At 75.2% G+C, this 56,567-nt stretch carries 52 protein-coding genes (1 of these 52 cut by a window edge); 29 read left to right on the top strand and 23 right to left on the bottom strand.

All coding sequences use genetic code 11. The features are described 5' to 3' along the window. The 3 genes from ACIPYS_RS29740 to ACIPYS_RS29730 form a co-directional block, all read left to right on the top strand. On the top strand, positions 1-522 hold the 3' end of the coding sequence (locus ACIPYS_RS29740) for a type III PLP-dependent enzyme (RefSeq protein ID WP_400751793.1). It extends 714 nt beyond the left edge of the window; only the last 522 of its 1,236 coding nucleotides appear in the window; the start codon falls outside the window, past its left edge; the stop codon is at positions 520-522. 192 nt (positions 523-714) lie between these two features. Next, on the top strand, positions 715-1,512 hold the full coding sequence (locus ACIPYS_RS29735; RefSeq protein WP_400751954.1) for an inositol monophosphatase family protein: 798 nt from the start codon (positions 715-717) through the stop codon (positions 1,510-1,512). Between the two features lie 138 nt (positions 1,513-1,650). Beyond that, positions 1,651-2,334, top strand: coding sequence for a signal protein (locus ACIPYS_RS29730; protein ID WP_400751790.1), 684 nt, complete (start codon positions 1,651-1,653; stop codon positions 2,332-2,334). A gap of 13 nt (positions 2,335-2,347) precedes the next feature. Here ACIPYS_RS29730 and ACIPYS_RS29725 read toward each other — a convergent pair whose 3' ends face one another. Next, positions 2,348-4,018: a pyridoxal phosphate-dependent decarboxylase family protein gene (locus ACIPYS_RS29725; protein WP_400751788.1), complete on the bottom strand. Its 1,671-nt coding sequence runs from the start codon at positions 4,016-4,018 to the stop codon at positions 2,348-2,350. Continuing rightward, positions 4,015-5,325 carry a diaminobutyrate--2-oxoglutarate transaminase family protein gene (locus ACIPYS_RS29720; RefSeq protein ID WP_093864754.1) on the bottom strand — a complete coding sequence of 437 codons (1,311 nt, stop codon included), beginning with the start codon at positions 5,323-5,325 and terminating at the stop codon, positions 4,015-4,017. Before ACIPYS_RS29720 ends, ACIPYS_RS29725 begins: the two co-directional genes overlap by 4 nt. Before the next feature lie 284 nt (positions 5,326-5,609). Between ACIPYS_RS29720 and ACIPYS_RS29715 the strand changes: the two genes are divergently transcribed. Beyond that, a complete protein-coding gene (locus tag ACIPYS_RS29715; RefSeq protein ID WP_400751785.1) occupies positions 5,610-6,269 on the top strand; it encodes a class I SAM-dependent methyltransferase in 660 nt (219 codons plus the stop codon). A gap of 146 nt (positions 6,270-6,415) precedes the next feature. Further along, positions 6,416-6,781: a PH domain-containing protein gene (locus ACIPYS_RS29710; RefSeq protein WP_093859648.1), complete on the top strand. Its 366-nt coding sequence runs from the start codon at positions 6,416-6,418 to the stop codon at positions 6,779-6,781. Between the two features lie 7 nt (positions 6,782-6,788). On the opposite strand, the gene ACIPYS_RS29705 is transcribed toward ACIPYS_RS29710, so the two are convergent. Continuing rightward, the gene (locus ACIPYS_RS29705) at positions 6,789-7,544 is read right to left on the bottom strand and encodes a response regulator (protein ID WP_400751950.1); all 756 of its coding nucleotides are present in this window, start codon (positions 7,542-7,544) and stop codon (positions 6,789-6,791) included. A 77-nt stretch (positions 7,545-7,621) separates the two neighbouring features. Continuing rightward, positions 7,622-9,439 carry an ATP-binding protein gene (locus ACIPYS_RS29700; RefSeq protein ID WP_400751781.1) on the bottom strand — a complete coding sequence of 606 codons (1,818 nt, stop codon included), beginning with the start codon at positions 9,437-9,439 and terminating at the stop codon, positions 7,622-7,624. Positions 9,440-9,747: 308 nt separating this feature from the next. Between ACIPYS_RS29700 and ACIPYS_RS29695 the strand changes: the two genes are divergently transcribed. Next, positions 9,748-11,187, top strand: coding sequence for a cation:dicarboxylate symporter family transporter (locus ACIPYS_RS29695; protein ID WP_093859650.1), 1,440 nt, complete (start codon positions 9,748-9,750; stop codon positions 11,185-11,187). A 172-nt stretch (positions 11,188-11,359) separates the two neighbouring features. On the opposite strand, the gene ACIPYS_RS29690 is transcribed toward ACIPYS_RS29695, so the two are convergent. The 3 genes from ACIPYS_RS29690 to ACIPYS_RS29680 form a co-directional block, all read right to left on the bottom strand. Beyond that, positions 11,360-12,427, bottom strand: coding sequence for a hypothetical protein (locus ACIPYS_RS29690; protein WP_400751778.1), 1,068 nt, complete (start codon positions 12,425-12,427; stop codon positions 11,360-11,362). A 45-nt stretch (positions 12,428-12,472) separates the two neighbouring features. After that, complete coding sequence (locus ACIPYS_RS29685) at positions 12,473-13,132, bottom strand: RNA polymerase sigma factor (RefSeq protein WP_400751775.1); 660 nt, start codon at positions 13,130-13,132, stop codon at positions 12,473-12,475. An 842-nt stretch (positions 13,133-13,974) separates the two neighbouring features. Beyond that, the gene (locus ACIPYS_RS29680) at positions 13,975-15,390 is read right to left on the bottom strand and encodes a cytochrome P450 (RefSeq protein ID WP_400751772.1); all 1,416 of its coding nucleotides are present in this window, start codon (positions 15,388-15,390) and stop codon (positions 13,975-13,977) included. 445 nt (positions 15,391-15,835) lie between these two features. Here ACIPYS_RS29680 and modA point away from each other — a divergent pair, with 445 nt between their 5' ends. The 3 genes from modA to ACIPYS_RS29665 all read left to right on the top strand — a co-directional run bounded on the left by modA (position 15,836) and on the right by ACIPYS_RS29665 (position 18,766). Beyond that, on the top strand, positions 15,836-16,702 hold the full coding sequence (modA, locus tag ACIPYS_RS29675) for a molybdate ABC transporter substrate-binding protein (RefSeq protein WP_400751769.1): 867 nt from the start codon (positions 15,836-15,838) through the stop codon (positions 16,700-16,702). 164 nt (positions 16,703-16,866) lie between these two features. After that, on the top strand, positions 16,867-17,637 hold the full coding sequence (locus ACIPYS_RS29670) for an ABC transporter permease (protein ID WP_093864756.1): 771 nt from the start codon (positions 16,867-16,869) through the stop codon (positions 17,635-17,637). A 55-nt stretch (positions 17,638-17,692) separates the two neighbouring features. Continuing rightward, positions 17,693-18,766, top strand: coding sequence for an ABC transporter ATP-binding protein (locus tag ACIPYS_RS29665; RefSeq protein ID WP_093859655.1), 1,074 nt, complete (start codon positions 17,693-17,695; stop codon positions 18,764-18,766). Between the two features lie 86 nt (positions 18,767-18,852). Here ACIPYS_RS29665 and ACIPYS_RS29660 read toward each other — a convergent pair whose 3' ends face one another. After that, entirely contained in the window at positions 18,853-19,518 is a 666-nt protein-coding gene (locus ACIPYS_RS29660) for a response regulator transcription factor (protein ID WP_093859656.1), read from the bottom strand. Next, on the bottom strand, positions 19,515-20,768 hold the full coding sequence (locus ACIPYS_RS29655) for a sensor histidine kinase (protein WP_400751763.1): 1,254 nt from the start codon (positions 20,766-20,768) through the stop codon (positions 19,515-19,517). The genes ACIPYS_RS29660 and ACIPYS_RS29655 overlap by 4 nt, the downstream gene beginning before the upstream one ends. A gap of 139 nt (positions 20,769-20,907) precedes the next feature. On the opposite strand from ACIPYS_RS29655, the gene ACIPYS_RS29650 reads away from it, so the two are divergent. After that, positions 20,908-21,816, top strand: coding sequence for an ABC transporter ATP-binding protein (locus tag ACIPYS_RS29650; RefSeq protein ID WP_400751760.1), 909 nt, complete (start codon positions 20,908-20,910; stop codon positions 21,814-21,816). Continuing rightward, a complete protein-coding gene (locus tag ACIPYS_RS29645) occupies positions 21,813-22,577 on the top strand; it encodes a hypothetical protein (protein WP_400751757.1) in 765 nt (254 codons plus the stop codon). Before ACIPYS_RS29650 ends, ACIPYS_RS29645 begins: the two co-directional genes overlap by 4 nt. A gap of 157 nt (positions 22,578-22,734) precedes the next feature. On the opposite strand, the gene ACIPYS_RS29640 is transcribed toward ACIPYS_RS29645, so the two are convergent. Both ACIPYS_RS29640 and ACIPYS_RS29635 read right to left on the bottom strand, forming a co-directional pair. Then, entirely contained in the window at positions 22,735-23,412 is a 678-nt protein-coding gene (locus tag ACIPYS_RS29640) for an aminoacyl-tRNA hydrolase (protein WP_093859660.1), read from the bottom strand. Between the two features lie 139 nt (positions 23,413-23,551). Beyond that, positions 23,552-24,484, bottom strand: coding sequence for a hypothetical protein (locus ACIPYS_RS29635; RefSeq protein WP_400751754.1), 933 nt, complete (start codon positions 24,482-24,484; stop codon positions 23,552-23,554). Between the two features lie 146 nt (positions 24,485-24,630). Here ACIPYS_RS29635 and ACIPYS_RS29630 point away from each other — a divergent pair, with 146 nt between their 5' ends. Further along, on the top strand, positions 24,631-25,005 hold the full coding sequence (locus ACIPYS_RS29630; RefSeq protein WP_045938048.1) for a YbjQ family protein: 375 nt from the start codon (positions 24,631-24,633) through the stop codon (positions 25,003-25,005). Positions 25,006-25,243: 238 nt separating this feature from the next. After that, positions 25,244-26,473: an NAD(P)-binding domain-containing protein gene (locus ACIPYS_RS29625; protein ID WP_400751751.1), complete on the top strand. Its 1,230-nt coding sequence runs from the start codon at positions 25,244-25,246 to the stop codon at positions 26,471-26,473. A gap of 88 nt (positions 26,474-26,561) precedes the next feature. Here the strand turns inward: ACIPYS_RS29625 and paaE are convergent, their stop codons facing one another. Genes paaE through paaA form a run of 5 tightly spaced genes read right to left on the bottom strand, consistent with a single transcriptional unit; the run spans position 26,562 to position 30,616 of the window. Next, complete coding sequence (gene paaE / locus ACIPYS_RS29620) at positions 26,562-27,755, bottom strand: 1,2-phenylacetyl-CoA epoxidase subunit PaaE (RefSeq protein ID WP_400751748.1); 1,194 nt, start codon at positions 27,753-27,755, stop codon at positions 26,562-26,564. Between the two features lie 2 nt (positions 27,756-27,757). After that, positions 27,758-28,297, bottom strand: a complete 540-nt coding sequence (gene paaD / locus ACIPYS_RS29615; RefSeq protein WP_400751745.1) for a 1,2-phenylacetyl-CoA epoxidase subunit PaaD — start codon at positions 28,295-28,297, stop codon at positions 27,758-27,760. Between the two features lie 5 nt (positions 28,298-28,302). Beyond that, a complete protein-coding gene (gene paaC, locus ACIPYS_RS29610; RefSeq protein WP_093859663.1) occupies positions 28,303-29,184 on the bottom strand; it encodes a 1,2-phenylacetyl-CoA epoxidase subunit PaaC in 882 nt (293 codons plus the stop codon). 17 nt (positions 29,185-29,201) lie between these two features. After that, on the bottom strand, positions 29,202-29,495 hold the full coding sequence (gene paaB / locus ACIPYS_RS29605; protein ID WP_030391930.1) for a 1,2-phenylacetyl-CoA epoxidase subunit PaaB: 294 nt from the start codon (positions 29,493-29,495) through the stop codon (positions 29,202-29,204). After that, complete coding sequence (gene paaA, locus ACIPYS_RS29600) at positions 29,492-30,616, bottom strand: 1,2-phenylacetyl-CoA epoxidase subunit PaaA (RefSeq protein ID WP_400751740.1); 1,125 nt, start codon at positions 30,614-30,616, stop codon at positions 29,492-29,494. Before paaA ends, paaB begins: the two co-directional genes overlap by 4 nt. Before the next feature lie 647 nt (positions 30,617-31,263). On the opposite strand from paaA, the gene ACIPYS_RS29595 reads away from it, so the two are divergent. Continuing rightward, positions 31,264-31,860, top strand: coding sequence for a winged helix-turn-helix domain-containing protein (locus tag ACIPYS_RS29595; protein ID WP_400751737.1), 597 nt, complete (start codon positions 31,264-31,266; stop codon positions 31,858-31,860). A gap of 136 nt (positions 31,861-31,996) precedes the next feature. Here ACIPYS_RS29595 and ACIPYS_RS29590 read toward each other — a convergent pair whose 3' ends face one another. From ACIPYS_RS29590 to ACIPYS_RS29580, 3 genes are all read right to left on the bottom strand, one after another. After that, the gene (locus ACIPYS_RS29590) at positions 31,997-33,577 is read right to left on the bottom strand and encodes a M20/M25/M40 family metallo-hydrolase (protein WP_197698739.1); all 1,581 of its coding nucleotides are present in this window, start codon (positions 33,575-33,577) and stop codon (positions 31,997-31,999) included. A gap of 640 nt (positions 33,578-34,217) precedes the next feature. Continuing rightward, positions 34,218-34,877 (bottom strand): response regulator transcription factor, encoded by a 660-nt coding sequence (locus ACIPYS_RS29585; RefSeq protein WP_093864761.1) that lies wholly within the window; start codon positions 34,875-34,877, stop codon positions 34,218-34,220. Next, complete coding sequence (locus ACIPYS_RS29580) at positions 34,874-36,523, bottom strand: sensor histidine kinase (RefSeq protein WP_400751732.1); 1,650 nt, start codon at positions 36,521-36,523, stop codon at positions 34,874-34,876. Before ACIPYS_RS29580 ends, ACIPYS_RS29585 begins: the two co-directional genes overlap by 4 nt. Positions 36,524-36,687: 164 nt before the next feature. On the opposite strand from ACIPYS_RS29580, the gene ACIPYS_RS29575 reads away from it, so the two are divergent. The 5 genes from ACIPYS_RS29575 (at position 36,688) to ACIPYS_RS29555 (ending at position 40,592) form a co-directional block, all read left to right on the top strand. Beyond that, positions 36,688-37,650 (top strand): translation initiation factor IF-2, encoded by a 963-nt coding sequence (locus ACIPYS_RS29575; protein ID WP_400751729.1) that lies wholly within the window; start codon positions 36,688-36,690, stop codon positions 37,648-37,650. 147 nt (positions 37,651-37,797) lie between these two features. After that, a complete protein-coding gene (locus ACIPYS_RS29570; protein WP_400751726.1) occupies positions 37,798-38,100 on the top strand; it encodes a GNAT family N-acetyltransferase in 303 nt (100 codons plus the stop codon). Further along, positions 38,100-38,582, top strand: a complete 483-nt coding sequence (locus ACIPYS_RS29565; protein WP_400751723.1) for a (4Fe-4S)-binding protein — start codon at positions 38,100-38,102, stop codon at positions 38,580-38,582. The genes ACIPYS_RS29570 and ACIPYS_RS29565 overlap by 1 nt, the downstream gene beginning before the upstream one ends. Before the next feature lie 206 nt (positions 38,583-38,788). Next, complete coding sequence (locus ACIPYS_RS29560) at positions 38,789-39,811, top strand: aldo/keto reductase (protein WP_400751721.1); 1,023 nt, start codon at positions 38,789-38,791, stop codon at positions 39,809-39,811. Between the two features lie 190 nt (positions 39,812-40,001). Beyond that, a complete protein-coding gene (locus ACIPYS_RS29555; protein ID WP_093859668.1) occupies positions 40,002-40,592 on the top strand; it encodes a TetR family transcriptional regulator in 591 nt (196 codons plus the stop codon). 171 nt (positions 40,593-40,763) lie between these two features. Here the strand turns inward: ACIPYS_RS29555 and ACIPYS_RS29550 are convergent, their stop codons facing one another. Beyond that, positions 40,764-41,030: a GlsB/YeaQ/YmgE family stress response membrane protein gene (locus ACIPYS_RS29550; RefSeq protein WP_045938076.1), complete on the bottom strand. Its 267-nt coding sequence runs from the start codon at positions 41,028-41,030 to the stop codon at positions 40,764-40,766. A 216-nt stretch (positions 41,031-41,246) separates the two neighbouring features. Between ACIPYS_RS29550 and ACIPYS_RS29545 the strand changes: the two genes are divergently transcribed. Together ACIPYS_RS29545 and bla are read left to right on the top strand one after the other, a co-directional pair. Beyond that, the gene (locus ACIPYS_RS29545) at positions 41,247-42,488 is read left to right on the top strand and encodes a glycosyltransferase (RefSeq protein ID WP_093859669.1); all 1,242 of its coding nucleotides are present in this window, start codon (positions 41,247-41,249) and stop codon (positions 42,486-42,488) included. 85 nt (positions 42,489-42,573) lie between these two features. Next, on the top strand, positions 42,574-43,488 hold the full coding sequence (bla, locus tag ACIPYS_RS29540; RefSeq protein WP_400751716.1) for a class A beta-lactamase: 915 nt from the start codon (positions 42,574-42,576) through the stop codon (positions 43,486-43,488). 266 nt (positions 43,489-43,754) lie between these two features. Here the strand turns inward: bla and ACIPYS_RS29535 are convergent, their stop codons facing one another. From ACIPYS_RS29535 to ACIPYS_RS29525, 3 genes are all read right to left on the bottom strand, one after another. Next, the gene (locus ACIPYS_RS29535) at positions 43,755-44,774 is read right to left on the bottom strand and encodes a TIGR03842 family LLM class F420-dependent oxidoreductase (protein ID WP_400751713.1); all 1,020 of its coding nucleotides are present in this window, start codon (positions 44,772-44,774) and stop codon (positions 43,755-43,757) included. 98 nt (positions 44,775-44,872) lie between these two features. Then, a complete protein-coding gene (gene hydA, locus ACIPYS_RS29530) occupies positions 44,873-46,336 on the bottom strand; it encodes a dihydropyrimidinase (protein ID WP_093859672.1) in 1,464 nt (487 codons plus the stop codon). Between the two features lie 22 nt (positions 46,337-46,358). After that, positions 46,359-47,201, bottom strand: a complete 843-nt coding sequence (locus ACIPYS_RS29525) for a nitrilase-related carbon-nitrogen hydrolase (RefSeq protein WP_093859673.1) — start codon at positions 47,199-47,201, stop codon at positions 46,359-46,361. Positions 47,202-47,740: 539 nt separating this feature from the next. On the opposite strand from ACIPYS_RS29525, the gene ACIPYS_RS29520 reads away from it, so the two are divergent. The 8 genes from ACIPYS_RS29520 (at position 47,741) to ACIPYS_RS29485 (ending at position 56,421) form a co-directional block, all read left to right on the top strand. After that, a complete protein-coding gene (locus tag ACIPYS_RS29520) occupies positions 47,741-51,079 on the top strand; it encodes a hypothetical protein (RefSeq protein WP_400751708.1) in 3,339 nt (1,112 codons plus the stop codon). Positions 51,080-51,126: 47 nt separating this feature from the next. Beyond that, positions 51,127-51,204 carry a putative leader peptide gene (locus ACIPYS_RS29515; RefSeq protein WP_106981192.1) on the top strand — a complete coding sequence of 26 codons (78 nt, stop codon included), beginning with the start codon at positions 51,127-51,129 and terminating at the stop codon, positions 51,202-51,204. 243 nt (positions 51,205-51,447) lie between these two features. Then, positions 51,448-52,053 (top strand): cysteine dioxygenase, encoded by a 606-nt coding sequence (locus ACIPYS_RS29510; RefSeq protein WP_400751705.1) that lies wholly within the window; start codon positions 51,448-51,450, stop codon positions 52,051-52,053. Next, complete coding sequence (locus ACIPYS_RS29505; RefSeq protein WP_093859676.1) at positions 52,047-52,433, top strand: rhodanese-like domain-containing protein; 387 nt, start codon at positions 52,047-52,049, stop codon at positions 52,431-52,433. Before ACIPYS_RS29510 ends, ACIPYS_RS29505 begins: the two co-directional genes overlap by 7 nt. Positions 52,434-52,685: 252 nt before the next feature. Further along, positions 52,686-53,888 (top strand): ABC transporter ATP-binding protein, encoded by a 1,203-nt coding sequence (locus ACIPYS_RS29500; protein ID WP_400751702.1) that lies wholly within the window; start codon positions 52,686-52,688, stop codon positions 53,886-53,888. Beyond that, complete coding sequence (locus tag ACIPYS_RS29495) at positions 53,878-54,546, top strand: ABC transporter permease (RefSeq protein WP_093859678.1); 669 nt, start codon at positions 53,878-53,880, stop codon at positions 54,544-54,546. The genes ACIPYS_RS29500 and ACIPYS_RS29495 overlap by 11 nt, the downstream gene beginning before the upstream one ends. Then, complete coding sequence (locus tag ACIPYS_RS29490; protein ID WP_197698742.1) at positions 54,543-55,235, top strand: ABC transporter permease; 693 nt, start codon at positions 54,543-54,545, stop codon at positions 55,233-55,235. The genes ACIPYS_RS29495 and ACIPYS_RS29490 overlap by 4 nt, the downstream gene beginning before the upstream one ends. A 193-nt stretch (positions 55,236-55,428) precedes the next feature. Next, the gene (locus ACIPYS_RS29485; RefSeq protein WP_400751698.1) at positions 55,429-56,421 is read left to right on the top strand and encodes an ABC transporter substrate-binding protein; all 993 of its coding nucleotides are present in this window, start codon (positions 55,429-55,431) and stop codon (positions 56,419-56,421) included. Positions 56,422-56,567: the final 146 nt, after the last annotated feature.

The raw sequence follows: 56,567 nt of genomic DNA, 5'->3' as shown, positions 1-56,567 counted from the left end.
GGCGGCATGGCCGTCGACTACGCCGACCCGGACGCCCGGTTCGACTGGACCACGTTCGGCGAGGGCCTCGGGAAGCTGCTGGACCGCCACCCCGGCCCGGTCCTGCGGATCGAGCCGGGCCGGGCGCTCACCGCGTACTGCGGCTGGTACGCGACCGAGGTGCTGGACGTGAAGCGCAGCCACGGCGAAGACTTCGTGGTCGTCCGCGGCGGCACCCACCACCTGCGGACCCCGGCCACCCGGGGCCACAGCCAGCCGTTCGACATCCTGCGGGTCGAGGAGTGGCCCCATCCGTGGGAGCGGCCCGCCGTGACCACCGGCCGGGCCACTTTGACCGGCCAGCTCTGCACCCCCAAGGACGTGCTCGCCCACGCGGCCCCGGCCGCCGCCCGCCTCCGCGCGGGTGACCGGGTGCTCTTCGACCTGGCCGGGGCGTACGCCTGGAACATCTCGCACCACGAGTTCCTGATGCACCCCCGCCCGGGCTTCCACTATCTGGACAGCCCGGCGGAGCAGCACTGACGGGAGGCCGCCGAGGGGCGGCCGCCGGCGTCGGACGGAACGTCGGCGGCCGCCGCGCGGCGGACGGCCGACGGACGGCGGGGACCGGACACCCGGGTCCGCCGTCCGCCGGCCGTCGGCGGCCGCCCTCCGTGCACCGGAACCGCACTGGCGTGCGAAGGTGGTAGCAGCGAAGGGAGCGCGCACGTGCTGATGGAGAAGGTGGCAGAGATCATCGCCGAGGCCTCGGCCGAGGCGGTGGAGCCCCGGTTCCGGGCGCTGGCCTCCGGCGAGGTGATGGAGAAGGCCCCCGGCGAGGTGGTCACCGTCGCCGACCGCGAGGCCGAGCTGATCATCTCGCGGCGGCTGCGCGAGCTGCTGCCCGTCCCGGTGGTCGGTGAGGAGGCGGTGGCCGCCGACCCGGCACTCGCCCGGGCCCTGCACGCCGAACCGGCCGTCTGGCTCGTCGACCCCGTCGACGGCACCGCCAACTTCGTCGCCGGCCGCCCCGACTACGCGGTGATGGTCTCCCTGGTGCGCGACGGCCGGACCGTCGCCGCCTGGATCCGGCAGCCGGCCACCGACACCACCTACACCGCCGAACTGGGCTCCGGCGCCTGGCGCGACGGCCACCGGCTGACCCGCACGCCCGCCGGCGACGATCCGGCCGCCTGGCGCGGCTCGGTGAAGAGCCGGTTCCTGGACCCGGCCCGCCGCCGTCTGATCGAGTCCAACGCCACCGCCTTCGGCGGCCTGACCGACGGGCGCCACGCCGCCGGCATCGAGTACCCCGAAGTCGCGGACGGCAACACGGACTTCGTGCTCTACTGGCGCACCCTGCCCTGGGACCACGCCCCCGGCTCCCTCCTGGTGGCCGAGTCCGGCGGCCGCGCCGCCCGTCTCGACGGCACCCCCTACCGCCCCGAGGCCCCGGGCGGCACGGACGGCCTGCTCGTCGCGGCCGACCCGGCCTCCTGGGAGCGGTGCCGCGAGATCCTCTTCGCTCCGTAGTCCGCACCGTGGTTCGCGCCGCCGGCCGCTCGCACGGTGGTTCCCGCCGTGGCCGGTGCCCCGGGCCGGGCCGGGCGGTGGTTCGCACCGCGGAAACCGGGCGCGCGAGGGGTGACCGGGCTCGTAGACTCCACGATCATGACTTCACGGCGACGGACCGCCCTGTTCCTCGGTGCCCTGCTGCTGGCCACGGCCTGCACTGCCGCACCGGAACACGACACCGCGGCGACGGCCCCGCCCGCGCCGGCCGAGGAGCCGTCGGAGTCGCCGAGCCCGCCGCTCGCGGTGCACACGCTGACCTCGGCGGAGGTGCAGTACGGCTGGTGGAACTGGGCGTCGGGCAGCGAGGCGAACCGCAGCCCGGTGCTCGACCGGGACGGCCGGTGGTGCGGTGAGCGCCAGCACGAGGACATCTGGTACCTGGCCGGAACGACCGGCGGGGGCCCGGTCGGGCGGACCTGCGCCGTCCCCGTCGGACTGCCGGTGCTGTTCCCGCTGGTGACCATGGTCGGCGAGGCCGCAGACTGCACGGTCTTCATGGACCGGGCCCAGGGCAGCGCCACGCTGGACGGCGTCCCGCTGACGGCCGAGCCGCTCGGCGCGACCCGGATCCAGCTGTACTCCGTCGCCGGCAACGCCTTCGGGGCGACCGCCACCGGCTCCGAGAACACCTGGTCGTGCGGCCTGTGGGTGCGGCTGGACCCGCTGGCGCCCGGCAACCACGAACTCACCGTCCGGGGCAGGGCCGAGGAGCCCGCCGTCTCGGTGGAGGTGGACTACCACCTGCGGGCGGCCGTGCCCACCCCCACCGGAGCCGTCTGACCCGGCGGCCGTACTACCGCCCGACCCACCGCCAGGTCTCCCGGCCCGCACGGACGACCTCGGCGATCAGTCCGGCCACCTCCTCGGCGGTGGTGTGCGGGTTGAGCAGCGTCAGCTTGAGCCGGACCCGGCCGGGGCCCTCGCCGGGCAGTTCGGTCCGGCCGACCACGGCCCGTCCGCCGCGCAGCAGTTCGCGCCGCAGTTCGGCGTTGACCCGGTCCAGCGCGGCCGGGTCGGGGCCGGACTGCGAGGAGCCCGGCCCGGCCGCCGGCCGGTAGCGGAACAGCAGGGCGGTCAGCACGGGTTCGGCGTGCAGTTCCAGTTCCGGTTCGGCCCGGACGGCGTCGGCGGCGGACCGCGCGAGGTCGTGGCAGGCGTCGACGAGCCGGCCGAGTCCGGCCCGGCCGAGGGTGCGCAGGGTGACGGCGAGCTTGAAGGCGTCGGGCCGTCGGGTGGTGCGCAGGGAGAGGCCCAACAGGCTGGGGTAGCCGGCCTGTTCGTCGTCGGCCGGGTTGAGGTAGACGGCCCGGCGGGCGAGCGAGACGTAGTTCTCGGCGTGGCGCACCAGGAAGACCCCGGCGGCGGCGGGCTGCCAGCCGAGCTTGTGCCAGTCCAGCGAGACGGAGTCGGCGCGTTCGATGCCGTCGAGCAGGGGGGCGAGCCGGTCGGAGAGCAGGGCGCCGCCGCCGTACGCGGCGTCGACGTGCAGCCAGGCGTCGTAGCGGGCGGCGAGCTCGGCGACGGCGGGCAGCGGGTCGACGGCTCCGGTGTCGGTGGTGCCGGCGGTGGCGACCACCGCGACGGGGGTGTGTCCGGCCCAACTGGCCTCGGAGAGGGCGCGTTCGAGCGCCGCCGGGTCCATCCTCAGGTCGCGGTCGACGTCGACCGGGACGACGGCGCGTTCGCCGAGGCCGAGCAGGGCGGCCGCCCGCTGGACCGAGAAGTGCGCGGCCCGGGAGGCGAAGATCCGGGGCCGGACGCCGGCGGGCAGGCCGAGGAGCCCGTCGAGTTCGACGATGCCGTCGAGCTTCTGGTCGCGGGCGAGCATGAGGCCCATGAGGTTGGACTCGGTGCCGCCGGAGGTGACCACGCCGGCGGCCCGGGCGGGGTCGTAGCCGACCAGGGCGGCGAGTTCGGCCAGCACCGCGGTCTCCAGTGCCGTCGCCGCGGGGGCCTGGTCCCAGGAGTCCTGGGAGGGGTTGAGGGCGCTGACGGCGAGGTCGGCGGCGGCGGCCACGGCGAGCGGCGGGCAGTGCAGGTGGGCGGCGCAGAACGGGTCGGCGGGGTCGGCGGCGCCGTGGGCGAGCAGTTCGGTGAGGCGGGCGAGGGCGTCGGGGCCCTCGGCGGCGGCGAGTGCCCGGTCGACCAGGGCGGCGAGGTCGCCGGGGCGGCCGGTCGGCAGCGGGCCGCCGCGCCGGGTGGCTCCGGTCTCCAGCGCGTCGAGGACGGTGGCGAGCAGCGGGCCGAGCGCTGCCGGTCCGCCGACGCCGCCGGAGAGGGCGTCGAGCGGTGCGTCGGCCCCCTCGGCCGGGTCCGGCCAGGAAGCGCCGCGGCCCGGCCCGGCCCCGGCATCCGCCCCGGTCCCGATCTCGCCCTCGGTCCCGTCCCCGGTACCGCCCCCGGGCCCCTCCCCGGTACCGCCCTCGGTACCGCCCTCGGGCCCCTCCCCCGGGCCGCCGCTCACGCGGAGGCCGCCGCGACGGCGTCCGCGAGCCGGTCCAGCACCGCGGCCGTCTGCTCGTCCGTGATGGTGAGCGGGGGCAGCAGCCGCAGGACGGCGTCGTGCCGCCCGCCGAGTTCGACGATCAGCCCGCGTTCCAGGCAGGCCTCGCGGACCCGGACGGCGAGTCCGGGGGCGGCCGGGCGGGCCCCGCAGGCGTCCGGCTCCGCGGCCGGGTCGACGAGTTCGACGCCGATCATCAGCCCGCGGCCGCGCACGTCGCCGATCGCGGGGAGTTCCCCGGCCAGCGCGCGCAGCCGTGCGACCATCCGGTCGCCGACCACCGCCGCCCGTTCGGCCAGCCCGTTGGCGGCGACGTAGCGCAGGGTGGCGGCTCCGGCCGCCATGGCCAGCGTGTTGCCGCGGAAGGTGCCGGTGTGGGCGCCGGGCCGCCAGCCGTCGTACTCCTCCCGGTAGACGACGACGGCGAGCGGGAGGCTGCCGCCGATCGCCTTGGAGAGCACCATCGCGTCGGGCACGATCCCGCTGTGCTCGACCGCCCACATCGCACCGGTGCGGCCCACACCGGTCTGCACCTCGTCGACGATCAGCGGGATGCGGCGCTCGGCGGTGATCCGGCGCATGGTGCGCAGCCAGTCGTCCGGCGCTGGAACGACACCGCCCTCGCCCTGCACGGCCTCCAGGACCATCGCGGCGGGCGGGACGACGCCGCCGGCCGGGTCGTCGAGCAGCCGTTCGACGTAGGTGGCCGACAGTTCGGCCCCCGCCTCCCCGCCGACCCCGAACGGGCAGCGGTAGCCGTAGGGGTAGGGCAGCCGGACGACCTCGCCACCGCCGGGCAGCGGCTCCTTGACGGCGACGTTGCCGGTGAGCGCCAGGGATCCGGCGGTCATGCCGTGATAGGCGCCGGTGAAGGCGAGCGCGCCGGAACGGCCGGTCGCGGTCTGCATCAGCTTGAGCGCGGCCTCGACGGCGTCGGTCCCGGCGGGCCCGCAGAAGTGCACCCGCGCCCCGTCGGCGAAGGCGGGCGGCAGGCTCTCGAACAGGGCGGTGGTGAAGTCGTCCTTCTCGGCGGTCGCGAGGTCGAGCAGGTGGAGGGGGGCGCCGCTGTCGAGGGTACGGCGGATCGCCGCCAGCACCACGGGGTGGTTGTGGCCGAGCGCGAGGGTGCCGGCGCCGGAGAGGCAGTCGAGGTAGCGGCGGCCGTCGGCGCCCTCGACGGTCATGCCGCTGGCGCGCACGGGGACGATCGGGAACGAGCGCGCGTAGGTGCGGGCGGCGGACTCGCGCAGGCGCTGGCGGCGCAGCACGGCGCTCGGCCCGGACGCCGCCCCGGCGGCGGGCGCGGGCGCCGGGCCCGGCGCGGGAACGGCGGCGGCACGGGGGACGGTCGGACCGGTGGCGGGCTCAGCGGCGAGCGTCAAGGCGGACTCCCAGAAAATTAGGTGAGCCTAACCTTACTTGTCTGACCTGCCCTGATCCGTCCGGGGGCGCCGGAACCACCCTTGCGAGTGACAGTCGGCCCACTCCCTCAACGACCGGACCGGCCGGAGGTCACGGCCTCCGGCCGAGGCCGGCGCGCTACCCTCGCCGCATGCCACCCTCGCCCCGGAACGGCTCCGCCACCCCCGCCGACGACGACACCCCGGCCGGCCGTGCCGCCGGACTCGCCCGCACCCGGGAGTTCTTCGGCGTCCGCGCCGCCGGCTGGGACGCCAAGTTCCCGGACGACGGCCCGCGATACGCCGCCGCGATCGCCGAACTCGCCCTGCGCCCCGGCGACTCGGTGCTCGACGCGGGCTGCGGCACCGGCCGCGCCCTGCCGCCGCTGCGCGCCGCGGTCGGCCCGGCCGGGCGGGTGTTCGGCGCCGATGTCACGCCCGAGATGCTGGCCGAGGCCGCCGCGCGGCATCCCGGCACAGCCGCCCTGCTGCTCGCGGACTGCGCCCGGCTCCCGCTGCCCGACGCCGCACTGGACGCCGTGTTCGCGGCCGGACTGGTCTCCCACCTGCCGGACCCGGTCCAGGCCCTGCGGGAGTTCGCCCGGGTCGGCCGGCCCGGCGCCCGGCTGGCACTGTTCCACCCCGTGGGCCGCGCCGCCCTCGCCGCCCGCCACGGCCGCCCCCTCACCCCGGACGACCTCCGGGCCGAACCCAACCTCCGCCCCCTGCTCGATGCCACCGGCTGGCGCCTCGTGGCCTTCGCGGACACCGACGACCGCTACCTCGCCCTCGCCGAGCGCGCGGAGCACTGACCGGGCCGGGCCCGCCCCGGCCCCCGGTCCCGGGCGGGCGCGGGGGCAGGGGCAGGGGCAGGGGTGACCCGCGGCCATGATCACCGACGTGTCAGACTCGGGCTCCGTACGCACCCGCACCGGGTGCCCGAGCGAAGGAATCCCGCATGGCACTCTTCGGCAACGCGCACCGGATCGACAACGCCGAGGCCCAGAAGGAGTTCGCCCGGCTGTTCGGCCAGGGCGAGCAGGTCCACGCCGCCTACCAGCTGGTCCGCGACGCCTTCCTGTTCACCGACCGCCGGCTGATCCTGGTCGACAAGCAGGGCATCACCGGCAAGAAGACCGAGTACCACTCGATCCCCTACCGTTCGATCACCCACTTCGCCGTGGAGACCGCGGGCAGCTTCGACCTGGACGCCGAGCTGAAGATCTGGGTCTCGGGCGCCGCGCTGCCGATATCCAAGAACTTCACCAAGGGCGTCGACATCTACGAGGTGCAGGCCCTGCTCACCCAGTTCGTGGCCCGCTGACCCCACCTCACGGAGCGTCCGCCCCACCGGGGCCGCCGGAGCCACTGGGGCCGCCGGAGCCACTGGGGCCGCCGGAGCCGCCCGTCCAGCGGTAGCAGAGCTCCGGCCGGCCGACCGTGCCGTAACGGGGCTCCCGGACGGCGAGGCCGGTGTCCACCAGGTGCTCCAGGTAGCGGCGGGCGGTGATCCGCGAGACACCGGCCGCCGTACCCGCGGCGCCGGCCGAGAGGCCGGTACGGTCCGCGCGCAGCACCCCGGCCACGGTGTCCAGCGTCGGAGCGCTCAACCCCTTCGGCAGGGCGGTGCGTTCGGGCATCCGCAACAGCGCGAGCGCCTGGTCGACCTCGTCCTGCCCGGTGGCCGGACCGGTCCGCGCGAGGGTGTCCCGGTAGCGGGCGTAGCGCTCCAGGCGGTCGTGCAGCGCGGCGGCCGCGAACGGCTTCAGCAGGTACTGGACGACACCGGCGGACACGGCGCGGCGGACCATCGCGAGGTCGCGGGCCGAGGTGACCGCGATGACGTCGGTGGTGTGCCCGGCCGCCCGCAGGGTGCCGCAGAGCTGCAGGCCGTGCCCGTCGGGCAGGTAGAGGTCGAGCAGCAGCAGGTCGACGGGGCGCCCGGCGGCCCGGGCCCGCTCGAGGAAGCGCAGTGCCTCCGCGCAGCCGTGCACGGTGCCGACCGCCCGGAATCCCGGCTCGCGCCCCACGTAGAGGGTGTGGGCGGCGGCGGCCACCGGGTCGTCCTCGACCACCAGGACGGAGATCTCGGCCCGTTCAGCGCCCCCGGACCGTTCGGCGCCCCCGGTCCGTTCGGGGCCCCCGGCCCGACCGGTGTCGCGGCTCACGGGGCCACCGCCACGCGCCGGTGCTCCCCCGCGCCCTCGCGCGCCGGGCGGTCGAGCGGCAGCCGGACGGTGAGCACCGCACCGCGCTCCCGACCGACCGCGACGGTGCCGCCGTTGCGCCGGGCGGCCTGGGCGACCAGGGCGAGCCCGAGTCCGCGCCCGTGGCCGTGGCCGTGGCCGTGGCCGTGGCCGACGCTGCCGCCGGTCCCGTTGCCGTCCTCCCGGCCGTTCGCCTGCTCGGCCCCTCGGCCGGTCCCTTGCTCGCTCCCTCGGCCGGTCCCGCCGTTGCCGTCGCCGTTGCCGGCGCCGTTCCCGCCCGCGCGGCCGTCCTGCTTGGTACTCCACCCGCGCCGGAACACGTCGTCGACCGCGCCCGGGTCGATGCCGGCCCCGGTGTCGGCGACCCGCAGCAGCAGGTGGTCCCCGTCGATCCGGGCGGTGACGGTGACCTCCGGGGGTCCGGGGTTCGCGGCCGCGCCGGTGATCGCGGCGTCCACGGCGTTGTCGATCAGATTGCCGAGCACGGTGATGAGGTCGCGGGCGGTCAGCCGCGGCGGCAGCACACCGTCGTCGATCGAACTGTCCGGTGTGAGCGTCAACTCCACCCCCCGTTCGGCCGCCTGGGCGGCCTTGCCCAGCAGCAGGGCGGCCAGCACCGGTTCGCCGACGGCGGCCACCACCCGGTCGGTGAGCCGCTGGGCGAGGGCCAGTTCGGCGGTGGCGAACTCCACCGCCTCCCGGTGACGGCCGAGTTCGATCAGCGAGACGACGGCGTGCAGCCGGTTGGCGGCCTCGTGCGCCTGCGCGCCGAGCGCCTCGGTGAAACCGCGCACGGAGTCCAGTTCACCGCTCAGCGCCTGGAGTTCGGTGTGGTCGCGGAGGGTGAGGACCCGGCCGAGCCCGGTGCCGATGGTGGAGGTGTTGAGCACCACCACCCGCTCGGCGGTCAGATGGACCTCGTCCCGGACCGGCGCGTCCCCGGAGACCGCCGCCAGCAGGGCGTCCGGCAGCCCCAGCCCGTCGACCGGTCGGCCCTCCACCGGCCCCTCCAGGCCCAGGAGTTCGCGCGCCGCGTCGTTGCAGAGCACCACCCGGTGGTCCCGGTCGAGCAGGACCAGCCCCTCCCGGACGGCGTGCAGAGTGGCTTGGTGGTACTCGTAGAGGTGGCTGAGCTCGGCCGGTCCCATGCCGTGGGTGTGCCGCCGCAGCCGGGAGTTGGCGAGGTAGGTGCCGATCCCGCCGACGGCCAGCGCGGCCCCGGCGACCCCCACCAGCGCGAGCAGCGGGCCGCGCAGCTGCGCCGAGATGGACTGCACCGTGATGCCGGCGCTGACCAGCGCCACCACCCGGTGCCGCTCGTCCAGCACCGGGGTGACCACCCGCACCGAGGACCCGAGCGTGCCGGTGTAGGTCTCGCTGCGGGTCTCCCCGGCGAGCGCCCAGTCGATGTGCCCGAGGAAGGGCCGCCCGATCTGCTCGGGCAGCGGGTGGGTCCAGCGGATGCCGGCGGTGTCCATCACGGTGACGAAGGAGACCCCGGTGTCGACCCGCACCCGCTCGGCGTAGGGCTGGAGCACGGCCGTCGGGTCGGGTGCGCCGGCGGCCTCGCGAACGGTCGGCGAGTCGGCGACGGCGCGGGCGACGGCGGTGACCTGGCGGCGGGCCGCGTCGTCGGCCCGCCCGGCGGTGAACAGGTAGGCGAGCACCGCCCCGCCCGCGACCACGGCGGCGACGATGACCACTTGGACGACGAAGAGCTGTCCGGCCAGGCTGCGCACCAGCCGGCGCGGCGGGAGAGGGGTACGCGCGGACATGCCTGTCAGTGTGCACCACGGCCCCGCCGGTACGGACCGGGGTACGGAGCCCGCGGCGATGTGAACTCTATGAACGCAAACGTGACCCGCGTCACGCCCGGACGCCATAGTCGGAGCGGCCCACCACCCGGGCCCCCGGGACCGCGGGCCGGCGCACCCCCCATGGGCACACCCTCCACGAGGGCGGACCCATGCGCACGCCCACGGACACGCACCCGTCGCGGACCCCCCTTGACGGGCGCCTGTTCGTGGGCGCAACCCCCCACGGCGCACGCGGTGCCGGGCACAGCAGGGCGAAGGAGCCACAGATGTCGATCACCGGAGCAGCGGCCGCCGCGGGCGCCAGACCGAAGGACCGCACCCACGTCCTCTATCTCGCCGTGATCGCGGCGGTCGTCGCGGGCGTCGCGGTGGGCCTGGCGGCACCGGACTTCGCCGTGGAGCTGAAGCCCGTCGGCACGGGATTCGTCAACCTCATCAAGATGATGATCAGCCCGGTCATCTTCTGCACCATCGTGCTCGGCATCGGCTCGGTCACCAAGGCCGCCAAGGTCGGCAAGGTAGGCGGCCTCGCGCTCGGCTACTTCCTCGCCATGTCGACCGTCGCCCTCGGCATCGGCCTGCTGGTCGGCAACCTGCTGGAGCCCGGCGGCGGCCTCCACCTGACCGCGGCCCTCGCCAAGTCCGGCCACGCCCAGGCCGCCGCCGGCGGCGCGCAGTCCACCGCCGACTTCCTGCTCGGGATGATCCCGACCACCATGCTCTCCGCCCTCACCGAGGGCAAGGTGCTGCAGACCCTGCTGATCGCCCTGCTGGCCGGCTTCGCCCTGCAGGCGATGGGCCCGGCCGGCGCCCCCGTACTGCGCGGCATCGAGCACGTGCAGCGGCTGGTCTTCCGGGTCATGGCGATGATCATGTGGGTGGCGCCGATCGGCGCCTTCGGGGCGATGGCCGCCGTGGTCGGCGCCACCGGCACCGCCGCACTGAAGAGCCTCGCCGTCATCATGGTCGGCTTCTACCTGACCTGCGCCCTGTTCGTGGTCGTGGTGCTCGGCACCCTGCTGCGCCTGGTCGCCGGCGTCAACATCTTCACCCTGCTGCGCTACCTCGGCCGCGAGTTCCTGCTGATCCTCTCCACCTCCTCCTCGGAGAGCGCCCTCCCCCGGCTGATCGCCAAGATGGAGCACCTCGGCGTCAGCCGCCCGGTGGTGGGCATCACCGTCCCGACCGGCTACAGCTTCAACCTGGACGGCACCGCGATCTACCTGACCATGGCCTCGATCTTCATCTCGGAGGCGATGGACAAGCCGATGTCGGTGGGCGAGCAGCTGTCGCTGCTGGTCTTCATGGTGATCGCCAGCAAGGGCGCGGCCGGCGTCACCGGCGCCGGACTGGCCACCCTCGCGGGCGGGCTCCAGTCCCACAAGCCGGCCCTGGTGGACGGCGTCGGGCTGATCGTCGGCATCGACCGGTTCATGTCCGAGGCCCGGGCGCTCACCAACTTCGCCGGGAACGCCGTCGCCACCGTGCTGATCGGCCAGTGGACCGGGGAGCTCGACCGCGAGCGGGCCCGGCAGGTGCTGGCGGGCGCGGTGCCGTTCGACGAGCGGACGCTGCTGGACGCCGACCCGCACGGCGCCCCGGCGCCGGAGCCCGCCGTCCCGGCCGGGACGGCGCCGCCCGCACCGGTCCCGGTCCCGGCCGCCACTGCGGCCACTGCTGCGGCGACCACGACGACGGCCGCCTGAGCCGCGCCGTCCCCCGCTCCCCTGGTCCGGCGCCCCGCCCAACCCCCCGGAAAAGGCGCCGGACCAGGGGTCCTTCGTGTCCCCGGCACCGACCGGGCCCTCGGCCCGGGTCCGGGACCCCTGGGCCCGGACCACCCGCCCTCGGGCCCGACCCCTGGGGCGACCGGCCCGTTCAGACCTCCTCGGAGCCGCTGACCGCCCAGCTCAGCCCGGTCGCCGGATCCTCCAGCGCGAGATGCAGGTGCCGCAGCCGGTCGGCCGGATCGTCCCAGGTGAAGCAGCGCATCCGGGCGACCAGGGCGCGGACCTCCGCCCGGTCCGCCGACTCCGGCCGCTGGGCGCCGGTCATCGCCGTCAGCACCCGCCACAGCGCCAGCCTCCCGTGCGCCGCGCCGTGCGCGCGGTCCGCGATGCCCGCCTGCACCAGCGCCGGCCAGGCGAGGGCGAACGGCAGGTACCCGCCGGTGACCGCCGGCCCCGGCGCGAGCTGGGCGGCGGCCCCCGCCGCCGGTCCGCGCACGCAGACCGTCCGCGCCCAGCCGGCCAGCTCCGCCAGCGCCCGGGTGGCCGGCTGCCCCGGCAGCCGGATCCCGGGTTCGGGCAGCTCCACCCGGGCCAGCCCCTCCCGGCTGGCGGGCAGCGTCAGCAGGGCGCTGCGCGAACCGCCCTGGCGCAGGTACTCCCGGACCGGCATGCCCTCGGCCCGCCCCACCGACTCCCAGGGCTCGAGCAGCAGCGGCACCCCCTCGGGGTCCGGTTCGGCGCCCCGGGAGAGGTCCTCGCCCAGCAGTACCCGGGTCTGCGCGACCAGCCGCCGCACCGGGGGCGGGCCGAGCAGCGGGGCGAGCCGCCGCCAGGTGTGCCGGGTCGCCAGCACCTCCCAGAGCGGCCCGGCGTCGTGGTCGGCCACCCCCGCCGCGGTGCCGGGCCCGCCGTCCGTGTCGAACAGTCGTGCGGCCACCTCGGGCGGCGCGGCGTACGCGATCAGGTGGCCGAGCGCGGCGGTGGCGATGCCGGCCCGGCCCTGCGCGGCCGCGACCGCCCGGGCACCGGCCGCCCCGGGGCCGCCCGCCGGGCCCACGCCGGCCGACCCGCCGGCCGCCGGGTCGCCGCCCGCCGGGTCGCCCGCCAGGTCGAGCGCGACAGCGGCGGCACGGGCCTGCCGGTAGGCGCCCAGCAGTTCGATCCAACGGCCCTCGTCCACCAGGGAGCGGAGCCGATGCTCCTCGTACGTGATCACGATTTGCAGCGTACGGGGCGAGACCGGGGCTGAGCTGACATGCCGTCAGACCGGTGCGTCGGACCCGGCTCGCGCCCCCGGCACGTGCCCGGGCGGGCGGCCGGACCGGCGGGCGGCCGGGCGGTCGGGCCCGGAATCCGGCCGACGGCCGGGCGGGAGGTCACCGGGCGGGCGGCCGGCCCCGGCGAGTGAATCGCGCTCCCGTTCGAGGATGCCCCGCAACCGGTCCAGCGCCCGGCGCCGGTTGACCGCCAGGGTGGAGCGGTGCACGCCGAGCAGCGCGGCGGCCTCCTCCAGGCTGTACCCGTCGAGGTCGACCAGCACCACCGCCCGCGCCTGCTTCGCCGTCAGACAGCGCAGCAACCGCACCACCTCCCAGTGCGCCTGCAGCTCCGCCACCCCGCCGGCCGAGGGATCGTCGTACACGCCGCCCCGGCCGGCGACCGCCGCGAGGCCGCCGACCGGTGCGACGTCCTCCAACGCCTCACAGGGGAGCAGCCAACGGCGGTCGCGGCGCCACTCGTCGCGCACGACGTTCGCCATCGCGGTGAACGCGTAGGCGTAGGGCCGGGGATGGCCGAGGAAGCGGGAGGGATTCCGGGCGATCCGCAGATACGCCTCGTGGACAACATCGCCCGCGCCGAACGGATCCCCGAGCATGCGGGCCGCGGCGCGCTGGAGCCTCGGCAGCAGCTCCGTGAACACCCGGTCGAATTCCGCGGATTCGACCGACGGGCGCGGCGCCGGAAGCGGGTCGGCGGCCGGATCCGCGGCCGGACCCGGACCCGGGTCCGGGTCCGGGTCCGCGCCACCCCGACAACCGGCCATGACTCCCATCCCGCCCCCTCGGAAATCGGTACCCCGAAGGCCCGTTCGGTGGATTTCGGCCCGCCGGCCATGACGTTGTGACGCACATCACATCATAGTTCGTCGTCCCACCGTTCCGCAGCCATTCGTGTGCGGGACGAGAAGCAGATCCGGCTGACGCCGAGGCACTTTGCAAAGTCCTGGCGCACTTTGCAAAGTGCGCCAGGACTTTGCAAAGTGCCTCGGGAAGCCTCCGGCCCTCCCGGAGGCGATGCGCGGACGGCGGGCGGGCGCGGTGGCGTTCGGAGTCCCGACAGCCGGGCCCGCCGCTCACCGGGGCGGGCACTGTCCGGGCCCGCCCTCACCGGGCGGCCACCTCCCGGGGCCACCGCTCCCCGGAGCGCCGTCGGGCCGGCCAGGAGTGAGCCGGGGCCGCCCGGGCCGGGCGGGTGTGCCCCCGGGCCGGGCGGACTCCGCGCGGCGGCCGGGGTGGTGCGGCAACGGTGCTTCTTGTGCCGTCCGTGCGTGCGCTTCCGACCCGGGGTGCACCGGACGCTATCGGCCCGGCCGCCCGACGGCCGCGAGGATCCGCGAATCCGCCCGCGGCACCGGGGCGTTGTGTTCGAATGCTGCGGTCGTGTGCCCCGACCGGCCCGGCCGCCGTGACGGCGGGGCCCACGGCCGGGCCCGCCGTGTCCGGCTCCCTCGCGCGGCAGCCCCGCGGGCCCGGCCGCTCCCCGTCAGCCGCGCGGCGTCAGCCGGACCCGCATCGGGCTCCGCACCTGGAGCGTGATGCCCTGCCCCAGCCGGACACCGCGGTCCACCGCCTCGAACTCGAAGTCCCGCAGCAGCGTGCCCAGTGCCAGCACCGACTCCAGCATCGAGAAGTGCTGCCCTATGCAGGCCCTCGGCCCGCCCCCGAAGGGGTACCAGGCGTACCGGTGCCGCTCCTTCTCCAGCTCGGGCAGGAAGCGGTCCGGGTCGAAACGGTCCGGCTGCTCCCAGTGGTCCGGGTGCCGGTGGGTCACCCACGGCGCGAGGATGACCTGGGCACCGGCGGGCACCACGTACCCGTCGATCACCGACTCGGCCACCGAGCGGCGCCCCATCTGCGAGGCGGCCGGGTAGAGCCGCATCGCCTCCTTCATCACCCGGGTGAGGTAGGGCAGCTCCTCCAGGTCGGCCGCCACCGGCGCCCGGCCGGCCAGGACGGCGTCCGCCTCCTCGCGGGCCCGGCGCCGCTGCTCGGGGTGCTTGGCCAGCAGGAACAGCGCGAAGGCGAGCGAGGTCGCCGTGGTCTCGTGCCCGGCGAGCAGGAAGATCAGTACCTGGTCGCGCAGTTCGGCCGGGTCGAGCCGCTCCCCGTCCTCCCCCCGGGCCCGGGTCAGCAGTTCCAGCAGGTCGTCCGGACCGGCGGCGTCGGCCACGCCCGCCGCCCGCCGCACCGCCCGCTCGCCGATGATCCGGTCGCACACCGCGTACAGGTCGCGCTGCGCGCCGGCGGCGCGCCGGTTGGCGGGCGTCGGCCAGCCGCGGGGCACCTTCACCGACGCGAAGCCGCGTTCGAGGACGAACTCGCCGAGCACCGGGAAGCTGTGGTGCACCACCCGCACCGCCGCCTCCACGTCCGCGCCGAACAGGATCCGGGACACCGTGCGCAGCGCGAACCGCGACATCTCCTCGGCGACGTCCACCACGCCGCCGGGCGCCACCCGCCAGCGGTCGGCGAGCACCGCGCACTCCTGTCCGACCGCCGCCGCGTAGCCGTCCACCCGGCGCCGGGTGAAGAGCGGCTGGATCAGCCGGCGCTGGCGGTGGTAGTCGCCGTCCTGGCTGGTCAGCAGGCCGTTGCCGAGGCTGGTCCGCAGTTCGTCGTAGAAGCTGTTGTCCTTGCGGAAGTTGGCCGCCTCGCTGCCGAGCACCTGGTGTGCGCCCTCCGGGGAAAACACCGCGTAGAACTCGGCGCGCAGTCCGGGGGGCCCGGCGGTGAAGCGGACGACGTCGCCGTAGTCGCGGCGGGCGTCGAGGTACGTCCGCAGCGGGCGCCGGGTCAGGTCGAGCAGCGATCCCACGAGCGGGAGTCCGGGCGGTCCGGGTATCCGGGTGATGGTGGCGGCGGTACCGGTGGTGCTGGTCGTCGCGGCGGTCAGCGACATGTCCCCTCCTCGGTCGTGCGCCTCACCGGTCCCGCCCCCGGTCGGGCTCCCCGCCCCCGACCGCGCGACCGGCCGGTCGTGCCCCCGTTCCGTCCCCAACGTAACCGCCGGGTAATCGGCACAGAAGGGGCGCACAGGACGCTGCCGACGCGCGCCACCCCGCGCTCGTCGTCCGCCCCGCGCCCCTCGGAGGTGGCGCACGACGGGACGCGGCGCCCGCTCCGGGTGCGACCGTGGCCGTGGACGCGGCGCCTGCTCCCACGGGGGCGCCCCGGGGCCTCTTGCGTCTTCCGACAGACCCGCCACCCGCTTCGGCATCCCTGGCCTGTGCGATGAGACAGACGAAATTCGGCCCGCATATGCGGCACTATGATCGGCGTAATGGCCGCACCTGCGGCATTGACCCCGCGCCCCTCCCGGCGCGCCCAGGAGGGGAAGCCAAGGAATGACCATCCGCAGACTCACCGCCAGCAGGCTCACCGCCACCGCGGCAGCGGCCCTCGTCCTCGCCCTCGGCGCCACCGCCTGCAACAGCAACGGCGACACCGACGCCAAGAGCGGCAGCAGTTCCCCCGCCGCTCCCGGCACGGGCGCGGCGACCGGCACCGGCACGGGCGCGGCCGGCGTCCCGAAGGCCACCGGGACGGTCACCGTGTTCGCCGCCGCCTCGCTCAAGGAGACCTTCACCGACCTCGGCAAGAAGTTCGAGGCCGCCAACCCCGGCGCCAAGGTCACCTTCAACTTCGGCGGCAGCTCGGCCCTCGCCACGAGCATCAACTCCGGCGCCCCGGCCGACGTGTTCGCCGCCGCCAGCCCCGCCACCATGAAGACCGTCACCGACGCGGGCGGCGCCACCGGCGAGCCGAAGACCTTCGTGCGCAACACCCTCGCCATCGCCGTCCCCAAGGGCAACCCCAAGCACTTCGCCGGCCTCGCCGACCTGGCCGCGCCGGGCGTGAAGGTCGCGCTGTGCGCGAAGGAGGTGCCCTGCGGCGCCGCCGCGCTGACCGCGCTCAAGGCCGCCAACGTCAACCTCACCCCGGTCACCCTGGAGCAGGACGTCAAGGGCGCGCTGACCAAGGTCGAACTCGGCGAGGTCGACGCCTCGCTCGTGTACCGCACCGATGTGCAGGCCGATGCTGCGAAGATCGACGGCGTGGAGTTCCCCGAGGCCGCCAAGGCCGTGAACGACTACCCGATCGCCGCCCTGGCCAAGGCGCCGAACAAGGACGGCGCCGCCGCCTTCGTCGCCTACATCCAGTCGTCCGAGGCGCAGCAGGTGCTGACCGCGGCGGGCTTCCAGGCGCCGTGATCCGTCGCACCGGCCGCGCGGACGGCAGCGGCACGGCCGACGGCACGGCGGGCGGCGCCGGGTCCGGGGGCTCCTCGGGCCACGAAGCGGTCCCGGGCTCCGGCCCGGGGCCTGCCCCGGGGTCCGGTCGGCCGCGCCGCCACGGCCGGCGGCGGGCGGGCCGGGTGCCGGCGGCCCTGCTGCTCCCCGCTCTGCTCGGCCTGGCGTTCCTCGTCCTCCCCCTGGTCGGGCTGCTGGTCCGGGCGCCCTGGAGCGCGCTCCCGGAGCAGCTCACCAGCCCGCAGGTGTGGGAGGCGCTGCGCCTCTCGCTCGTCTGCGCGACGGCCGCCACCGCCGTGTCGCTGGTCCTCGGCGTGCCGCTGGCCTGGCTGCTGGCCCGCACCGAGCTGCCGGGTCGGCGGCTGGTCCGGGCCCTGGTCACGCTGCCGCTGGTACTGCCGCCGGTGGTCGGCGGCGTCGCGCTGCTCCTGGTGCTCGGCCGGCGCGGCATCGTCGGCTCCTGGCTGGACTCCGCGTTCGGCATCACCCTGCCGTTCACCACCACCGGCGTGGTGATCGCGGAGGCGTTCGTCGCGATGCCGTTCCTGGTGATCAGCGTCGAGGGCGCGCTGCGCGCCGCCGACCCGCGTTACGAGGAGGCCGCCGCGACACTGGGCGCCTCCCGGCTGACGGCCTTCCGGCGGGTCACCCTGCCGCTGATCGCCCCGGGCATCGGCGCCGGGGCCGTACTGGCCTGGGCGAGGGCGCTCGGGGAGTTCGGCGCGACGATCACCTTCGCGGGCAACTTCCCGGGCCGCACGCAGACCATGCCGCTGGCCGTCTACCTCGCGATGGAGTCGGACCCGGAGGCGGCGATCGCGCTGTCCCTGGTGCTGCTGGTGGTGTCGATCGCGGTGCTGGCCGGCCTGCGCGAACGCTGGATGTCCGCGCCGTGAGGCCGCCCGCCGCGCCCGTCCCCGTCACCCTCCCCGTTCCCGGAGCGCCACGCCGATGACCACCCACCCCGGCGCCGCCGGACTGGACGCCCGGCTGCGGGTCGACCGCGCCGCCTTCACCCTGGACCTCGCCCTCACCGCCGCCCCCGGCGAGGTGGTCGCGCTGCTCGGCCCGAACGGCGCCGGGAAGTCCACCGCCCTGCGCGCGCTGGCCGGTCTGCTGCCGCTCGGCGCCGGTCACCTGCGGCTGGACGGCGACGTCCTGGAGGACCCGGCCCGGCGGCTGCACACGCCCGCCGAGGAACGCCCGGTCGGTGTGGTCTTCCAGGACTACCTGCTCTTCCCGCACCTGAGTGCCCTCGACAACGTCGCCTTCGGTCCGCGCTGCCGGGGCCGTTCCAAGCGCGAGGCACGCGCCGAGGCCGCCGGGTGGCTGGAGCGGATGGGCCTGGCCGAACACGCCGCCGCCCGTCCGGCCCGGCTCTCCGGCGGGCAGGCCCAGCGGGTGGCGCTCGCCCGGGCGCTGGCCGTCCGGCCGCGGCTGCTGCTGCTGGACGAGCCGCTGGCCGCCCTGGACGCCCGCACCCGGCTCGACGTGCGGGCACAGCTGCGGCGCCACCTGGCGGAGTTCGAGGCGGTCGCGGTGCTGGTGACGCACGATCCGCTGGACGCGATGGTGCTGGCCGACCGGCTGGTGGTGATCGAGGGCGGACGCGAGGTGCAGTCCGGCCTGCCGGCGGAGATCGCGCGGCGGCCGCGCACCGACTACATCGCCCGGCTGGTCGGGCTGAACCTCTACCGGGGCACCTCGGCCGGGCACCGGGTGACGCTGCCGGACGGCGCCGTGCTGACCACCGACGAGGATCTGTCCGGGCCGGTCTTCGTCGCCTTCCCACCGTCCGCCGTCGTGCTCCACGGCTCACGGCCGGAGGGCAGCGCGCGCAACGTCTGGGAACTGACGGTCAACGGGCTCGACCTGCACGGCGACCAGGTGCGGGCCGATCTGACGGGAGCCGTTCCGATGGCCGCCGACCTCACCCCGGCGGCGGCCGCCGAACTGGGCCTGGCGCGCGGCTCCACGGTCTGGGCCGCGGTCAAGGCCGCCCAGACGCACGCCTATCCCGCCTGAGCGCCGCCTACCGCCCTCCCCGCTCTGCCGACCTGCCGACCTGCCGACCTGCCGAACTGCTGAACTGCCGCCGTGGGCCTCGGTGGTCACTCGCTGGGCGTCACGAACCCCGACTCGTAGGCGAGGACGACCGCCTGGGTCCGGTCCCGCGCGCCGAGCTTCGCCAACATGCTGCTGACGTGCGTCTTCACCGTCTGCACCCCGAGGAACAGCTGCTCGGCGATCTCGGCGTTGGTGAGCCCGCGGGCCACCAGGCGCAGTACCTCGCTCTCGCGTTCGGTCAACGCGGCGCGGGCCATCGTCCCGCGCGCCGCCGGGTTGCCCCGGCCGGCGGCGAGGCGGCGGATCTGGGCGGGGAAGAGCAGCGACTCCCCGGCCGCCACCAGCCGTACGGCCTGGGCGATCTCGCTCGGCCGGGTGCGCTTGAGCAGGAAGCCGTCGGCGCCCGCCCGCAGCGCCCGGTAGACGTAGTCGTCGATCTCGAAGGTGGTGACGACCAGGATCCTGGGCGCGTACCCGCCGGGCGCGGCGGCGTCGCGGACGAGTTCGCGGGTGGCCTCGAGGCCGTCCAGGCCGGGCATCCGGACGTCCATCAGGACCACGTGCGGGCGCAGGCGGCGGGCGAGCGCGATCGCCTCCGCGCCGTCCGACGCCTCCCCCACCACCCGCAAGTCGCCCTGCGCCTCCAGCACCACCCGCAGGCCGGCCCGGACGAGTTCCTCGTCGTCGGCCAGCAGAATGTCGATCGTCACCCGCCCAAGCGTAGGGGTACCCGAACGGTCAGCACCCAGTCGCCGGACTCGACGCCGGCCGCGGCCTCGCCGCCCAGCAGAACGGCCCGTTCGCGGATGCCCCGAAGTCCCTTGCCGCCCCGGCGCGGTGAGCCGCCGTGGGAGCGGGCGGACGGTGGGCGGAGGGCGTTGGCGCAGCACAGTTCCAGGCTGCCGTCCCGGACCGCGACACGGACGCTGATCGGCTCCCCGGGCGCGTACTTGAGGGCGTTGGTGACACCCTCCTGCACGATCCGGTAGCCCTCGCGGGAGAGCACCCCGGGGAGGGCGCCGGAGGGGACGTCGACCCGGGCCTCGACGGGGCTGCCGGCTGCCCTGGCGGTCTCGAACAGGGCGGGGAGCCGGTCGATCCCGGGCCGTTCCCGCGCGTCCCGGTCGCCGTCGGCGCCGCGCCCCGGGACACCCGGAACGCCCTGGTCGGCGGGGTCGCGCAGCAGGGCGAGCGTGCGCTCCAGGTCGTCCATCGCCCGCCGGCCGGTCTCCTCGATGACCTCCAGCGCCCTGGCGGCGAACTCGGGGTCGCCGCCCTCGCGCGCCGCCCCGGCCTGGAGGACCGTCACCGTCAACGCGTGGCCGATCGAGTCGTGCAGCTCGCGCGCCAGCAGATTGCGCTCCAGCAGGCGTTCGGCGCGCAGCTCGGCGGCGGCCAGGCGCTCCGCCGGGGACGGCCCCAGCAGCCGGACCGCCATCGCCAGCTGGAGCCGGCCGCCCCAGACCACCAGCCAGCCGAGCCCGAACAGCAGCACCGGGGCCAGCAGCGGCGCCCACCGCAGGCCGGCGCCCCCGCCCAACCGCAGCCCGAACACCACCGGTTCCGGCCGCAGCACCAGGTCGACGGCGGTCGCGGGCAGCAGCACCGAGGCCCCGCCGACGAGCCCGCCGAGCACCACCCGGCCGAGCAGCCAGAGGGCCGTCCGACGCCGGTCGGCCCAGCCGCGGGCGGGCCGGACACCGATGTCCTGCTCACGGCCGGGCACGAGCAGCAGCCGCGCCTGCACCCCCTCTGCTCGGCGCATCGCGGGCACCAGCGCGGCGAGCACCAGCAGCACCGTGTCCACGCACGCCGCCCGCACCAGCAGTTCGCCCCGCCCGGGCCCCTCGATGCCCGGATAGACCATCAGCACCACGCCGACGAAGACCAGACCGATCACCAGGTGCAGCCACCGCGCGTAGGTGGTGGCGCTCAGCAGGGGCGCGAGTATCCGGGGCATCGCGTCATCCTGCCAGGTCAGCGCGGTGCGCGGCCTCCCTCTCGGGAGGGAGGCAGATCCCCTCCCGGGCGGGATCCGCCGGGCCTCCGGGCTGCGGTCCCATGGAGTCACCGAAGCACGGAGGAAGGGAGAACAGCTCGTGATCACGGTGGAGGGACTCACCAAGGAGTACGGCGGGGCCCGGGTGGTGGACGGTCTCGACTTCGAGGTCGCCCCCGGGGTGGTGACCGGCTTCCTGGGGCCCAACGGCGCAGGCAAGAGCACCACCATGCGGCTGGTCCTCGGCCTCGACCGCCCGACCGCGGGCCGGGCCCTGGTCGACGGCCGCCCGTACGCCGAACTCGACCACCCGCTGCGGCGGGTGGGGGCACTGCTCGACGCGCAGGCCCTGCACGGCGGCCGTACGGCTCGCGGCCATCTGCGCTGGCTGGCCGCGAGCAACGGCCTCCCGGAGCGCCGGGTCGACGAGGTGCTCGACCGGGTCGGGCTGACCGGGGCCGTCGGACGGCGGATCCGCGGCTTCTCGCTCGGCATGCGCCAGCGCCTCGGGGTCGCCGCGGCGCTGCTCGGTGACCCGCCGGTGCTGATGCTCGACGAGCCCGTCAACGGCCTCGACCCGGAGGGCATCCGCTGGATCCGCATGCTGCTGCGCGGACTGGCCGCCGAGGGCCGGGCGGTGCTGGTCTCCTCGCACCTGATGACGGAGATGGCGCTGACCGCCGACCACCTGGTGGTGATCGGCCGGGGCCGGCTGCTCGCGGACGCGGCGACCTCCGACTTCATCGACCGCCACGGCCGGACCAGGATCCGGGTGCGGGCCGTCGACCCGGTCCGGCTGGCCGCGCTGATTCAGCGTTCGGGCCTGGACGCGCGACCCGCGGCGGACGGCGCCTGGGAGGTGACCGGCGCGACGGCCGAGTCCGTCGCCGCCCTGGCCGCCGCCGACGGCGTGGTGCTGTTCGAGATCGCCGTCCAACAGGACTCCTTGGAGGAAGCCTTCATGCGGATGACAGCCGACAGTGTCGAGTACCGGGCGGTGGCCGCGTGAACGCCGCGACGACCGTGCCCGGTTCCCCGGTCCGTAGCGCCCTGCGTGCCGAACGGATCAAGTTCACCACCCTGCGCTCGCTCTGGATCACCCCGCTGGTCGGCCTGCTGCTCACGGTCGGGTTCACCACCGCGGTCGCGGCCACCCTCGGCGGGAAGGACGAGAGCATCACCGCCGACCCGGGCGTGGGCGTCCACTACGGCCTCAACTTCGGCCAGGCGGCCCTGGTCTGCTTCGCCGTCCTGCTGTTCGGCCAGGAGTTCGGCACCCGCATGATCGGCCTCTCCCTGACCGCCGTCCCGCAGCGCGGCCGCCTCTACGGCGCCAAGCTCGCCCTCGGCGCGGCCGTCGCCCTCGCGGTCGGACTGGTCGGGACGGCCGGGGCGTTCGCCGGCTACGCCGCGTTCGTACCGGAGCGCTGGAACGGCCCCGCGCTCGTGCGCAGCGCCACGGCCGGCGTGCTCTACCCGGTCCTGCTGGTGGTGCTCTGCCTCGGGCTGACCGCCGCCCTGCGCAACCTCACCGCGGCCATGGGCCTGCTGCTGCCCACCGTCTTCCTGCTGTCCCCGCTGCTGTCCGGCGTCCCGGTGGTGCGGCACGGCGTGCAGTTCCTGCCCGACCGGGCCGGCCGGTACGCACTGCTCTACCGCGACGACCCGCAGATCGCCTACGGGCACTGGACCGGCCTGCTGATCATGGCCCTGTGGGCGGGCGCGGCGGCCTGGGGCGGGCTGTACCGGCTGCGCCGTCAAGAGGTGTGACGGCGTGCCGCCGCCCGGCCCGGCACCGGACGCCAGAGCGTCCGGCTGCCTCAGGCACGGGTGCTCGGGCGCTCGGGCGTTCGGACGGTCCGAGGTCTGCGGGTCTGCGGTCTGCGGGTCTGCGGCCGAGGGCCGGGACGCGGCGGACCGGCGGCGGTCAGTCGCGCAGCGCCGGGTGGTCCGCCACCACGGTGCAGCTCCCCGGGGCGATCTCCGTGAAGCCCGCGTCCTGCACCAGCGGGAGGCCGCTCGCCACCAGGTCCGCCCACGCCTCGGGCGTCGCCGTGCGGACGGCGAGCGCGAAACCGCTCTCCGCCCACTCCTTGCGGCGGGCGTCGTCCAGCCGCCACCAGGCGAGCTGCGCGGCATGGCCGGTCTGCGCCATCGTCTTTCCGGCGCTCATCTCCAGCTCAGGGTTCAGCCACAGCACCGGCACACCCGTCGGCGCGGGACCGACCGGACCGGTCTCCTCCAGGTCGGTGCCCGACACCTGGAGCTTGGCCAGCTCCTTCGGCCAGCCGTCCAGCGGAACCGGCGGGAAGACCCGCACCTCCGCCTCCAGGCCCGTCACCGTGATGCCGGGCAGCTCCCCGGCCTTGCGCCACTCACCGCCCCGCGCCCGCCGGACCACCTTGCGGATCCGCGCGTCCTCCCAGGCCAGCACCCGCTCCGCCCACTCGCCCTCGGCCTCGACCACCCTCGGGTCGTTCAGCAGGGTCAGCACCGCCCGCGCCGAGGTCTCCAGCGCGTCGGTCCGCCCAGGCGGCGTCGCGCGCTCCGTCCGGACCACCAGCGGCAGCACGTACTGCTGCCGGGCGTCGCGGTCCTCGGGCATCGGGTCGGGAACGGGGGCGTCGAACGGTGAAGTCACCGGTCCAGCATGCCAGCCCCCGCCCCGGGGCGATCACCGCGGGGCTCCGGACCCCCGGGAACCGGCGCCACCGGGTCGGTGGCGCCGGAAGCCGGGCGCCCGGTCAGCGCCGGTAGCCGCGCTGGGCGTCCCGCTCCTCCGCGTCGTCGTAGTTCAGGAACCAGCCCTCCGGGTGGGTGGCGGTGAGCAGCAGCTCGGCGCGCTGCTCCGCGGTCAGCTCCGGATCGCCGTCGTCCGGCCCGTAGACGCCGAACAGCTCGTCGTGGCAGCCGTCCCAGTCGTAGTCGTACAGGTCCGCGGGCAAGTCGCCCATCATGTCGGCGACCGACTCGGGCTGCGCCCCGAGCAGGGTCCGGGCGTCGACCAGGGCCATCCGGAGCGCGATCTCCTCCGCCAGGCAGCGCGGCAGCGGCCACTCGCCGAGCGCGAGGTCGTCGGCGAGATCGTCGAAGGTGCGGGCCATCGCGCGGCGCCAGCTCCGGTGCAGCCGCCAAGTGCGCTGCGGCAGCCTCCCGAACACCGTCCAGTCCGCCTCCTCGCCGTCGGCCACCGACTCGTCCTCGTGCTCGTCGAGGTCGTCGTAGGCGGCGTCGGCCAGCCCGAGCAACTGGGCGTGGAGCAGGCACGCGGTGCGCGGGGTGAGGGTCCAGTCGCCGGCCGCGCTGCCGCCGTCCTCCTCGTCGCCGTCCAGCGGGAACAGCTCGGCGAAGTCCGGTGCGAAGTCCTCGGTGACGCTGATCTCCAGCGTGCCGCCGACCGCCTCGACCCCGGGGATCGCGGCCACCAGCCGGTCCGGGTGCAGCAGTGCGCCGAGTGCCGCGTTGGCGTCCTCGGCCACCTCGCGCAGCAGTTCACGGCGCTGCCCGGCCGGATCGACGCCCTCGAAGTCCAGTTCCTCCACGGCCGCGATGGCCGCGGCGCGCAGCGCCGGCCAGTTCGTGATCCGCAGTCCCAGGACCACCGTCGCCTCGATCTCCTGCGCGCCGGAGTCCTCCGCCGCGCCCGGCCCCTGTGGATGATCGCTTCGCTCGCCCATGGGGCTACGGTACGGCCTTTCGGCCGTCCGATCACCGGTCTGTTCCGGCTACCCTACGCGTTCTCGCCGTCACTGCCCCGCCTTCTCCCGGTCGCGCCCCGCGCGCCTCTGTTCGACGGCGTCGAACCGCCCGCAGGATGGGCGCCATGGCAAACATCGACGAGTACGGCGGCGGGCAGCGCCCGGACGCCCAGGTCCTGGTTGTGACCACCAACGACATCCCCGGCTACCGGGTGGACCACGTGATCGGCGAGGTCTTCGGTCTGACGGTGCGCAGCCGGCACATCGGCAGCCAGATCGGCGCCTCGCTGAAGTCGCTGGTCGGCGGCGAGCTGCGCGGCCTGACCAAGACCCTGGTGGAGAGCCGGAACGAGGCCATGGAGCGGCTGGTCGAGCAGACCAAGGCGCGCGGCGGGAACGCGGTCCTGATGTTCCGGTTCGACGTCACGGAGGCGGCGGACGTCGGCACGGAGGTCTGCGCGTACGGGACCGCGGTGGTGATCTCCCCGGCCACGGCCTGAGCCGGGGCGGTCCGGCCCGGCAGCTGCCGGGCTGGTGACGGGCTGCGGCCGGGCAACCGACGGGCAGCGGCCGGGGAACGCGGCACCGACGTTCCGGTTCGACGTCACGGAGGCGGCGGACGTCGGCACTGAGGTCCGCGCGCACGGGACCGCGGTGGTGATCTCCCCGGCCGACGGCGGGTCTTCCCGGCCCGGCAGCGGCTGGGAACACCCGCCGCGCACCGGATGTTTCACGGGCGTGACTGTTTACGGTGCAACCAACTCCGGCCCGGTCCGCCGGGTCGACGTCGTGGTGGTCGGCGCGGGCCAGGCGGGCCTTTCGGCCGCCTACCACCTGCGCCGACGCGGCTTCGCACCCTTCCGCGAAGCCGTCGGGGACGGCGGGGCGAGCACGACGGGCGGGGCGAGCACGACGGGCGGGGACGGCGCGGCGGGCGGGGACGGCGCGGCGGGCGGCACCGGCGGCGGGTTCGTCGTGCTCGACGCCGACGACGCCCCCGGCGGCGCCTGGGCCCACCGGTCGCCGTCGCTGCGGATGGCCACCGTGCACGGTTTCCACGACCTGCCCGACGTCGAACTCCCCGAGGTCGACCCGAACGCGGCGGCGCGCGACGTCGTCCCGGGGTACTTCGCGGCGTACGAGGCACAGCACGCGCTCCCGGTGGTGCGCCCGGTGAGGGTCCTGGCGGTGCGCTCGGAATCGGCGCGGCCCGACGCCCGGCTGCTCGTCGAGACCGACTCCGGCACCTGGTCGGCCCGGGCCCTCATCAACGCCACAGGCACCTGGACCCGGCCCTTCCTCCCCCACTACCCGGGCCGGTTCGCCGGACGGCAGCTGCACTACGCCGCCTACCGGGGGCCGGAGGAGTTCGCGGGCAAGCGGGTCCTGGTGGTGGGCGGGGGCGCCTCGGCGATCCAGGTGCTGTCGGAGGTCGCGGCGGTCGGCGAGACCGTCTGGGTCACCCGCACCCCGCCGCTCTACCACGCCGGACCGTTCACCCCCGAGTACGGGCGCGCCGTGGTTGCCAAGGTCGAGGAGCGGGTCCGGCAGGGGCTGCCGGTGCGAAGTGTGGTGAGCGTCACCGGGCTCGGACCGTCGGTGGCCTACCGCCGCGCCGAGGAGCTGGGCGCGCTGCGGCGGCGGCCGATGTTCGACCGCCTCACCGAGCACGGGGTCGCCTGGGGCGACGAGGAACTCGCCGTCGACGCGATCGTGTGGGCGACCGGCTTCCGCCCCGAGGTCGGTCACCTCGGCCCGCTCGGCCTGCGCTCCCCGGGCGGCGGCATCGCGCTGACCGGCACCCGGGCCACCGCCGACCCCCGGGTCCACCTGGTCGGCTACGGGCCGTCCGCCAGCACCGTCGGCGCCAACCGCGCCGGCCGGGCGGCGGTCAACGAGATCGTCGGGCTGCTCGGCGCCCCGGCCGCCGTCGCGGTGACGGTGGCCGGGGCGCCGACGGCGGGGTAGCGGCCGGCCCGGGAGGCGGGCGGGCGGCGCCGTTCCGGGGGCGGGCGAGCAGCACCGTTCCCGGGGGCGGGCGCCGCCGGGCGGCCCGTCAGCGGTCGTAGTCGACCGTCACCCGGTCCGTCACCGGACGGGCCTGGCAGGTGAGGACGTAGCCGGCCGCCAGCTCCTTCTCCTCCAGGGCGAAGTTGCGCCGCATCGACACCTCCCCCTCGGTGACCAGGGCACGGCAGGTCCCGCACACCCCGCCCTTGCAGGCGAACGGCAGGTCGGGCCGGGAACGCTGCGCGCCGTCCAGCACCGACCGGTCGCGCGGCAGGCTGAGCGTGCTGCCCCGGCCGTCCAGGACGACGGTGACCTCGCTGCGTTCGACGCCCTCGGCCCCGTCCGCCGCGCCGGGGGTGTCGTCGGCGCGTTCGCCGATCGGCTCGTCCTCGGCGTGGAACAGCTCCTGGTGCACCCGGTCCGTCGGCACGCCCAGGCCGGCGAGCAGTTCCTTGGCCCCGGTGACCATCCCGAACGGCCCGCAGAGCCACCAGTGGCCGACCGCCGGCACGTCCACCAGCGCCCGCAGCAGGGCCTCGACCCGCTCCGGGTCGAGCCGTCCGCTGAGCAGTTCGGCGTCCCGGGTCTCCCGGGAGAGCACATGGACCAGCTGGAACCGGCCCAGGTAGCGGTCCTTGAGATCGGCCAGCTCGTCCGCGAACATCACGGTGTCGCTGCGCCGGTTGCCGTAGAGCAGGGTGACGGTGGAGGCGCGGTCGGCGGCGAGCACGGAGGCGGCGATGGACAGCATCGGCGTGATGCCGGAACCGGCGGCCAGCAGCACATGGTCGGCGGGCCGGCCGAGGTCGGGGGTGAACAGGCCGGACGGCGTCAGCACCTCCACCTCCTCCCCCGGCCCGGCGTCCCGCACCAGCCAGCGCGAGAACAGGCCGCCCGGCACCTCGCGCACGGCGATGCGCAGCGGGCCGCCGACGGGGGCGCAGATCGAGTAGGAGCGGCGCTCGTCGACCCCGTCGACCACCCGGCGCAGTGTCAGTGTCTGCCCCGGCCGGAACGCGAACGCCTCGGTGAGCCCGTCGGGCACCGCGAAGGTCACCGCGACGGCGTCGTCGCAGAGCCGCTCCACCGCCGCGATCCGCAGGGCGTGGAACGTCGGCCGGCGGGCCGGGCGGACGGGCGACGGCTCGGCGGGGGGCAGCTCGAAGGACGGTGGGACCGTCGGGACTACCGGGACTGCTGGTGGGACAGCTGGTGGGACAGCTGGTGGAACGGCGGCCATGCTCAGATCTCCTTGACGCGTTCGAAAGGCTCGCGGCACTCGCGGCAGCGCCACAGCGCCTTGCACGCGGTGGAGCCGAAGCGGGACAGCTCCTCGGTGTCGGTACCGCCGCAGAGCGGGCAGGCGACGGGCACGGCGGCCGCGACCCTGGTCGGGCCGAGGCTCAGCAGAGTGGCGCCGCCGGCCGCCGCGCCGCCCCCGGGCCGGGGCGGGGCGATGCCGGCCTCCGCCAGCTTGCGCCGGCCCTCGGGGGTGATCAGGTCGGTCGACCACGGCGGGTCGAGCCGCAGCCGGACCCGGACGTCCGCGAACCCGGCCGCCCTCAGCCGCCGGTCCACGTCGGCGGCCATCTCGGCGACGGCGGGACAGCCCGAGTAGGTCGGGGTGATCCAGGCGGTCACCACCGGGTCCTGCGGGTCCCCGGCCACCTCGACGTCGGCCAGCACACCGAGGTCGGCCAGGGTCAGCATCGGCAGTTCCGGGTCCGGCACGGCGGCCGCCACCGCCCAGGCCGCCCCGCTCGACGCGCGCTCCCCGGCCACGGCCGTCACCACGTCGCGCCCGGATGCGCGCGGGCCAGCACCTGCAGCTCGGCGAGCAGCAGGCCCAGGGCCTCGCTGTGCACCCCGTCCCGGCCCGCCCGGCCGCCGACGGTCGCCAGCCCCGCCACGTCGGGCACGGCCAGCCCGGCCTCCGCCAGCACCGCCGCCAGTGAGCGCAGCACCGGTTCGCGCAGCGTCGCCGGGTCCACCCCGACCCGCAGCTCGACCGGGTGCGCGGTGAAGAGCTCCTCCAGCAGCGGCCAGACCGCGTCCAGACCGGCCTGCATCCGCGCGGCCGAGTACGGCGTGCCGTCGCCGAGCCGCAGCGTCCACGCGGTGGCGTACTCGCGGTGGTAGGCCAGCTCCTTCACCCCGCGCGCCGCGACCGCCGCCAGCACCGGATCGGCGTGCCCGGCCAGTGCCTCGTACAGCGCGCCGCGGACGGTGGAGAACAGCAGCAGGCGGGCGATCGAGTACGCGAAGTCCCCGTTCGGCGCCTCGACCAGGCGGACGTTGCGGAACTCGTGCTCCTCGCGCCAGTAGGCGAGGTCGTCCTCGGTCCGCCCGGAACCGTCCGCCTGCCCGGCCCGGGTGAGCAACTGGCGGGCCTGGCCGAGGAGGTCGAGGCCGAGGTTGGCGAGCGCGACCTCCTCCTCCAGTTCGGGCGCGCGGGTGCACCACTCGATGAGGCGCTGGGCGAGGACGAGCGCGTCGTCGCCCAGCATCAGGCAGTACGCCGCGAGGTCGGTCCCGTCCAGCCCGGACGGGACGGCGGTGTCCACCCCGAGCAGCGGGTCGGCGAAGCCCGTCCCGTACGCCCAGCGGCCCTCGCCCTCAGGCTCGGGGGACGCCTCGGCGAGGCTCAGGTACACGTGGTCGTCGGTCATGGTTCGGCTGCTCCCGGTCAGATGTGCGGGACATCCTCGGGGATGTCGTAGAAGGTCGGGTGGCGGTAGACCTTGTCGCCGCTGGGTGCGAAGAAGGGATCGCGCTCGTCCGGGGTGGACGCGGTGATGGCGTCGGAGCGGACCACCCAGAGGCTGACGCCCTCGTTGCGGCGGGTGTAGAGGTCGCGGGCGGCGAGCAGGGCCATCCGGTCGTCGGCCGCGTGCAGGGAACCGACGTGCACGTGGTTCAGGCCCCGCCGGGGGCGCACGAACACCTCGTAGAGCGGCCAGCCGGCCTTGGACTCGGTCACTTCCCGTTCTCCTGTTCCGTCTTCTTGCCGGCGTCCGCGGCCGTGCCGGCGTTCGGCTCCGTGCCCGCGGTCGTGGCCATGGCTGCGGTCGTCGCCGTGGCCGTGGCTGCGTTCGTGGGCGTGGCCGCGTCCGTCGCCGTTCTCACGTCGGTCCCGGTGCTCGGGGCGGCCTCGGCGCGGCGCTTCTCCGCGTACGCGGTGGCCGCCTCGCGCACCCACGCGCCGTCCTCGTGGGCGGCCCGCCGCCGTTCGACGCGCTGGGCGTTGCACGGGCCCTGGCCCTGGATGACCCGGTTCAGCTCCGACCAGTCCGGCTCGCCGAAGTCCCAGCTGCCGCGCTCCTCGTTCCAGCTCATGCCGGGGTCGGGGAGGGTGACGCCGAGGTGCTCGGCCTGCGGCACGGTCATGTCGACGAAGCGCTGCCTCAGCTCGTCGTTGGTGTGCCGCTTGATCCGCCAGGCCATCGAACGGGCGGTGTTCGGCGAGGCGGCGTCGGAGGGGCCGAACATCATCAGCGACGGCCACCACCAGCGGTCCACCGCGTCCTGGACCATCCGCCGCTGGGCCTCGGTGCCGCGCATCAGCGTCATCAGCAGCTCGTAGCCCTGGCGCTGGTGGAAGGACTCCTCCTTGCAGATCCGGACCATGGCGCGCGCGTACGGACCGTAGCTGCAGCGGCACAGCGGGACCTGGTTGCAGATCGCGGCGCCGTCCACCAGCCAGCCGATCACACCGACGTCGGCGAAGGTGAGCGTCGGGTAGTTGAAGATCGAGGAGTACTTCTGGCGGCCGGAGATCAGCTTCTCGGTGAGTTCGGCGCGGTCCACGCCGAGCGTCTCGGCCGCGGCGTAGAGGTACAGGCCGTGGCCGGCCTCGTCCTGGGCCTTCGCGAGCAGGATCGCCTTCCGCCGCAGGGAGGGGGCGCGGGTGAGCCAGTTGCCCTCGGGCTGCATGCCGATGATCTCGGAATGGGCGTGCTGGGCGATCTGGCGGACGAGGGTCGCCCGGTAGGCGTCGGGCATCCAGTCGCGGGGCTCGATGCGCTGCTCCGCGGCGATGACGGCCTCGAACGCCTCCTCGGGCGATGCCCCGGGCCGCTCGGCCACCTCTGCTGTCACCACGGTCCCCTTTCGCTGCCTGTGTCCCCACCCCGTCGGCGGGCCGCCAACCGACTGACCGTTCGGTCGGTACCATTGTGCGCGGTGGGACGGGCGACTGACAAGGGAGCACCGCCGATGTCGGGGCGGCGGACCCGAGGGCGGGGCACGGGGCAGGCGAAGGCCGGGCCCGAGCCCCCACCGGAGCTCGGGCCCGGCCGAGTGGAACGCGCCGCCGCCGGCCACCGGCCGACTGCGACTGCGACTGCGACTGCGACTGCGACTGCGCGACGGACGTGCCGGGCCTCCCCCTCCGCCTCGACCGGCCGACGCGCCCCGGCGGGCAGCCGGCCGAGCACGGGGTCGAGGATGTGGCCCACTGCTGACTTGCCGGCTTTCAGCGTTCTCTGCGCCGCGGTGCCGCATCGGGCACCGCGGCGCCGAGGAGCAGGCACCGGCGATCCGGTGGATGTCGGCTCCAGCTCCCGGTCCGCTGCTCGTCACTGCCCCACACTTTGCAAAGTACGCACTTTGCAAAGTGTGGAGAAGCGGTCACCCGAGCTCCCTCGCGAGCCGACCAGGGCCGCGGATTCCTTGCAAAAACTGGCCCAGCCGTGGATCGGCACGGTCCGGACTTGCCAAGGAACTTTGCAAAGTGGAGGCTTTGCAAAGTGACCACCCACAACACTCCCGCCGAACCGGCCGCCCTCCGGAGCGGAGCTCCCTCCCGGCCGCTGCCGCAGCACGCGATCCGCGCCGGGCTGCTCGACCTGATCTCCGAGTGGGGCAGCATCACCTCGAACCAGGCCGCGCAGATGCTCGGCCAGAGTTCCGGAACGTGCTCCTTCCACCTCCGACAGCTGGCCCGGTACGGGGTGATCGAGGAGGCGCCGACCGGGGACGGCCGTTCCCGCCCGTGGCGGCTGCGATGGACGGGATCGCTGATGCCCGGTGAGCCGGGCTCGCCGACGGCCGGCCGGGCCAGCGACGATCCGACCCCCGAGCCGGCGGCCGAGCTGGAGGACGGCAGCTACCGCCACTGGCTCGCCAACCGCTCCGCCGCGCCCACCGAATGGCAGCGCGACCAGACCTCCAGCGACGTCCTGCACCTCACCAGCGACGAACTCGCCGACCTCGGCGCCGCCGTCCGCGCCCTGATCGCGCCCTACCGGCAGCGCGAACCGCACACCGGGACGCATCCCGTCGCCGCCGTCACCCGGCTCTTCCCGCTGCTCGCGGACACCGGCGGGGACGCCGCGACGCGCTGAACGGCTGACGGCTGACGGCTGACGGCTGACAGATTTCATCATCTGCCAGCCGCCAGCCGTCGTGAACGGTCCGCCGACGGTCACTCGTCAGCCCCCGTCGGCCGTCAGCCGTCGCCGACCGGGATCTCCCGACCCGTCACCCCTCCGAGCGGTCGCGCAAACGCGGGAGCGGAACGGCGAGGAGCGCCGCCAGCAGGGCGATCCTCGGTGCCAGCTGATCGATCCGGATGTGCTCGTGCCGGGCGTGCGCGCCCCCGCCGACGGCGCCGAACCCGTCGAGCGTGGGGAGTCCGCGCGAACCCGGCAGGTTGGTGTCGCCCGCCCCGCCTGCCGGACCGCCGTCCAACTGCTGCCCGAGCACCGCCGCGAGCGAACGGACGTGGCGCAGCAGTGGATTCGCGGAGCGTTCGGGCCACGCCGGACGACTGGACAGCACCTCGGTCCGCACCCGTGCGCCCGGCCGCAGCGCGGTCAGTCGGGCGAGGTTGTCGAGGGTCCGGCGCTGCGCTTCGGTGGTGGAGAAGCGCAGGCCGAGTTCCGCCTCGGCCCGGCCGGCCACGACGTTGGCCCGGCTGCCGCCGCTGATCCGGCCCGCGTTCAGCTCGGTGCCGGGGAGGCTGACCAGGCCGCGGACAGCGACGAGCTGGTCGACCAGTTCGTCCACTGCCGATACGCCGTCGGCGGCGTCGTTGCCGGCGTGCGCCTCGCGCCCGGTGACGGTGAGCCGCACCCGGGTGGAGCCGCGGCGGGCGGTCTTGAGGCGGCCGTCCGGGTGCGGCGGTTCGAGGCCGAGTACGGCGGCGGCGTCGCGGAGTTGGCGTTCGACGAGGCGCTTGCCGTCCGGACTGCCGACCTCCTCGTCGGAGACCACGACCAGACGGACCGTGCGGTGGGGGCGTTGACCGAGGTCGGCGAGCAGGGCGAACGCTCCCTCCAGAATGGCGAGTCCGCCCTTCATGTCGACCACGCCGGGCCCGCTGAGGGTGCCGTCCTGCTCGGTGACCGGCCAGTCGGTGAGGATGCCGGCCGGCCAGACGGTGTCGTGGTGGCCGACCACGAGGAGGTGCGGCAGGCTTTCGTCCCGCCCCTCCCACTGGAGCACGAGGTGGTCGCCGGCCGGGCCCGGTTCGCGGTGCACGGTGGCACCGGTGGCCCGGAATCCGGCGGCCAACTCCTCCGCCAGGGCGTCGAGTCTGGGTGCGTCACCACTGGGGGACTCGATCCGGGCCAGGTCCGCGCAGCGTCGCCGGACGGCCCCGGCGAGGGTGCGGGCGCGGCTGGTGAGGGCCTGGGGCAGACCGGGGAGAGCGGCGGTGGGGCCGGGTTGGCCCTCGCTGTCGGGGACGGCCGGAGCGTGGGGGGCCGCTGCGACGGGTGGCGCGGCGGCGGGTGTGGGGGCGGCCGGGGCGAGGGCGGTTCGGGCGGTGCCGGTTCTCCCGGTCGTTCCGGGGGCGGCCGTGCCGGGGGCGGCTCCGGTGGTCCTGGTCGGCTCGACAGGGGTGAAGGCGGTGGTGGCTGCTGCCGCGGTGACGGTGGCGGTGGTGGCGCCGGCGGTCATCGTGGTGACCGTCGTACTGCCGGCGGCGCTCGTGGGGGCAGCGTTCGCGGTGCCGGTGGGGGCGACGTTCGCGGTGACGGATCCGGTGGCGACGGTCGGGGTCGCGGCGGCCACAGGGCTCGCCGCAGGAGTGGCGGGGCGGACGGCTTGAGGACTCAACGCTTGCCTCCGCGGCCGCCGCCGGTATACAGCGGCCGCGCGGATCGGCCGGGGCGGCCGGTCCGCCCCGACCAGGTCACCGGGCCGACGGCCCCGGCTGTGACGGCGGGACACCAAGAGGGTCCGTCCGTTCCAAGTGCGCTGGAACGGCTGGGCGGCGTGTGTGGCATGTGCGTCCTCCTCGCTCGATCCGGTGGCCCCGATCGTCCCGGAGCCTCCGTGGACGGCGGCTTCCCTTGCGGCGGGCGCAGAACGACGCACCACCACAGGGAAGCCGAGATGTGAGCCTAGAAGAACCGTTCGGTTTCCTGCGAGGTGGCCCTGCTCCCAGCGTGCCGGGGTCGGGATCCGCCCCGTCGCCCGGCCGCTGAACGGCGGTCGGCGCACGACATGCGAACCCGGCTCGGCGCGCGGGCGCGGTCGCCGGATCGCGCCCACCTCCACCATGGACCCGGGGCCGGGGTTCGGCAGCACAGGACGCCAAGGCGCGCCTTTTCCAAGCCAGATGGGTGACGGCGGATCGCCGTCGACTACCGCGCGGCGCTGATCCGGGGGCGGTGGATCCGGGGCAAATCACCGTGTTCCCAGGCGATGGTGGAGAAGTGCGGACGGATCGTCGCACGAGGGGAGGGCGGTCGGGTCAGCCGCCGTCGTCCACCACGCCGGCGTCCCGGGCGAGCAGCGCCGCCTGGACGCGGTTGCCGACCCCCAGCCCGGTGAGGATCCGGCTGACATGTGCCTTGACCGTGCTCTCGCGCATCCCGAGGGCTGCCGCGATCTCGGCGTTGGAACGACCGGCGGCGAGTTCGCGCAGCACGTCGCCCTCGCGCGGCGTGAGCCCCTCCAAACGGCCCCGGGCCGCGACCGCGCGTGGCTCCCCGGTGCGGTGGTAACGGTCGATGAGGCGGCGGGCGGCGGCCGGGTGGAGCATGCCCTGCCCACCGGCGACCACGTGGACGGCACGGGCGATCTCGGCGGGCGGGGTGTCCTTGAGCAGGAAGCCGTCGGCCCCTGCCGCCAGGGCCCGGTAGACGTACTCGTCGAGGTCGAAGGTGGTGAGCGCGATCACGCGGGGGGCGTCCGGCAGTGCGCGGAGCCGCCGGGTTGCGGCGATGCCGTCGAGTCCGGGCATCCGGATGTCCATCAGGGCGACGTCGATGCGGTGGCGGGCGGCGAGTTCGACGGCCTCCAGTCCGTCGGCGGCCTCGGCGACCACGGTCAGCTCAGGGTCCTGGGCGAGCAGGTCGACGAGTCCGAGCCGGACCAGCGCGTCGTCGTCGACCACCATGGTGCGGATCACGTCGCCTCGTTCGGTGGGTTCGGGCCGGTCCGCGGGGCGATGGCCGCCGGGGCGGAACACCCGCCGGACGGTGGGACGGGCGGTGGGAGGGGCTGTGGGACGGGCGGTGGGGTGGGTGCGGCGGGTGTGGTCTGTGCCGTGGGTGCGACGCCCGGGTTCCGGCCGGGGTGCGGGTCGCTCGCCCGGCGGGCTGTCCGGGCGGGCGACCGTGCGGTCGGGCCGGGCGGCGGCCGGACCTGAAGCCGGGCCGGCGCTGGGAGGCGGGCCGCGAGCCGGAACCCGCCCCGGCCGTCCGGTCCCGCGTCGAAGTGTCCACCGAGAGCGCCGAGCCGCTCACCGAGCCCGACCAGGCCGTAGCCACCCCCGGTACAGGCACCGGAGGGAGCAGGGTCGCCCGGGCCGTTGCACACTTCGACGGTGGTCGCGGGCGTGCCGTACCGGACGCGGACGGTGACCGGGGCGGTGTGCGCGTACTTGCGCGCGTTGGTCAACGCCTCCTGGACGACCCGGTGCACAGCCAGCCGGTGGGTGGTCGGGATGTCCTCCGGGTCACCGGCGAGGGCCAGTTCGACGCGCTGGCCCGAGCCGGTGGCCTCGGCGACGAGTTCGGCGAGGTCGCGCAGAGCGGGCGCGGCGACGGGCTCCGGGACGGACGCGGCGACGGACGGGCGGGAGTCGAGGGGTGGACGGGGAGCGAGGGGTGGACGGGGAACAACGGGCTCGGGAAGCGGCGCGGCGCCCACGCCGGGGGGCGCTGGGCCCGGCTCCGCGTGCGGCACCGTACTCGCACCCGTGCTCGCACTCCCCTGCCCGGGGACGGTTCGGTCGCTGTCGGGCGCCCCGGCGTCACCGGTAGGTCCGGCGGAACCGGCCGGCGAGGCCGTCCCCACGAGTCCGGGCGGATCGGCCCGGAGCGCGCCGAGGACGTCGCGCAGGTCGTCGAGCGAGCGGGCGGCGGTGGCCCGGAGCAGTTCGAGGCGGTGGGCGAGGAGCGCCGGGTCGTCCGCCACCGTGCCGGCCCGGGCCCGGTCGCGCAGCACGCCGGCGTGCAGGACGAGGAGGCTGAGCCGGTGGGCGAGGACGTCGTGCATCTCGTGGGCGATCCGGGCGCGTTCCGCGGAGCGGGCCTGTTCGGCTCGGAGTTCGCGCTCCCGGCCGAGTGCCTCCACCTTGGCGTTCAGGGTCCGGATCAGTACGCGGCGGCCGTGCAGCCACATCCCGAAGGAGAGGACGGCCGCCTCGACCAGGAGTTGGGAACCGGTGGTGCCGACCCGGTCGGCGAGGGAGGCGGCGCGGACCGCACCGAGCCCGGCGAGCACGACCGCGGCCGCGAGTGCCGGGCCGGAGCGGCCCGTCGAGGCCAGGTGGTAGAGGCTGAACAGACCGGGGAAGGCGCGGTTCAGCAGTCCGCTGAAGAGAACGGGGAGGACGGCGGCGGCGACCGGGTGGCGGCGGGCCGTCAGCAGGGACAGCGGGGCGAGGACGGCCCCGGCCATGCGCAGGGGGCGCCAGGGGAGGTCGTGGACGCGCCACTGGGCGAGGGTCTCCTCGACGGCGAGCACGAGGACGGTCAGCAGGAGCAGCGTCTCGGTCGGACGATGCCGGCCTGGGGTGTACCAACCAAGGTGGTACTTAGGGTTGTTCACGGGATCTGGCCTCCTTCCGTCCTTCGTCCGGGGCCCCGATGCTACGACGAACCGACAGTGCGTCACCCCTGTCGATCGGCCATCGGCACCCTCGACTTTCGTCGGGGGTGCGGAGCATCTTTCGACAGTTCCACACAGGTCGGACGTTCTCTAGCGTCACTGCCATGACGACATATCAGCCCGACCGCGGGCCCGCCTCCTCCGCCGACACCACCGGGATCGCTCGCCCGGCGCCCGCTCGCGCCGGGCGGCGGGGACCGGACGGCGGTGACGGGTGGCTCTTCCTGTCCGAGGCACTGCGCACGTTCCGGCTGACGGGCGCGGTGGCGCCGAGCGGGGCGGCGCTGGTGAACGCGCTGACGGTCCCGGCGACGAGCCGTCCGGACCGGCCGCTGTCGGTGCTGGAGGTGGGCGCCGGGACAGGTGCGGTGACGCGGCGGCTGGTCCGGGCGCTGCGGGCGGGCGACCGGTTGCACGTGGTGGAGCCCAATCCGAGGTTCGCCGAACGGCTCCGGGCGGACGAGGAGCTGGCGTGCCGCGGGAGCGAGCTGGACCTGCGACTGTCGACGTGCCGGGTGCAGGACCTCCCGGGGTGCGGCCCGCCCGCCACCGGGGGCGGAGGCCACGACGACGGCCGGTCGGGAGCGACCGCGCCCGCGCCCGCGCCCGCGACCGAACGGTACGACGTGATCGTGTCGGGGCTGCCGTTCACCAACTTCGAGCCTGCGGAGGTGCGGCGGATACTCGATCTCTATCTGCGGCTGCTGCTGCCGGGCGGCGAGCTGACGTACTTCGGCTACCTGGGAACGTCGGCGGCACGGCTGCTGACGTCCGGCCCCCGGCGGAGTGCGCGGCACCGGGCGGTGGTGCGGCTGCTGCGCCGGTTCGAGGAGGAGTACGGACTGGGGAGCCGAGTGGTGTGGCGGAACGTCCCGCCGGCGCGGGCCCACCTGTTACGCGCACCGGGCGGGAGCCGGTCGGCGGCGGACCCGGGGCCCGCGAGCGCGACAGCGGGTCGTCCGAGTGCGAGCCGACCGGGCGCGGACCAACCAGGTGTGGGCCGACCGGGTGCGTCCGCCACGAGCGCCGAGTGCCCGGCGGGCGGTGTCGCGGTGTCCGCTCGATGATGGACCGGCGCCCCCGGCCCGGCCGGCGGGCCGGGCAGTGGATCGAGCCATGCGTCGAGCGGCACGAATGCGCAGCGCGACGAGAAGGCATCGAGCAGCAGGCTGGACATTGGGTTGAGCAGCGCATCAAGCAGCGAGGAGTCCGCCATGACAGTCACGGTCCGTGACGCCGATGGCGCCGGCCGGTTCGAGGCGTGGTCGGACGGCACCCTGGCCGGGTTCGCCGAGTACCTGCGCAGCGACGGGCTGGTGGTGTACCCGCACACGGTGGTCGAGCCCGTGTACGAGGGGCAGGGCGTCGGCGGGGCGCTGGCACGGGCGGCCCTGGACGACGCGCGGGCGCGGGGACTTGCGGTCCTGGCGACGTGCCCGTTCATCAAGGGGTGGATGCTCCGGCATCCCGAGTACGTCGACCTGGCCTACGAGAACCGCAGCCGGGTGAGCGACTGATGGCCGCCGCCGGGGGCGCAGACGCCGAGGGCACGGGCGGCAGCGGGGGCGGAAGGGCGGCGGGTGGGCACGGCGGCGCCCGGACGTACCGGGGGGACGGGATCACGGTGTCCTTCGACGCCCGGGTGTGCCGTCATGCCGCCGAGTGCGTGCGCGGGCTGCCGACGGTGTTCGACACGGCGCGGCGGCCGTGGATCATGCCGGACGCGGCCGAGCCGGGAGTGATCGCCGAGGTGGTGCGCCGCTGCCCGACGGGGGCGCTGGCCTACCGGCTGGCGGGCGGCGGGACGGAGGCCCCGGACCGGCCGACCACGGTGCGGCGGACGGCCGACGGGCGACTGCTGGTCCGGGGGGAGCTGCGGGTGACGGACGCGTCGGGGGAGGTCCGGGAGACGTCGCGGGCGATGCTGTGCGGCTGCGGTCGGACCACGGAGCCGCCTTACTGCGACCGGAGCGGGGAGTGCGGCGGGCAGGGCGACTGATCCCCTCCAGCGGTGCGCAGCAACCGAGGCCCGATCGGCCCCGACCCCTCCACCTCCACCTGACCTGCCCCTCCACCTCCCCACACCCGCCAGGCCGCCGGACCGCCGGGCCGCCGACCCCGGATCACCACGATCGACAAATGACACATGACAGATTTCAGATGACAGATTTTGAAATCTGTCAGTAGCTGTGTCATCGTTGAGCCATGTCCACCACCCAGAACCCCCGCCCCCTCGCCCCGCGCACGCTCGGCACCACCGGACCGACGGTCTCCCCCCTCGGCCTCGGCTGCATGGGCATGTCAGACCTCTACGGCCCCGCCGACGAGGCCGAGAGCATCGCGACCGTCCACGCCGCCCTCGACGCCGGCATCACCCTGCTCGACACCGGCGACTTCTACGGCATGGGTCACAACGAGCTGCTGATCCACGAGGCGCTGCGCGGCCGCGACCGCGAGAACGTCCGGATCAGCGTGAAGTTCGGCGCCCAGCGCAGCCCGGACGGCCAGTGGCTCGGCTACGACGCCCGCCCTGCGGCGGTCAAGACCGCCCTCGCCTACACCCTGCGCCGCCTGCGCACCGACCACGTCGACATCTACCGCCCGGCCCGGCTGGACCCGGCCGTGCCGGTCGAGGAGACCGTCGGCGCGATCGCCGAGCTGGTCCAGGCCGGCTACGTCCGCCACATCGGCCTCTCCGAGGTCAGTGCCGACACCCTGCGCCGTGCCGCCGCCGTCCACCCGATCAGTGACCTCCAGATCGAGTACTCGCTCATCTCCCGCTCCGTCGAGGCCGGGATCCTGCCCGCCGCGCGCGAGCTCGGCATCGGCGTGACCGCCTACGGGGTGCTCTCGCGCGGCCTGCTCAGCGGCCACTGGCAGAACGACCGGGAACTGGCCGGCACCGACTTCCGCGGCCACAGCCCCCGCTTCCAGGGCGACAACCTCACCCACAACCTCCGGCTCGTCGACGCCCTGCGCGCGGTCGCCGCCGAACGCAACGCCACCGTCGCGCAGATCGCGATCGCCTGGGTCGCCTCGCGCGGCGAGGACGTCGTCCCGCTGGTCGGCGCCCGCCGCCGCGACCGTCTCACCGAGGCCCTCGGAGCCCTGGACGTGACCCTCACCGAGGCCGACCTCGCGGCGATCGAGGCAGCGGTCCCCGCCGGGTCCGCGGCCGGTGACAGGTACGCTGCCGCCCAGATGGCCCATCTCGACAGCGAGCACTGAGGCGCGGTCCCGGCCGCGTCGGCAGCCCGCTCCGGGCAGGGCCGTCAGCACCCGTAGCAACCGCCGGCCGACCGACCGGCGGCCCCGCCCCGACCGACCGGCCACCGATCGCCCCGCCCGGCCACCGGCCGACCGTCCGCCCGCCGCACCCCGGCGGGCGGACGCCTCACCCGTAAGGACGTACCGCCCCGTGAGCACGGACAGCGCACTCACCGCCGAGCAGATCCTGAGCGCGACGGAGGACGTCCTCAGGCGGTTCGGGCCGGCGAAGGCCACCGTCGTCGACGTCGCCCGTACGCTCGGTGTCAGCCACGGCAGCGTCTACCGGTTCTTCCCGAGCAAGGCGGCGCTGCGCGAGGCCGTCACCGAGCGCTGGCTCGCCCAGGCCCATGACGAGCTGAGCCTCATCGCCACCGGCACCGGGCCGGCCGCCGAGCGCCTGCACCGCTGGCTGGCCACGCTCTTCGCCGCCAAGCGGCGGAAGGCCTTCGACGACCCGCAACTGTTCGCGACCTACATGACGCTGGTCGGCGAGAACAGCCACACCGTCGAGAGCCACATCGGGACACTGATCGCCCAGATCGCCCGGATGGTCCGGGACGGCGCGGAGAGCGCGGAGTTCAACGCCGCCGACATCGACTCGACCGCCCGAGCCGTGTTCGAGGCGACCGCTCACTTCCACGACCCCGCCCATGCGGCGAGCTGGTCCGACCCGGCCGCCGACGCGCGGTTCGAGGCGCTCTGGCGGCTCGTCCTCGGCGGCCTGGCCACCAGGGGCTGAGCCTCCGTCCCGCCCCACCCCACCTGCCCCGGACACGACGGACCGGCCGCGCCTCCCCCGCGCGGCCGGTCCGTCGTGCTGTCCCGTCGTGCTGTTCCGACGCTCTGCCCCGTCGTGCTGCTCCGACGTGCTGCCCCGTCGTGCTGTTCCGCCCCCGTTCCCCGCCCCGCGTCAGTCGCGGGAGTTGCCGAAGACCAGCCGGTAGAGGATCAGCAGCACCAGGGCACCGCCGATCGCCGACGCCCAGGTCGCCAGGTCGAAGAACTGCGCCGTCACCGGCCGGTCCAGGAACTTCGCGGAGATCCATCCGCCGACGAAGGAGCCCGCGACCCCGATCAGGGTGGTCACCACCAGACCCCCCGGGTCCCGCCCCGGCAGCAACAGCTTGGCCAGAGCCCCGGCCACCAGGCCCAGCACGATCCATGCGACGAAGCTCATGCGTCCTCCCACCCTTCGGTCCGTACGGCGGCCCCGTGCACGCCGTACTGCCTGCAGGGACGCCGCTCCACCGCCGGACGGTTCCGGGCCCGGCGGGTCCGCACGCGAAGGTCCGGCGCCCACGGTCCACCGCCGGCACGGCGCCCCCGCCGCCCGCGGTCCACCGCTGGCGTGGCGTCCTTTCTCGGGACCCGACTGCCCCGGAATACTGCGGCCATGCGCATCCTGATCGCCACCGCCGGCTCACGGGGCGACATCGCCCCTTTCATCGGACTCGGCGTGCGCCTCGAGGCGGCCGGCCATCAGGTGGCCCTCGCCACCCACACCACTTTCACCGACACCGTGCGCGCCGGCGGACTGGAGTTCCGCCCGCTGCCCGTCGACCCGCGCGCCGAACTCGCCTCCGATTCGGGCCAGCGCCTCCTGCGAGCCGGATCCGGACCGCTCGGCCTCCTCCGACTGGTGCGCCTCGCCCGCTCGTTCATGCCCGCCCTCGGCGCGGGCATCGCCGCCGCGGCGGAACCCGGCGCCGACCTCCTCCTCACCACCAGCACGACCGCCGACCTGGGCCAGGCCGTCGCCGAGGCCGCCGGCATCCCCAACATCGCCCTCCACCTCCAACCCCTCTCCCCCACACGCGAGTTCGCCCCGGCCGTCACCGGCACCCGCAGCCTCGGCGGACCGGGCAACCTGCTCGCCGGCCACGCCGTCCAGACCGCCGTCGACCGGCTCTTCGCCCCCGCGGTCCACGGCCTGCGCCGCCAACTCGGCCTCCCTCCCCGCTCGGTGGCCCACGGCCGACGCAACCGCACCGTGCTGCACGGCTTCTCGCCACGCGTTGTTCCCCGCCCCACCGACTGGCACCCGTCGCTCGGCGTCACCGGCTACTGGTGGCCCCGGACCGACCCCGACTGGCAACCCCCGCCCCGCCTGGTGGACTTCCTCGCCGCCGGACCGCCGCCCGTGTTCGTCGGCTTCGGCAGCCTCGTCGTCCCCGACCCCGAACGGCTCACCGCCACCGTCCTCGCCGCCGTCCGCGCCGCCCGCGTCCGCGCCGTCGTCCAGTCCGGCTGGAGCGGCCTCGCCGCACCCGACGACAACGACGACGTCCTCACCATCGGCGACACCCCGCACGACTGGCTGTTCCCCCGCATGGCCGCCACCGTCCACCACGCCGGGGCCGGCACCACCGCCGCCACCCTTCGCGCCGGAACTCCCACCGTCCCCGTCCCCGCCCAGCTCGACGCCCCCTTCTGGTCCGCCCGCCTCACCCGCCTCGGCACCTCCCCCGGCCCGATCCCCCTCCGCCACCTCACCGCTCCGCGCCTCGCCACCGCCATCCGCCAGACCCTCGACAACCCCCACCACCGCACCCACGCCCGCACCCTCGCCACCGCCCTGGCCACCGAGGACGGGCCGGCCGCAGTCCTCGCCGCCGTCGATCGCCTGTCCTCCTGACTCGAACGCGCATTCAGCGATACGGTCGGCGAAGGCTTCTCGTACACGAAGAGCCCTCGCAGGCACAGCGGCAGAAGGAGACGGCATGGGGTACCGCCCGGATCGACGACAGGTGCTCGGCGGAGTCGCGGCGGCTGTGACAGTCACCGCCCTCTCCGGCGGAGGGCGGGCGTTCGCCGGAGGAACACGCCTGCACGGAGATGAAGTCACCGATCGGCTGCGCGCGCTCGAGCAGTCGCATGCCGCACGGCTGGGCGTCTTCGCCCACAACCTCGCCACGGGGCGGACCGTGGCCCACCGCGCGGACGAACTCTTCCCCATGTGCTCCACGTTCAAGACGATCGCCGTGGCCGCCGTACTGAGGGACCTCGACCGCGACGGCACCTTCCTCGCCGAACGACGGCACTGGACCACGACGGACGTCACGGAATCCGGCTACGCACCGATCACCGGTCTGCCCGAGAACCTCGAAGGCGGTCTGACGATCGAGGAACTGTGCGCGGCGGCGATCCGGTACAGCGACAACGCCGCCGCCAACCTCCTCCTCCGCGAACTCGGCGGCCCCGAGGCCGTCACCCGCTTCTGCCGCTCCGTCGGCGACCGGGTCACCCGCCTCGACCGCTGGGAACCCGCGCTGAACTCCGCCGAACCGGATCGGATCACCGACACCTCCAGCCCCCGCGCCCTCACCCGCACCTACGCCCGCCTCACCCTCGGCAGCGCTCTCACCCCGGCCCACCGGCGGCGTCTGACCACCTGGCTCCTGACCAACACCACCGGCACCGACCGCCTGCGCGCGGGCCTGCCGAGCACCTGGACCACCGCCGAGAAGACCGGAACCGGCAACTACGGCACCACCAACGACGCCGGCGTCACCCGGCCCCCGACCGGAGGCCCGATCGTGCTGACGGTCCTGTCGACCCAGCACATCGCCGCCGCCCCGGCCGACGAGCCACTGGTCGCCGAAGCAGCCCGGCTGGTCGCCGGCACTCTGGCCTGAGATCCACCCGCCCTCGCCCGAACTCCGGCAACGAAGAGGACGCGCGCCCCGGTGGACCACGAGGGGCTGACGCCGGTCCACCGCCCGGCGGACCGCTCGGTGCCGTCGCCCCGGGGCGGGCTGCCGGCGGACGGAGCCGCGAGCGGCTGGAGCAAGGCCGCCGGACGCCCCCGGTTCGGGAGCCGTTGAGCCGGCGGAGGGTCGGAGGAGTCCCGTTCCCGGTCCGGCCCCGGTCCGGTCCGGGTCCGGCCCCGCTCCGGGAACGGTCAGGCGCCCAGCGCGGGGATGATGTCCGTGCCGTAGGCGTCGATGGTGGATTCGACGGCGTCGTGCATGGCGTAGACGGCGAACTGGTCGACGCCCAGGGCGCGGAGCTGTTCGAGGCGGGCGAGGTGGGTCCCGACCGGGCCGATGACGCAGAAGCGGTCGACGATCGCGTCCGGGACGAAGGCGGTGTCGGGGTTTCCGGCGCGGCCGTGGTGGCTGTAGTCGTAGCCCTGCCGCTCCTTGATGTAGGCGGTGAGTTCCTCCGGGACGAGGCCGGAGTGCTCGCCGTAGTGCCGGACGAGTTCGGCGACGTGGTTGCCGACCATGCCGCCGAACCAGCGGCACTGTTCGCGGGCGTGGGCGAGTGCGGCCGGGGAGTCGTCGGCGGTCACGTAGGCGGGCGCGGCGACGCAGACGGTGAGCGCGTCGGGGTCGCGGCCTGCCTCGGCGGCGGACCGCCGGACGGCCTTGACCATGTACTCGGTGAGGAACGGGTCGGCGAGTTGGAGGATGAAGCCGTCCGCCTGCCGGCCCGTCAGGTCGAGGGCCTTGGGGCCGTAGGCGCCCATCCAGATCGGCAGGCGCGCGCCCTCGCCGACCCAGGGCAGGTGCATCTCGGTGCCGTCGACCTCGGCGGTCCGCCCCTCGGCCAGTTCCTTGACCGCGTGCATGGCCCGGGAGAGCCGGTCGAGGGTGGCGGGCTTGCGGCCGGCGACCCGCATCGCGGAGTCGCCGCGGCCGATGCCGCAGACGGTTCGGTTGCCGAACATGTCGTTGAGCGTGGCGAAGAGGGAGGCGGTGACCTCCCAGGTCCGGGTGGAGGGGTTGGTGACCATCGGGCCGACGGTGAGGGTGGAGGTCTCGGCGAGGATCCGGCTGTAGACGACGAAGGGTTCCTGCCACAGGACGCAGGAGTCGAAGGTCCAGCCGTGGCTGAAGCCGGCCCGCTCGGCGCGGATCATGCGGTCGATGAGCAGGCGGGCGGGCGGGTCGGTCTGCAGGACGAGGCCGATGTCCAAGGCGGGCTCCGGGAGTTGGTCGGGGTTCGGTCGGGAGGGACAACCGGTGGGAGGGGTGCACCGGCCGGCCGGGGAGGGGCGGCCGGCCGGACGGCGGCTCAGTCGAGGTACTGGCAGGTGTCCCGGCGCAGGAAGGCGCCGTGGCCGGCCCGGCCCAGCCAGGTGCCCCGGTCGAGCACCACGGTGCCCCGCGAGAGCACGGTGCGGGCGCGGCCGGTGAGGGTGCGCCCCTCGTACGCCGAGTAGTCGACGTTCATGTGGTGGGTCGCGGCGGAGACGGTCTGGACGGCGTTCGGGTCGTAGACGACGATGTCGGCGTCGGCCCCGGGGGCGAGGGTGCCCTTGCGCGGGTGCAGGCCGAACATCCGGGCCGGGGTGGTGCAGGCGATCTCGATCCAGCGGCGGCGGCTGATCCGCCCGTCGACCACGGCCTGGTGCAGGAGGTCCATCCGGTTCTCCACGCCGGGAAGGCCGTTGGGGATCTTCGAGAAGTCGCCGCGGCCGAGTTCCTTCTGGCCCGTGTAGCAGAACGGGCAGTGGTCGGTGGAGACCACCTGGAGGTCGTTGGTGCGCAGCCCGCGCCAGAGCGCCTCCTGGTGCTCGCGGGGCCGCAGCGGCGTGCTGCACACGTACTTGGCGCCCTCGAAGCCGTCCTCGCCCTCCTCGGCGAGGTTGTCGGTGGAGAGGAAGAGGTACTGCGGGCAGGTCTCGCCGAAGACGGGGAGTCCTTCGTCGCGGGCCCGGGCGAGTTCGGCGAGCGCGGAGGCGGCGGAGACGTGGACCACGTACAGGGGGCTGCCGGCGACCTGCGCGAGCTTGATCGCCCGGTGGGTGGCCTCGGCCTCCAGCAGTTCGCGGCGGACCTCGCCGTGAAAGCGGGGCGCGGTGCGGCCGGCGGCCAGGGCCTGGGCGACGAGGACGTCGATGGCGATGCCGTTCTCGGCGTGCATCATGGTCAACCCGCCGTTGGCGGCGCCGCGTTGCATGGCACGCAGGATGCGGCCGTCGTCGCTGTAGAAGACGCCCGGGTAGGCCATGAACAGCTTGAAGGAGGTGGACTCGCCGGAGTCGACGAGGGTGTCCATCTCCTTGAGGACGGCGTCGTTGACGTCGGAGACGATGGTGTGGAAGGCGTAGTCGATCGCGCAGTTGCCCTCGGCCTTGGCGTGCCAGGCGTCCAGGCCCTCGCGCAGGCTGCCGCCGACCGACTGGACGGCGAAGTCGACGATGGTGGTGGTGCCGCCCCAGGCGGCGGCGCGGGTGCCGGTCTCGAAGGTGTCGGAGGCCTGGGTGCCGCCGAACGGCAGCTCCATGTGGGTGTGGGCGTCGACGCCGCCGGGGACGACGTAGTGGCCGTCGGCGTCGATCACGGTGTCCGCGGTCCAGGAGAGGGCGGCCTCGCTGCCGGTGGCGGCGAGGGCGGCGATCCGTTCGCCCTCGATGAGGACGTCGGCGCGCAGTTCCTCGGTGGCGGTGACGACGAGGCCGCCGCGGACGGCGGTGCGCCCGGTCCGGGCGGTGGCCGTGCCGGTGGCGGGGGTGCTGCGGGGGGTGCTGGTCATGGTGTGCTCGTGCCCCTCTCCGTCAGGCCTCGGTCAGTGGTCCGTACGCCTCCGGGCGGCGGTCGCGGTAGAACGCCCACTGCTGGCGGACCTCCTCGATGAGGTCGAGGTCGAGGTCGCGAACGACCAGTTCCTCCTCCTTGTCGGAGGCCACCTCGCCGACGAACCGGCCGCGCGGGTCGACGAAGTAGGAGGTGCCGTAGAAGTCGTTGTCGCCGTACTCCTCGGTGCCGACGCGGTTGATGGCGGCCACGTAGTAGGCGTTGGCGACGGCGGCGGCCGGCTGTTCGAGCTGCCACAGGTAGGCGGAGAGGCTGCGGCTGGTTGCCGAGGGGTTGTAGACGATCTGCGCGCCGCCCAGGCCCAGGGCGCGCCAGCCCTCGGGGAAGTGCCGGTCGTAGCAGATGTACACGCCGACCTTGCCGACAGCGGTGTCGAACACCGGCCAGCCGAGGTTGCCGGGCTTGAAGTAGTACTTCTCCCAGAAGCCCTTGACCTGCGGGATGTGGTGCTTGCGGTACTTGCCGAGGTAGCTGCCGTCGGCGTCGATCACGGCGGCGGTGTTGTAGTAGACCCCGGGCTGGTCCTCCTCGTAGACGGGGACGACCAGCACCAGGCCGAGCTCGCGGGCGAGTTCGCGCATCCGCCGCACGGTGGGGCCGTCCGGGACGGACTCGGCCCAGCGGTAGTGCTCGGGTTCCTGCACCTGGCAGAAGTACGGGGCGTTGAAGACCTCCTGGAAGCCGAGGATCTTCGCGCCCTGGGCGGCCGCCTCGCGGGCGTGGCGCTCGTGGAGGGCGATCATGCTCTCCTGGTCGCCGGTCCAGCGGGTCTGGACGAGGGCGGCACGGACGATCTGCGACATGGGTACCTCCGCAACTCCGCGGCCCGTCCGGGGGCGGGCCCGCGGTCCGAGGGTCGGCGGGCGGTGCTGCCTGCGGTGGATGTCTACGTGCGTAGAAAGTAGGTGCGTCGACCGTAGGCCCGGCTCCGGTCGCCTGACAATACGTCCGACGCGACGCGGCCGGGGCGATCCTGCCGGGCGGACACGCGGGGTCTCGTAGGTGGGATGAAACGGTCATCTACCCCGGGAGCGCACTCCTTACTCATTCGGGTGAATCCATGATCGGAGCGGGGCGGGACGGGGCAGGAAGGTGGTGACGCCCCCACCGGTCGCGGGTCCGCAGGACCGGACGCGATCCGGACGGGACACGGACGGAGCACGGACGGGCCACGGACCGGACGAGACCGGGGCGTTCGCGGGGCGCGGGGTGCGTCCCCGGGGTCGGGTGGTGGTGCGGTGCTGGAGAGGGGTGGGTCGGTGTGACGGCCGAGGGCAGGGCGGCGGGCGGGGTGTCCGCAGGGGTGAGCGGGGCTTCCGGGAGCGGGGCTTCCGGGAAGTGGGTGTCCTCCGGGCGCGGGCTGCCCGCCCGGGGCGGGGTACTGCTCGGGCTCGCGGTGCCGGTGCCCGCCGTGCTCGGCTGGCTGCTGTACGCGCGGCGGACGGCCGCCGACCAGGGCGCCAGGGACGTCCGGCTGCAACTCGCCGGCTCCCGGTCCGCCGCCGAGGCCGTGATCGCCGGGCGGGCCCCGGAGTTCCGCGCCGCGCTGGACGCCGACCTCTGGCTGATCGGCGGCTACACGGTCACCCTTGCGGCGGCCGGGCTGCTCGGGGCCCATGTGTTCACCCGGGCGCACTGGCGGTCGGCGGCGCTGGCCGCGGGTCTGGCGGGCGTGCTGGCCGGCGCCTGCGACCTGGCCGAGGACGTCCTGCTGGACGCCGGACTGGGCGCGGCCGGTCCCGGACCGACGGGTGGGGACGCGCCGTTCGCCGCGGCGGCCGCGTTCGCCACGGTCAAATGGCTGCTGCTGCTCCCCTCGGGGGCGGTCGCGGCCGTGGTGTGCGGCGCCACCGTGCACCGGGCGGTGCGCGGGCTGCTGCCGCAGCCGGACGAGGACGGGCACGAGGACGGGCACGAGGACGGGGACGGGGCGGGTGACGGGGAGGCGCACGGACGGCGGGGGCGGGAGGCCGACGCCCGCGGCGCGCACGGACGGGGCGGTGCCGGGGCGGCCGCGGGGCCGGATCCGCCCACCGCCGCCGGGCCGCCGCTGATCCCGCCGTGGCCGGTGCTGACCGCGCGGGGCGGGCGCTGGCCGCCCGGGCCGCGGAGCCACGGGCCGCTCACCCGGCAGGCCCGCTGGCACAACGCCGCCAGGGTCCCGCCCGGCCGCGAGCACGCCCGGCTCGGGTTCTGCGTCTCCGGCGGCGGCATCCGCTCGGCCTGCGTCACCCTCGGCGCGCTCCAGGCGCTGCGCCCCTGGCTGAAGCGGGCCCGCTACCTGGTGGCGGTGTCCGGGGGCGGGTACACGGTCGGCGCGATGCAGTTGGCGCTGAGCGACTCCGCACCCGACAGCCCGGTCCGCGTGCGCTCCGGCCTGACCGCCGACACCGTGCTCGAACCCGGATCACCCGAGGAGGACCACCTCCGCCGCCACTCCAAGTACCTCGCGGACGGCGCGGGCGAGTGGCTGGTAGCGCTCGGCACCCTGCTGCGGGGCCTGGTCGCGGCGCTCGCGCTGCTGCTCGCCGCCGTCCTGGTGCTCGGCCTCGGCCTGAGCCGGTTCTACCACCTCGTGCCGCTCGCCGACCTGGACGCGCTCGGCACGGCGGGCGGCTCGCCGACCGTCCGGGTGCCCGTCCTGCTCACCCTCGCCGGGCTGCTCTCGGCCGCCGCCACCGGGTGGCTGCTGTGGCTGCTCGCGTTCTCCTGGCTCGGCTGGAACACGCCGCTGCCGCGCCTGCTGCGCCGGTTCTCGCACGGCGCGCTGGCGCTGGCCGTACTGCTCGCGCTGGGTGTGCTGGCCGTCCCCGGTCTGGCCTGGGGAGCGGTGGCGCTGCGGCGGGCGCTCGCGGTCGGCGCCCGGCAGGCCGGCGCCGGCCTCAGCGCCACCGTGCTGCTCAGCTATCTGGCGTTGCTGCTGGGCATCCTCTGGCACGGCCGCCACGCCATCGAGCAGGGCGCGGCGGTGCTCGGCGGTGTCCTGCGCGGAGCCCGTCGCCGTGGTCTCACCGTCCGGATCGCCGAGTACCTCGTGCTCTGGTCGGCCCTGACCGCGCTCACCGTCGGCGCACTGCTCGCCTTCGGCTGGGCGGTGGCCACCGGACACACCTGGCCGACCGCCGTGCAGGTGCTGCTGCCGCTGGTCCTGGGCACGGTCGGGCTCAACCTCGACCAGACGTGGATGGGCCTGCACCCCTTCTACCGGCACCGGCTCGCCTCGGCCTTCGCCGTCCGGCGGGCGGTCGAGGGCGGCGAGGCGGGCGGGGAGGCTCTCGCCGGGGCACCCGGGGAGGCACGCGGTGGGGCGGGCGGCGAGGCGGGCGGGGCGGAGGAGGCCGAGCGGGGCGGCGAGGTGCTGGCCCGGCCGTACCACTTCTTCCGCGAGCAGACCCGGCTCAGCCACTACGGCGCCCGTCGTCCGGACTTCCCCCAGGTGATCTTCGCGGCGGCGGCCAACCTGTCCGGCAGCGCGCGGACGCCGCCCGGCCGGCGGGCGGTGTCGTTCACCTTCTCCTCCGACTACGTGGGCGGCCCGGACGTCGGGTACGCGCGCACCGACCTGCTGGAGCGGCGCACCCGGCGGCACATCGCCCGGGACCTCACGGTGCAGTCCGCGATGGCCGTCTCCGGCGCCGCGTTCTCCTCCGCGATGGGCCGTCGGTCCCGGGCCTACCAGGGGCTGTTCGCGATCACCAATGCCAGGCTGGGCACCTGGCTGCCCAACCCGGCCGCCCTCGCCCCGCTCTGGGCCGCCGACCGGGACTGGCGGTACGCCCCGCAGCCCACCGTGCGCCGGCTGTCGTACCAGCTGCGGGAGGCGTTCGGGCGGTACCCGATGGACGCGCGGTTCCTGCTCACCACCGACGGCGGGCACTACGAGAACCTCGGCCTGGTCGAGTTGCTGCGGCACGGTGTGCGGACGGCGGTGTGCGTCGACGCGAGCGGCGACTCCGCCTTCGCGGGGTCGCTGGCGGCGGCGATCACCCTCGCCAGGGAGGAGCTGGGCATCGCCATCACCCTCCGGGAACCGGACCTGCTGGTCCCGGGCAGCGCCGGGGGCGGCGGGCGCGAGCACGGCGGGAGCGGCGAGCACGGCGGGAGCGGCGGGAGCGGGGGCGGGCGGGCACCGTTGCGCGGTCTGGCGGCGCGGCTGGCCGAGCGGCTGGCCGCCCGGGCGGTCGTGGTCGGCGACATCGTGTACCCGTGGCCGCTGGAGTTCGGGGGCTCCGACGGCGGCGGATCGACCCGGCACGGCACGCTGATCGTCGCGCAGGCCGTCCTGACCCCCGACATGCCGTACGAGCTGCACGCCTACGCGATGGGTGATCCGGGCTTCCCGTACGACGGCGCCGGCGACCAGTGGTTCGACCACCGGCAGTTCGACGCCTACCAGACCCTCGGCCGGTACCTGGGCGAGCAGGCGGGCCCGGTCGTCGAAGCGGCGCTGGCCGGGGCGGTGGCGGGAACGGCAGGGGGGACGGCAGCGGAACGGGGAACAGGGGCCAGCGGGGGCGGGGGCGGGGGCGGGGGCGGGGGCGGGGGCGCGGCAAAGGACGGCGGGGCCGAACGGCCGGGCCGGGGTCGGGACCGGAGCGGAACCGTCCCGGCCCCCGGAGCGCCGCCCGCGGCCGAACGGGCTCCGACCGGGTCCGACCAGGGGCGCGACGGGCAGCCGTGACCGCGCTCGCTTGACTCGCGCCCGTCCCGTCGGGAAGGATCCGGCGCATGGACACCGGCACCACTCTGGTCTGCCGCCTGCACGTCGACCTCCGACGCCAGGCGAGTTCCATCTGTGCCTGTTGACCCTGTTCCTTCCCGCCGGTTCCACCCTGTGACCTTCGCCAGGGCCCGCGCCGCGCACCCGCTCTCCTGACGCCACGCCGCCCGGCACGTCCGTGCCGCACCGCCGGTCCGACCGGTGCGGCACCGCACGGCGACGCAGCAGTCCGCCCCGTCCGCCCCCGCCGCTCCATGTCCCACGGCGGCGCGCGGGCAGCACGGCGAACCGCTCCACGACCACCGCCCGCCCGTTCCGAGGACACCCACATGAACCTGGACCTCGCACTCGACAAGCCCGCCGCCGTCACGATCCCGCCGGTTCCGACGCCGGCGCCCGCAGCAACTCCTGCACCCGCACCCGCACCCGCACCCACGACGGCTCCAGCTCCCACGCCCGCACCCTCCGGGGAGGGCGCCGCGCCGCTCACCCCGAACGCGCTGCGGGAGATCGTCCGCGAACTGGCCGAGCAGCCGGAGCAGTGGATCCACCACGTCCGCCTCTCCACCGAGGAACGCTGGTACCGGCGGCTTGCCGCCGACGAGCAGCACGAGGTCTGGCTGATCAGCTGGCTGCCCGGCCAGTCCACGGGCTTCCACGACCACGGCGGCTCCCGCGGGGCGTTCACCGTCGCGCTGGGCGAGCTGGAGGAGCTGTCGCTGGGCGGTCCCGAGCAGGGGCTGCTGATCCGGCGGATCGGCTCCGGCACCACCCGGGCCTTCGGCCCCGAGTACGTGCACGACGTCCGCAACACCGCGTCAGGCCCGGCCGTGACGCTGCACGCCTACTCCCCGCCGCTCAACTCCATGGCGCACTACGAACTGCGGGCCGGTGGCCTGGTCCGCACCTCCGAGGAAGGACCCGACCAGTGGTGACCACGATCGACGACCTGGTGGCCCGCGCGAGGGAAGGGGTGCACCGCCCCGGCCCGGACGAGGCGCTGCGGGCGCAGCGCGCCGGCGCGCTGCTGGTGGACATCCGCCCGGCGGCCCAGCGCGCGGCCGAGGGGGAGATCCCCGACACGCTGATCATCGAACGCAATGTGCTGGAGTGGCGGCTCGACCCGACGGGCAGTCACCGGATCCCGGAGGCCACCGGCTACGACCTGGAGGTGGTCGTGGTGTGCTCGGAGGGGTACGCGTCGAGTCTGGCCGCCGCCTCGTTGCGCGAGCTAGGTCTGCACCGGGCGACCGACCTGGACGGCGGCTTCGTCGCCTGGGCGGCGGCCGGACTGCCGACCCGTCAGGAAGGCTGAGGTTCCGCCTCGGGGCACGCGCCCCGCACTGCCCGCACGCGCGTCGGCCGCCCCTGGTGAATCCGACCACGCCCGGTAAATCAGGGACACCGGGTTCACCAGGTCATAGGCTGATCAGAGTTTCCGCCGGTCCGAAGGCGGGCAATCGCGCGACCGACAGGCACAGCACAGCGACAGGCCGACGGACCGGCACAGCGACAGAAACCACCATCGGCGCCGCCACCGGGAGCCGCCGAGACGAGGAAACCCCCCGTGATCAGATTCGACGGCGCGGGCAAGCGCCACCCCGACGGCACGGTCGCCGTCGAGGGCCTCGACCTCGACGTCCCCACCGGTCGGACGACCGTGCTGGTCGGCCCGTCCGGCTGCGGGAAGACCACCCTGCTGCGGATGGTCAACCGCATGGTCGAACCGACCTCGGGACGGGTCCTGCTGGACGGCACCGACGTGGCGGCACTGGACCCGGCCAAGCTGCGGCGCGGCATCGGCTACGTGATCCAGCAGGCCGGGCTGTTCCCGCACCGGCGGGTGATCGACAACATCGCGACCGTTCCCTATCTGCTCGGCTGGGACCGGAAGAAGGCCCGCGCCCGGGCGGCCGAACTGCTCGACCTGGTGGGGCTGGCCCCGGAGACCGCCAAGCGGTACCCGTTCCAGCTCTCCGGCGGCCAGCAGCAGCGCGTGGGTGTGGCGCGCGCGCTGGCCGCGGACCCGCCGGTGCTGCTGATGGACGAGCCGTTCAGCGCCGTCGACCCGGTGGTCCGCGCCGGGCTGCAGGAGGAGCTGCTCCGCCTCCAGTCCGAGCTGCACAAGACGGTGCTGTTCGTCACCCACGACATCGAGGAGGCGGTTCGGCTCGGCGACCAGGTGGTGGTGCTGCGCGAGCGCGGCCGGATCGCCCAGCTCGCCGATCCGCACACGCTGCTCACGGCGCCCGCGGACCTGGACGTCGCCGCCTTCCTCGGCCGTGACCGGGGTCTGCGCGGGCTCGGGCTGCGACCGGCCGCCTCGGTGGCCGTCCGGCCGATACCCGGCGGTCCGGGCGACCAGACCGCCGGACGGTCTCCGCACGGGGTCCGGTTCGGCGGCTGGGAACTGATGCTGGACGACGGGCGGCGGCCGATCGGCTGGATCGACCGGGACGCGGCGGGCGCGGCCCTGGAGCCGGCGCCCGGGTTCCGGCCGGACGCCGACACCCTGCGTGCCGCCCTGGACGCGGCGGTGCTGTCCCCCACCGGGATCGCCGTCGCCCTGGACCCCGACGGCCGCGCGATCGGCACGGCCGACCGCGAGGCGGTCCTGGCCGCGCTCGCGACCCGGCCGCCCGCGACGACGGCCGGGAGCGCCCGGGCCGGGACCGGCGGGCCGCAGGCCGAAACTGCCCAAGCCGAAACGGCCCGGGCGGAGACGGCCCAGGCCCAGGCCGAGACGGACGGAGTCGGCGGTGGACGATGAACCGCTCGTCCGCTGGTACTGGATCGGCGACCATCTCGGCTACCTCGGCGACCTGCTCGCCGACCACGCCGTCATCGCCCTCGTCCCGGTCCTGATCGGCCTGCTGCTGGCGGTCCCGCTCGGCCTGGCCTGCACCCGGTTCCCGCGCCTCTACCAGCCGCTCGCCGCCGTCTTCAACATCGTCTACGCCCTGCCCTCGCTGGCCGTCTTCGTGGTGCTCATCCCCTACACCGGGCTGGCCACCCAGGCCACCGTGATGATCCCGCTGACCTTCTACGCGGTCGCCGTGCTGCTGCCGACCACCGTGGACGGGCTGCGCGCCGTCCCCGACCCGGTGCGGCAGGCCGCGACCGCGATGGGGTACGGACCGTGGCACCGGCTGGCCGCCGTCGAACTGCCCGCCGCCGTCCCCTACCTGGTGGCCGGTCTGCGGGTGGCGGCCGTCTCCAGCATCTCGCTGGCCTCGGTCGGCGCGCTGGTCGGCCGGGGCGGCCTCGGCTATCTGTTCGTCGACGGCTTCCAGCGCACCTTCCCGACCCCGATCGTGGCCGGGATCGTCCTGATCGCGGTGCTCGCCCTGGCCGTGGACCTGCTGCTGGTCGGCGCCCGCCGGGTGCTCGCACCCTGGGCCGTCCGGGAGAAGGGAGCGGGGCAGTGAACTGGTTGACCTGGCTAGGGGACTTCTTCTCCGCCCCGGACCGCCGCAGCGGTTCGAACGCGATCGCCCACCGGATCGCCGAGCACCTGCTGCTCTCCGGTGAGGCCCTGCTCTGCGCCGCGCTGCTGGCCGTCCCGCTCGGGCTGCTGATCGGCTACACCGGGCGCGGCGTCACCGTGGTGACCGCGATGGCCGGCGCGGCCCGCGCACTGCCGACGCTCGGGCTGGTGACGCTGGCGGTCCTGCTCGCGGGGGTCGGCGACACCGCCGTCCTGGTGCCGTTGGTGGCGCTGGCGGCGCCGCCGCTGCTGGTCGCCGCCGTCGAGGGGGTCCGGGGCACCGACCCGGACGTGCGGGACGCGGCCCGCGGGGTCGGGCTGACGCATCCGCAGGTGCTGTGGCAGGTCTGCCTGCCGTCGGCGCTGCCGACCCTGCTGGCCGGCTTCCGGACCGCGACGGTGCAGGTCATCGCGACCGCGACGGTGGCCGCGTACGTCGGGCTCGGCGGCCTCGGCCGGTACGTCGTCGACGGGTTGGCCACCCGGGACTACGCGGCGACGGTCGGCGGCGCGCTGCTGGTCGTCCTGCTGGCGGTCGCGGCCCAGGCGTTCTTCGCCCTGCTGGCCCGGTACGCGCTCCCGCCCGGGCTGCGGGCGCAGCAGCGGGCCGCGGACCGCCGGTCGTCGTGACCGCGCGGGCCGGCGTCCCGGCCACCGGCTGCCGGGGCCCGGCTCCCGGCCCGCCCGTTCTTCGCCTTCCCTTTCCGCTGCTTCCGGCTCCGGTTCCGCCTGCGGCCCCGCTTCGGGTGTCGCCTGTGGTCCGGACCCGGGACACTCCGTTCGCCCTGCCCGAGTTGACCACCCCGAGAGGACATCTGTCACCATGTCGACATTCACTCCGCTGAGCGGCTCCGCGACCCCGAGGCCGACCGGAGCGGCGGCGGTGCGCCGGACCGCCTCCGTGGCGGCCCTGGCCGCGCTCGCCCTCGCCGCGACCGCCTGCTCCTCCTCCGGCGGCGACCCGCTGGGCGGCGGCGCGTCGACCTCGGCGGCCGCCGGGACCGGTACTTCCGCGGCCGCCGCCCCAGGGGGGACGGTCGTGGTCGGTTCCGCGAACTTCCCCGAGAACGTGCTGCTCGGCTCGATCTACGCCCAGGCGCTCCGGGCCAAGGGGGTCAAGGTCGAGGAGAAGTTCAACATCGGCAGCCGCGAGGTGCTCTACGGGCAGCTGCAGAGCGGCAGCCTCTCCGTCCTGCCCGAGTACAACGGCGCGCTGCTCGCCTACCTGGGCGGCAAGTCGGCCGACCCGACCGCGGCGGCGGTCAATGCCGAGCTGACGAAGACGCTGCCCGCCTCGCTGGGGATCCTGGAGTCCTCGCCCGCCGAGGACAAGGACACCCTGAGCGTCAGCCAGGAGAGCGCCGACAAGCTCGGGCTCAAGAGCATCGCGGACCTGGCCGCCAAGGCGGGCGAGTTCACCATCGGCGGCCCGCCGGAGTTCAAGTCGCGGCAGGAGCAGCCGCTGAAGGACGTCTACGGTCTGACCTTCAAGGAGTGGAAGTCGACCGGCGAGACCACGGCCAACGCCGTCAAGGACGGCTCGATCCAGGTCGGCAACGTCTTCTCCACCGATCCGAAGATCACCCAGCTGAAGCTCGTGCCGCTCAGCGACCCGAAGAACCTGTTCGGCGCCCAGAACGTCACGCCGCTGGTCAACAAGGCCAAGGTGGACGCGACGGCGACCGGTGCGCTCAACGCGGTGTCGGCCAAGCTGGACACGGCGGGGCTGCTGGCGCTGATGAAGAAGGTCGCGGTGGACAAGGAGGACCCGTCGGCGGTGGCCAAGGAGTGGCTGAAGAGCAGCGGACTGTCCTGACCTCCGGGTCGGAGGGAAGCCGCCGCGGGGGGGGGGCCGGGGGGGGGGCGGGGCCCCCCCCCCGGGGGGGGGCCGGCCCCCCCCCCCCCCCCCCCCCCCCCCCCCCCCCCCCCCCCCCCCCCCCGCGGGGCGCGGGGGGCGCGGGT

It is taken from the genome of Kitasatospora sp. NPDC089913 (assembly GCF_044748625.1).
Lineage (GTDB): Bacteria > Actinomycetota > Actinomycetes > Streptomycetales > Streptomycetaceae > Kitasatospora.
Note: the sequence above shows the minus strand (reverse complement) of the source record. Positions and strands in the feature narration are given on the sequence as shown.

What these genes read in the sequence shown, in the direction of transcription:
- ACIPYS_RS29735 (WP_400751954.1), top strand. Translation starts at nt 715, where the DNA reads ATGGAGAAGGTGGCAGAGATCATCGCCGAGGCCTCGGCCGAGGCGGTG.
- ACIPYS_RS29730 (WP_400751790.1), top strand. Translation starts at nt 1,651, where the DNA reads ATGACTTCACGGCGACGGACCGCCCTGTTCCTCGGTGCCCTGCTGCTG.
- ACIPYS_RS29715 (WP_400751785.1), top strand. Translation starts at nt 5,610, where the DNA reads ATGCCACCCTCGCCCCGGAACGGCTCCGCCACCCCCGCCGACGACGAC.
- ACIPYS_RS29710 (WP_093859648.1), top strand. Translation starts at nt 6,416, where the DNA reads ATGGCACTCTTCGGCAACGCGCACCGGATCGACAACGCCGAGGCCCAG.
- ACIPYS_RS29700 (WP_400751781.1), bottom strand. Translation starts at nt 9,439, where the DNA reads ATGTCCGCGCGTACCCCTCTCCCGCCGCGCCGGCTGGTGCGCAGCCTG.
- ACIPYS_RS29695 (WP_093859650.1), top strand. Translation starts at nt 9,748, where the DNA reads ATGTCGATCACCGGAGCAGCGGCCGCCGCGGGCGCCAGACCGAAGGAC.
- ACIPYS_RS29680 (WP_400751772.1), bottom strand. Translation starts at nt 15,390, where the DNA reads ATGTCGCTGACCGCCGCGACGACCAGCACCACCGGTACCGCCGCCACC.
- modA (WP_400751769.1), top strand. Translation starts at nt 15,836, where the DNA reads ATGACCATCCGCAGACTCACCGCCAGCAGGCTCACCGCCACCGCGGCA.
- ACIPYS_RS29665 (WP_093859655.1), top strand. Translation starts at nt 17,693, where the DNA reads ATGACCACCCACCCCGGCGCCGCCGGACTGGACGCCCGGCTGCGGGTC.
- ACIPYS_RS29655 (WP_400751763.1), bottom strand. Translation starts at nt 20,768, where the DNA reads ATGCCCCGGATACTCGCGCCCCTGCTGAGCGCCACCACCTACGCGCGG.
- ACIPYS_RS29640 (WP_093859660.1), bottom strand. Translation starts at nt 23,412, where the DNA reads ATGCCCGAGGACCGCGACGCCCGGCAGCAGTACGTGCTGCCGCTGGTG.
- ACIPYS_RS29635 (WP_400751754.1), bottom strand. Translation starts at nt 24,484, where the DNA reads ATGGGCGAGCGAAGCGATCATCCACAGGGGCCGGGCGCGGCGGAGGAC.
- ACIPYS_RS29630 (WP_045938048.1), top strand. Translation starts at nt 24,631, where the DNA reads ATGGCAAACATCGACGAGTACGGCGGCGGGCAGCGCCCGGACGCCCAG.
- paaE (WP_400751748.1), bottom strand. Translation starts at nt 27,755, where the DNA reads ATGGCCGCCGTTCCACCAGCTGTCCCACCAGCTGTCCCACCAGCAGTC.
- paaC (WP_093859663.1), bottom strand. Translation starts at nt 29,184, where the DNA reads ATGACCGACGACCACGTGTACCTGAGCCTCGCCGAGGCGTCCCCCGAG.
- ACIPYS_RS29575 (WP_400751729.1), top strand. Translation starts at nt 36,688, where the DNA reads ATGACGACATATCAGCCCGACCGCGGGCCCGCCTCCTCCGCCGACACC.
- ACIPYS_RS29570 (WP_400751726.1), top strand. Translation starts at nt 37,798, where the DNA reads ATGACAGTCACGGTCCGTGACGCCGATGGCGCCGGCCGGTTCGAGGCG.
- ACIPYS_RS29565 (WP_400751723.1), top strand. Translation starts at nt 38,100, where the DNA reads ATGGCCGCCGCCGGGGGCGCAGACGCCGAGGGCACGGGCGGCAGCGGG.
- ACIPYS_RS29560 (WP_400751721.1), top strand. Translation starts at nt 38,789, where the DNA reads ATGTCCACCACCCAGAACCCCCGCCCCCTCGCCCCGCGCACGCTCGGC.
- ACIPYS_RS29550 (WP_045938076.1), bottom strand. Translation starts at nt 41,030, where the DNA reads ATGAGCTTCGTCGCATGGATCGTGCTGGGCCTGGTGGCCGGGGCTCTG.
- ACIPYS_RS29545 (WP_093859669.1), top strand. Translation starts at nt 41,247, where the DNA reads ATGCGCATCCTGATCGCCACCGCCGGCTCACGGGGCGACATCGCCCCT.
- bla (WP_400751716.1), top strand. Translation starts at nt 42,574, where the DNA reads ATGGGGTACCGCCCGGATCGACGACAGGTGCTCGGCGGAGTCGCGGCG.
- hydA (WP_093859672.1), bottom strand. Translation starts at nt 46,336, where the DNA reads ATGACCAGCACCCCCCGCAGCACCCCCGCCACCGGCACGGCCACCGCC.
- ACIPYS_RS29525 (WP_093859673.1), bottom strand. Translation starts at nt 47,201, where the DNA reads ATGTCGCAGATCGTCCGTGCCGCCCTCGTCCAGACCCGCTGGACCGGC.
- ACIPYS_RS29515 (WP_106981192.1), top strand. Translation starts at nt 51,127, where the DNA reads ATGGACACCGGCACCACTCTGGTCTGCCGCCTGCACGTCGACCTCCGA.
- ACIPYS_RS29510 (WP_400751705.1), top strand. Translation starts at nt 51,448, where the DNA reads ATGAACCTGGACCTCGCACTCGACAAGCCCGCCGCCGTCACGATCCCG.
- ACIPYS_RS29485 (WP_400751698.1), top strand. Translation starts at nt 55,429, where the DNA reads ATGTCGACATTCACTCCGCTGAGCGGCTCCGCGACCCCGAGGCCGACC.